Genomic DNA, 49,463 nt, shown 5'->3' with positions numbered 1-49,463 from the left:
ATGCACGAGTCATTCCACAAAAATGATCCTACTAAGTTTACCCGTAAATGGTTTGCATGGGCAAATACGCTGTTTGGCGAATTACTTTGGGAAACGTACACACAAAAGCCAAAATTATTGCTGCGACTTTGAATTATAAATAACAAAGTGGTAAGATTTTTAAAAGATTGATTAGGCGAGACTGATCGGTAGTTGATTAATTCTAAGGCGTTACGGATCAAATATCCGGGCGCTTTTTTGCTTTTAGATTATCCGACAAAATAATTCTATTGTTTCCAAACGTTAAAAATTCCGGCATTTTTAACACTGTTGAAAATCTTTTTTAATAATGTCAGGTGTAAGTCGACTTTATTGCCCAATAATTCTGAAATGCACTTTATGTCAATAAATATGTATGATTTGGCAAACTCCCGCTTTAATAAAACATGTTATTTGTTCCAACCAATTAAATAAGTACATATTATTCATTCTGTAATACGCATTAAATGTGTGCCTTACCTCCTGCTGCTTGGGTTAGGTGGTAATCGCAACGCTATTTAAACGAAATTATCGAACCCTTAAAATTTAAAACCATTCACCTAAATGCCAATGAAAGTAAACAGCTGTTATCAAACCAATTTAATTCCAAACCCTCATTATGCGCAATTAAAAGTTCAATTATGAAAAAGACTTTACTAAAAAAAACTTCAATTATTTCACAGCCACGGTTTTACCTGGGTAGTATTGCTCTTTTACTTTTCTCCGGTCTTAGTTCTGCGCACAATTTAACCACAGTTTTAAATAATAAAACATACGCCATTGTTAAGGATGCAAACACAAGCCCCATAATTGTAAAAGGAAAAGTTACTGATCGTTCCGACGGTCAATCTATGCCGGGCGTTTCTGTAAAAATTAAAGGGACGAGCATCGGCACGGTCACTGATGTAAATGGAAATTTCTCGCTGCAGGCCGAAGAGAACGCTATCTTAATATTTACCTATATCGGATATGACGCTGTTGAGGCGGCAATTGATGGAAAAACGACCTTAAGCATTAGCTTACAACCAACTAATAAAAATCTGAATGAGGTGATTGTTGTAGGTTATGGCACGCAAAAGAAGACCTCGTCTACCGCAGCGGTGTCGACCATAAATACGGCAGAGATTGCCAGGAAACCGGTTGCGAATTTAACAAACAGCCTTGTGGGCAGGGCTTCAGGCCTTATTGCCACGCAGGGAAGTGGTGAGCCGGGTATCGATGGCTCAGGCATCCAGATACGCGGTACATCTACCAACGGCCGCCAAGGTGTATTGTTGATCGTAGATGGTGTGCCACGCGATTTCAGCCGCTTAGACCCAAATACTATAGCAACGTTTAGTGTGCTAAAAGATGCAGCCGCTGTTGCGCCATACGGCGTCGCCGGAGCAAATGGGGTGTTATTGGTGACCACCAAACAGGGACAAGTTGGAAAGGCTACCTTGTCTTACAGTGGTTATTACGGTTGGCAAAATCCGACCAGCGTTCCACGGTTTGTAAATTCATTTGAATATGCTTCGCTAAGGAATGAAGCAGATGCGAACGAAGGACGTACCCCAACCTATAACGCCGGTGACCTTCAGAAATTTAAAGATCATTCGGATCCTGACGGCCATTCTGACGGTCATCCTCTGGATGACATCATTTTAAAAAATCAGCCTATTCAATACCATAATCTTACGCTTTCGGGCGGTAATGATGATATAAGGTATTTTGCTTCGGTGGGCTATAATCATCAGGCCGGTATGTGGAGTACCACATATCTGAACAGGTATAACGGTTCGTTAAACTTAACAGCAAAGGCTACAAAAACCACAACGGTAAACTTTTCGGTTAACAGCTATCTGGAGAACCAGCACTTTCCATCACAAGGTGCAGGTACAATCATTGGTCAGGCACAAAGGCAAAATCCTACCTATCCGGTTCGATACAATAACGGATTGCCATCAGGCTACATAGGTCAGTCGTTGATAGGTGAAATCTACGGCAGCGGTTATCAGGTAAATGAAAACACGTCTTTATTAACCCAACTATCAATAGAACAACAATTGCTAATCAAGGGGTTGAGTTTAAAAGGGGTAATAAGCTATGATAACGGCCCGGACCCTGTATTTGGCGGCAATACATCCTTTACTCGTAGGTACACCACACCGATTGAGTTTTATACGGTTGATACCTTAAAGAAGCCTTACGTTTACAACAAAAGTATTCAGGGAAGTTCGAAACCGCAATTCTATGAAGCGTATACACAAAATCATGCACTTACCTATCAAGGTCTTCTAAATTATTCGGGTTCGTTTGGGAAAAGCGATATCACCGGCTTACTGGTGGCTGAGTATCGAAATGTAAGGACTAATAGCTTCTCTGCTAATAGAATAAACTATAACCTTGATATAGACGAACTGGATTTTGGCGGCCCTCTTCCGAGTGACGCTACTGTGGGAGGTAGCTCCGGCGGGCAAAAGCAAATCGGATATGTTTACAGAGTTGGTTATGCTTATGATAAAAAATATCTTTTCGAGGCAACAGGCAGATATGATGGCAGTTACCTTTTTGGGCCTGGCCGTAGATTTGGTTTCTTCCCCGCATTCTCTGCAGGATGGCGACTGTCTGAAGAGAAATTTATCAAGGACAATTTTACCTGGATAGACAACCTAAAGATCAGGGCTTCCTGGGGGCAGTCGGGTAATTATCCAAATGGTTCCTACCTTTATCTAAGCCAGTATAATGTCGCTTCAACGTCCGCAGTGATAGGAGGAAATGCCACACAGGGAATTTATGAAAACCTTCAGAAAAATGCTGATTTTAGTTGGGAAAAAGCCAATAAAACCGATATAGGTTTTGAAGGCAGCTTCTTTAAGGGTGCTTTAGGGCTGGAAGTGGATTACTTTTATGAAAAGCGGTCAAACCTTTTGGTTACCATTGGGGCCGTGTTGCCTGGAGAATACGGCGTTGCAACCGGCCCTGTTAATGCGGGTATTATTGATAACCGTGGCGTCGATCTGACAATCACTTCTTTTAAAAACTTCTCGAACGGTTTAAGGCTGGATATAAAAGGAACCTTAACGTATGCGAAAAACAAGCAGCTTAAAGTTTTCGAAAACGGTGCAACCTTCAACAATCCAAACAGGCGCCAAACAGGTCGCTCTTTAGGTGAGCAGTATGGACTCAATGCCCTAGGTTATTTCAGCGACGCGGATTTCGTAGATCCCAAAGCTACAAACCCAGTTTTAAAGCCAGGGATCCCCGTACCAACATTCGGTCCGGTACATCCTGGCGACCTGCGTTATGCCGACTTAAGCGGCCCTAACGGAACGCCTGATGGCAGGATCGACGGTGATGATAATACCGATATAGGACACCCGCAAACGCCGCAGTTTATCTGGGGGCTTGAGCCGAGGATCGCCTTTAAAAACTTCGACCTGGATCTGCTTTTTCAGGGTTCTGGTTTAAGTAATATCCGGCTTGAAAATTATTATGTATTCCCATTTTTGGGGTCAGGGTCTGCTACCGAACTTTATTACCAGGACCACTGGACGCCTTCGACACCGAATGCTACCTATCCAAGGGTAACTAATACGCCATCTAACAACAACACACAAGTATCCAGCTGGTATTTAAGAAACAATTCTTACATCCGCTTAAAAAGCGCAGAGCTTGGTTATACATTCCCCAATAAATTAACGGGCAACACGATCCGCTCATTAAGGATTTATGCCGCGGGCCAAAATATTTTTTTCTGGACACCTTCCATGAAAGAAAGTATTGATCCGGAAAATTCCGGCAGTAACCAAAATTATTATCAGCAACGTGTGCTTTCAGTAGGACTCAACGCAACTTTTTAAAAGATTAATATGAAACTCAAAAACATAAAAAACAGACAAGTCTTTTTAATTGCCTTCCTGGTTATAAGTATCGCTGCTTGTAAAAGAGACGACTTTTTAAACGTGCCTCCTAAAGGAATCGTAACAGATGATGCCACATTCAGTTCTGAAACTAATGCCGATTTGTTTGTGAACGATATTTACAATAATCTGCCGGATCTGAATAACAATACGGAAATGCTTGATCAGTGGACCGATAATAGCATGACCGGGGCGTCAAACCAGCCAGGGCAGGCAATCATACGCAATAATTCGATCAACCCTAATGCGGATGGGGCCACCAATGGACCAGTAAACGCTTTTAGATGGGAAACGGTGTACGGCAACATCAGGAAGTGTAATGTTTTTCTGCAACAGGCAGATAAAAATAAAGGCAACTTTTCTGAAACCTTTTATAAATCCCGCGTTGCTGAGATTAAATTTTTACGGGCTTTTTATTACTCTTTGTTATTACAGAATTATGGTGGTGTCCCATTAATATCAACGCCGCTAAATAATTTAGATGGCAGCGACATATTTGTTGCCAGGAGCACTTTTGATGAAACGCTTGCTTTTATAGAAGCTGATTGTGATGCAGCAGCGGCAGATTTACCCGCAACAACAGATAACCAAAACACAGGGCGCGCTACAAAAGGAGCCGCCTTAACATTAAAGGGCGCAGTTGATCTGTTTGCTGCAAGCCCATTAGCTAATACAACCAACGATAAAGCAAAATGGGCGAAAGCTGCGGCTGCCAATCTTGCAGTAATGAACCTGGGCACATATGGTCTATTTCCGGATTATGGTGCGCAATTTTTAGCGGTCAATAATTGGAATAGTGAAACTATTTTTGCCAGGGGCTATGCGCTGCCAAGTAAGGGTCATAAGCGCGAGGGGATCTTGGGGCCGGTTTTTGTTCATGGCGGGCAACAGGCCTGGGGAAATATAGTACCCACCCAAGGTTTGGTGGATGATTATGAAATGGATAATGGTAAACCCATCAATGATCCTGGTTCTGGTTATGACGACCAGCATCCATACGTTAACAGGGAGCAACGGTTCTATAAATCTATTGTATATGATGGCTCAGCCTGGCAGGGCGAACCCTTTTTATCAAGAATAGGGGGTGGTAATCAGATAGATCTTGGTTCTACAAGTGATATAACCAATACCGGTTACAATGGGCGCAAAACACTGGACGAATCTATCCTTGGCCAAACAAGTCTTGGAACCAGCCCAGGTACCTCAAATTATCAGTTCTACCGCTACGCAGAAGTGCTCTTAAGCTATGCGGAAGCGCAAAATGAAGCTGTGGGACCGGATCAATCGGTTTATGACGCGGTTAAAAAGGTTAGGGCGCGGGTAGCCCTGCCTGAGATTCCGGCAGGATTAAGTCAGGAGAAAATGCGGGAAAATATCCGTCGTGAACGTCGTGTAGAACTTGCTTTTGAAGATAAACGCTGGTATGATATAAGGCGCTGGGATATCACCACAAAAGGGCCGGCCGTTTTAACCGCTGCTGAATATGGTATGAAGATTACAGTAGGCGGTGGAGGAGTGTTAATCTACACGCCGGTTAAAGTATTTCAAAATACATTTTCACAGTACATGAACTGGCTGCCTATACCGCAACGGATTCTTAACCAAAACACAAAGCTTAAACAAAATCCAGGATATTGAGGCTTTAGTTATAACTTAATTTACGTTCACAATCCCGGCTGGTCTGGGATTGTGTTTTTTTGTTTAATATGATTACTTCATTTATCAATATCCCAACAAAACGATGAAATTAGCCAAGTTAGCATTTTCTGTTATTTGTCATAGTAGGGTGTTCCTGTTTATTTTACCTGGTTTACTATTGCTGTTTTTGACAGGATGCGAAAAAGCGGGGATACACCAAACCTTATTTAAATTATTATCCGAAGAACAAACGCATATTAATTTCACCAATACGTTAACAGAAGGTCTAAACACCAACGTGTTGATGTATGAATATTTTTATAATGGCGGAGGTGTGGCTGTCGGAGATCTAAATAGCGATGGCCTACAGGATATTTACTTTACCGCGAACATGACTGATAATAAACTGTATTTGAACCAGGATCATATGCAGTTTAAGGACATTACTGAACAGGCTGGGGTAGCAGGCCGTCCGGGCCCCTGGAAAACCGGCGTTACGCTGGCGGATGTTAATGGTGATGGCAAACTAGATATCTATGTATGCTACTCCGGGAAAATAAAAGCTGAAAAACGCATTAACCAGTTATTTATAAATCAGGGTAACAATAATTCTGGTGTGCCGCTGTTTTTAGATCAGGCTGCTAATTATGGCCTCGCATTTCCGTCTTTCAGTACACAAGCTTATTTTTTTGATTGCGACCGCGATGGTGATCTTGATCTTTTACTGGTAAACCACAATCCGCAACGGATAAGTCTTGTTGATGATATTTCCGTTAAGGATATGATACGTAAACCGGATGCAGAATCGGGGATACGCTTATTGAGAAATGATCATGGGCACTTTATTGATTTTACAGCAGCGGCTGGAATAATTAACACCTCATTTTCTTATGGGCTGGCAGCCGGCATAGCTGATATTAATGGCGACGGATGGCCGGATTTCTATGTGTCAAATGACTATAGCGTACCTGATCGATTATATATCAATAACGGGAAGGGCGGGTTTACAGATCAGCTTCAAAAGCAAATTGGTCATACCTCTTTTTATTCTATGGGTAACGATGTAGCCGATATTAACAATGACACCAAGCCTGATATCTATACGCTGGACATGCTTCCCGAGGATAATAAGCGTCAAAAACTTTTATTCGGTGCCGATAACTATGATGCCTTCGATTTGAACCTGCGGGTCGGGTTTTACTACCAGTACATGCGCAACATGCTTCATGTAAATAACGGCAATAATTCATTTAGCGAAGTTGGGCAGTTAGCCGGTATCTCCAATACCGACTGGAGCTGGGCCCCCTTATTTGCTGATTACGATAATGATGGATGGAAGGACCTTTTTGTAAGCAACGGCTATACCCGTGATTATACCAATATGGACTTCCTCAAGTTTATGGGGGATAACCTGCGCAACCGTAATGTGATGCGCCAGGATCTGCTAAACATTGTAAACCGAATGCCTTCATCAAAGGTTAGCAGTTACTTTTTTAAAAATAATGGCAACACGACATTTACAAATACCAGCGCTGACTGGGGCATAATAAAATCTTCAAATAGTAATGGCGCAACTTACGCTGACCTTGATAATGACGGCGACCTTGACCTGGTAACCAATAATATTAACCGGCCGGCTTTTGTTTACGAAAACCAGGCGATAAAGCAAAACGGCAATCATTATCTTTCCATCAGCTTAAAAGGTGCCGATGCTAATACGCAGGGGATAGGGGCCACGGTGACGATCTATAAGGGCAATAAAACCCAATATCTCGAACAAATGCCCACACGGGGTTTTCAATCCGGGGTGTCACCCATATTGCATTTTGGCCTTGGTAAAGATCAAAAGATAGATTCCCTGCGGATAACCTGGCAACGCGGTAAAATGCAGTTAGTTCAAAATATAAAAGCCGATCAGGCGATCACCCTGAAGGAAAAGGATGCCATAACATCCGCTATCAGCAAAAAACAGATAACGCCTGCATTTAAGGAAATTACTTCGCCCATCGTATCGCACGAAAGCGAAAACGCCACTAACGATTTTAAACGACAGCCCTTAATGGTTAACCCAGTTTCTTTTTCGGGCGCCATTATTACCAAAGGCGACGTAAATGCTGACGGGTTAGAAGATATGTATGTTGGCGGGCATGATGGAATACCCGGAATGCTATACTTGCAGCAGGAAAATTTAAAATTTGTAAATAAGCCCAATCCTGCTTTTGCAGCAGACAAAAACAGCACCGATGCAGCGGTGCTGTTTTTTGATGCCAATAGCGATGGTAAGCCCGATCTCTATGTGGCATCCGGTGGCTACGCCGACTATTTGACGGATGACCCGCTGTTGCAAGACAGGCTATACCTTAATGATGGTAAAGGAAATTTCACCAAAGCAATAGGTGGCCTACCAAAAATGCTAAGCAGCAAAAGCTGTGTAAAAGTTGCCGATATCAACGGCGACGGTTCGCCTGACCTGTTTGTTGGTGGCCGTGTTATCCCGGGCCGGTACCCGGAAACGCCGGAAAGCTATATTTTAATAAATGACGGCAAAGGTCATTTTACCAATCAAACCGTTCACTATAACCCTTTATTGAAACACATAGGCATGGTGACTGATGCTGCATGGGTGGATATGAACGGCGATAAAAGGCCTGATTTGGTTATCGTGGGTGAGTGGATGCCGATAAGGGTTTTGGAAAACGCGAACGGGAAACTAACCGATGCGTCGGTAAAATATTTCGATAAAAAATACAGTGGTTGGTGGAACTGCATCCAGGCAAGTGATATTAACCATGACGGGCACCCGGATATTGTTGCGGGTAATTTGGGTTTAAATACCCAATGCAGGGCAAGCGATGCTGAACCAGCAGAGTTGTTTTATAAGGACTTTGACGATAACGGGTCAATGGACCCCATGCTGTGTTTTTACATTCAGCATAAAAGTTATCCTTATGTAAGCCGCGATGAAATGCTTGACCAGATCAGTGTGATGCGTACCCGTTTCTCCGATTATAAAAGTTATGCTGATGCTACGATTGATCAAGTATTTACTTCCGAAGAACTGAAAGGTGCCGGTCACCTTAGCGCAAATCATTTGGCGACAACCCTTTTTATTAGTAACGCCCAGGGCAAGTTACAAATTGCGGCATTACCCTTACAGGCGCAGTATTCACCGATATATCAGATAATGACACTGGATTATGACCATGACGGTAAAAGTGACTTGCTGCTCTGTGGCAATATCAACCACAGCCGTATTCGTTTTGGCAAATACGATGCCAACTACGGTATATTACTGAAAGGCAATGGTGCAGGCAGTTTTAGATATGTGGATCAGCAGCACTCCGGCTTTAACTTATGGGGAGATATACGGGGAGTGCTGCAATTCAACAATGTTTTACTATTTAGCCTTGATCAAGGCCGGTTTAAAGCTTACCAACAACAATAAGCAATGAAAAGAAATGCCCTAATAACCTTGCCAGTGCTGCTACTGCTTTTTATGGCAGCGTGTGTTAAAAAAAACCAGCCTGAGTTAACAAACCGGGATATCGGAAAAGTAACAGCGCATATGACGGACGTAATGGTCCATGACGTGACCAATCCACCACTGGCCGCGCGTTTTTTTGCCTATACCTGTTTGGCTGGGTATGAGGTAATGGCCCAGAATGACAAGCATATTAAAAGTATGCATGGTATCTTAAACCAATATCCTGTTATAAGATTGCCTAAAACCAATACGCCCTATAACCCTAAGTTAAGCGCTGTGCTTGCCATGTTCGAAACAGCCGCCAAACTACAACCATCCGGGAACTTAATGGCCAAACACGAAGATGTATTTTTAGATTCCTGTCGTAGGATAGGTTTTACCAGCCAAGTGGTCGATAGTTCAAAAAGCTATGCTCAAGTTATCAGCAGGGAGATACTGGCTTATGCAAAAGCGGATGGTTACCGTAAAATAAGTAATTATCCAAGGTATAAGCTTAAACGTGTACCGGGTAGCTGGGATCTGACACCCCCTTCCTACATGGTACCGGTTGAGCCTTATTTTAATACTGTACGCACCCTAACGCTTGATTCCGCTTCTCAATTTGTACCCGCCGCGCCAATTCCGTTTTCCGCAGATAAGCATTCAGGCTTTTATAAAATCCTACAACTGAGTTATACGAAAAGCGGCAAAGGTTTAAGCCTGGAAGAAAAAAATATTGCAAATTTTTGGGATTGCAACCCTTTCGCCGTTCAAAACAACGGGCATATGCTGATCGGCTTAAAAAAGATTTCACCAGGCGCGCACTGGATGGGCATAACCGCCATTGCTTGTGAGCACGGTAAAGCTAATTTTAACAAAACGATGGAGGTAAACACAATGGTGGCCGTAGGTCTGATGGATGCCTTTATCTGCTGCTGGGATGATAAATACCGTACTAATCGCGTCCGGCCGGAAACTGCCATCCGAATGTATATTGATCCTCATTGGAAACCTTTGCTGCAAACACCTCCATTCCCAGAATATATCAGCGGACATTCTGTAGTTTCTGCAACCTCTGCTGTTATCCTTACACATTACTTCGGTAACGATTTTAAATACATCGATAATGTTGAAGTACAGTTTGGCATACCGGCAAGACATTTTAATTCCTTCGCCCAAGCGGCAAAAGAAGCTGCAATTTCCAGGTTTTGGGGTGGGATACACTTTATGGATGCTATTGACAATGGTGTTGTACAAGGTTCGCAGGTGGGTAATTTTATTTTAAATAAAGCGAGCGGAACTAAAATGAAATGACGACTAAAAATTGTGGCTCCAAACTAAAGTGCGATACTCCATTATCGTTAATGGCGCGGCCAAAAACATTAAGAAACTGGCTGTGATAGGCCGTCAACACTCAAATGTTAATGATTTATGGTACGCATTGGCAATAAATATGTATGATAGGGCAATTAACCAGTGTATAATTTATAGTTATTTGTTAGTCAAAAACAAAGCGCATTAGTACTTTCATTACAATATATTATTATCTTATGAGTAGAACCCTAATTAAGAAAAGGATTGCCTTTTTTCAACTGATTGTTATTTTTTGTTTTAGCCATATGGCAAGTTATGGTATACAGCAACAACCAAATACTTTTTTGTCAAAGTCTGATACGGCATTTGTGCCCAAAGAAATTGAGGACCCTGAAAACATTGGCATCAACAAGGAAGCGAGCCATGCTACATTAATGCCATATGCTTCTTTAAAAGAAGCACTGGCAGCCAAAAGACATGCATCCTCATTTAGTCGGAGTTTAAACGGCGCATGGAAATTTAATTGGGTAGACTGGCCACAAAAGCGCCCTGTTGATTTTTACAAAACTGATTATGATGTTTCCAATTGGAAAGAAATTAAAGTGCCATCATGTTTTCAAGTAGAAGGATATGGAACGCCTTACTACAGTAACTTCAATTACATATTTCAAAAAGATTTCCCAAAGGTGATGAGCACGCCACCCGAAAAATTTACCGCATATAAAGAAAGGAATCCGGTAGGCAGTTACCGTCGTGATTTTACCTTACCAGCACAGTGGGAGGGCCGCCGCACCTTTATCACTTTTGACGGAGTGGATGCTGGGTTTTTCATTTGGGTGAACGGCAAAAAGGTTGGTTACAGTGTAAATAGCCGCAATGCAGCAGAATTTGACCTGACGAAATATGTGCATCCCGGTAAAAATACTTTAGCTGTAGAAGTCTATCGTTTTACAACCGGCAGTTATTTGGAAGATCAGGATATGTGGCGTTTAAGCGGCATCTTTCGCAACGTAACATTGTGGAGCAGCCCGCAACAACACATTAGGGATTATTTTATCAAAACCGACCTTGATAAGCAATACCGCGACGCAAATGTTTTAGTTACTACAAAAATTAAGAATTACGGCAGCACAGTAACAAAAACACGTCAGGTAAGCGTTACTTTATACAATGGTACTATTCCTGTACCAGGGGCAACCGGCAAAAAAACGATTCCAGCTTTAAAACCTGGAGAAGAGGTTACTGTTAATGTGAATTTAAAAGTAAGCAACCCACAAAAATGGACAGCAGAAACACCGAAGCTTTATACTTCTGTTATTACGCTTACAGATGGGGACAAAACGGTAGAAACACTTTCATCACGCACCGGGTTTCGCGAGATTGAAATCAGAGGGCGCTTGTTTTTGGTTAATGGGATGCCAATAAAATTAAAGGGGGTAAACCGCCACGAGAACTGGCCGGACGACGGGCATGCGATAACCGAAGCACAGATGATACGGGATATTGTGCTGATTAAACAAACCAATAGCAACCATGTACGTACCTGCCATTATTCTGATGACCCAAGGTGGTACGAATTATGTGACGAATATGGCATTTATCTTGTTGCCGAAGCCAATGTGGAATGCCATGGCGCCATGAACGAGTTTAACGATGAACCGAGGATTAAAGCGGCTATAATAGACAGGAATGTAGCTAATACAGAGAATTTCAAAAATCACCCATCTGTAATGATCTGGTCATTAGGTAATGAAAACGGCAGCGGCGGCACTAACTTTAGGGCTGCATTAAAAGCAGTTAGGGCGATAGACCCTACAAGGCCAACACATTACGAAGGTTTTGGTACAGGCGACGACAGAAACCCTGCAGATATGGACAGTCAAATGTACACAAACGTAGTAAGCCTGGAAAATGCTGCTACCGATCCAAAACTTACCAAGCCGTTCTATTTATGTGAATATGCACATGCCATGTTTAATTCTATGGGCTCTGTAGATATTTATAACGAATTATTCGACAAATATCCGGCCTTACTGGGCGGCGCGATATGGGAGTGGCAGGATCAGGGTATTTACAATAACCGGAACCCTGAACATCCTATAACCGCCTTTGGCGGTGGATTTGGCGAATACCCGAATGACCGCTACTTCATTCATAAAGGCGTTGTGTTTTCAGACAGGTCACCTAAGCCGCATTTTCCTGAATTGAAACATGCTTATCAATGGATCAGCATCAGAGCAAAGGACGTTAAAACCCAAATATTTACCATCAAAAACCGCTATCAGTTCATCGATCTTAACAGCTTTACCGCCAAATGGGAACTGAGCGAAAACGGTACCGCTATCGCATCAGGACCGTTATTGGTAGGCTCCATTAGTCCGGGTAACGAAAAAGATATAAAGTTACCTTATCTAGTAAAGCCTAAAGCCGGCGCGGAATATTTTGTCCGGGTCTTATTCCAATTGGCAACAGATAAATTATGGGCTCCGAAAGGATTCGAAATTGCTGCACAGCAATTTGAATTACATACACCAATACCTGCTTTGATAAACGGCTCGCAAGGTGGTAACCTGACATTAAATGACTCAAAAGACGCCATTAAAGTAAAAGGTGCTGATTTTAGCCTTGAATTCGATAAAACGAAAGGCACTTTCACAAAAATGGAAAGAGACGGAGAAAACCTCCTGAGAGACAACGGCGGTCCAATGCTGCATTTATGGCGTGCCCCGCATCAAAAAGATGATATGTGGGCTTATGGCGATTGGGTAAAAAATGGATTACAAGCTATAAACTGGGCAGCGGATGACGTGAAGGCCAGACAAGTTGCGAGTAACGTAGTGGAGATCAGCGTAAGCCTAACAGGTACCGGCAAACAAAACTTTGTCGTCCATCATAAAGCAGTGTATACGATAAATGGTAACGGCGTTATTAAAGCGGTGAATAACGTGGATTTCAGCGATCCTAAACTGGTTCTGGCACGCATTGGTATACGAATGTTCCTCAATAAAGATCTTGACCAGTTTGATTACCTGGGACGTGGGCCCATGGAAAACTATGGGGATCGTAAGAGCGGGTTTGATGTTGGACATTATTCTGGCAGCGTGGTTAAGGAATTAACCCCTTATGAAAAACCAATGGAATGTGGTAATCACGAAGATGTGCGTTGGGCTAATGTAAGGTCTGCAAAAGGCCTGGGAATGAATATTATGCAGGTCGACTCCTTAATGCAGGTTGCGGCATTACCGTACAGTGATGAGGAAATGGAAAATGTAGAGTATAAAATAGATCTGCCGAAAAGCAAGGGAACTGTTTTATGCATCAGTCATAAAACACTAGGGGTTGGTTCCAACGGTTGTGGGCCACAACCATTGGAACCCTATAAGGTATATGCGAAGCCAACCGTGTTCAGTTATCAGATACAATTGTTCCAAAAGAAATAATAGTTAACAATTATATAATGCGAGCCAGGTTGGGGAGCGAAAATAAATTTTAAACAATTTAATTTTTGCTCCCTTCCTTTTGGTTTAGTTTTAAAGAAGTCGTGGTTATGGCAATTATATACTTTAGGTTAATTGTAAAATAATTAGCCAGTTCAACATGTAGAAAATTGTCTTTACTGAAAGATTAGGTAATTTAGTTTATATATGCGTTAAAAAATCTGATAACGATACATCAATGAAAAATGATTATAAAAAAATATTTCTGCAAGCATCCTTCACATTGATTTGCTTCAATGTTTTTTCACAAGCAACCATTACAAAATACCTTTCAGGAACTGATAAAGATCATACCCTACAATGGGATTTTTATTGCAGTGGTGGCAGAAACAGCGGTAAATGGACAAGAATTGCAGTTCCGTCTAATTGGGAACAACAGGGCTTCGGTACTTATAATTACGGGCACGATGAGGTTAAAGCAACTGAACAGGGTATTTATAAATATAATTTTTCTTCTACAGGATCTGAAGGCAAGAAAGTATTCATCGTTTTTGAAGGATCGATGACAGACACCAAAGTTCAGATAAATGGTAAACAAGCTGGCCCTGTGCACCAGGGAGGCTTCTATCGCTTTAAGTATGATATAACTGACCTGCTCAGGTCTGATGGGGATAACATGCTGGAGGTAACTGTCGACAAAAATTCGGCAAACTCGTCCGTAAATGATGCTGAGCGCAGGAATAGTGATTTCTGGGTATTCGGCGGGATTTTCCGTCCGGTTTATCTGGAGATAGTTCCCGAAACTTTCATTGAAAGGGTGGCGGTGAATGCCAAAGCCGATGGCTCGCTTCAGGTGGATCTATATTCTCAAAATTTAAAGGCCGGTGAAACCATTGAAGCGCAAGTGCAAAAACTAAATGGCGAAAACGTAGGTAGCCCGTTCACTGCTAAAGCGGTTCTTGGTGCAGCGCATCTCGAATTGAAAAGTAAGGTTAACAAACCTTTATTGTGGAGCGCCGAATTTCCTAACTTATATCAGGTAATAGTTTCTATAAAAGACAAGCAGAACATTATTCACCGTGTTAAACAAAAATTCGGTTTCCGTACGGTTGAATTGCGAATAAATGATGGCTTTTATGTAAACGGGGCCAAGGTAATACTTAAAGGCAGTAACCGGCATAGCTTTTGGCCTGAAACCGGGCGTACCTTGAGCCACAGTATCCAGCTAATGGATGCAAGCTTGATGAAGCAAATGAATATGAATGCGGTGCGCATGTCACATTATCCACCCGATCAAGATTTCCTGGATGTTTGCGATTCTCTGGGCTTATACGTTCTGGATGAATTAACCGGCTGGCAGGCAAAATATGATACCATAGTCGGCGGTAAATTGGTAAAAGAATTGGTGGTTCGCGATGTAAATCATCCATCTATCGTTTTTTGGGACAACGGTAATGAAGGCGGGTGGAACAGGGGGCTGGACAATGACTATGCCTTATATGATCTGCAAAGACGCACGGTTATACATCCATGGGAGAAATTTAACGGAACCGATACCAAGCATTATCCTGATTATAATTATATGGTTAAAGCTGCCGCTACAGGGCAAGAAGTATTTTTTCCAACAGAGTTTATGCACGGGCTTTACGATGGAGGTGCCGGTGCCGGGCTTGATGATTTTTGGAACATGATGTTAAAACACCCGCATGGGGCAGGCGGTTTTATCTGGGCATTCTTGGATGAGGCGATTATTCGTACCGATAAAAACGGTGTTTACGATACCGATGGTAATCATGCACCTGATGGTATCGTTGGTCCACATCGTGAAAAAGAAGCCAGTTTTTATACCATAAAAGAAATCTGGTCGCCGGTTTATATTGAATCGAAACCTATAGATGGTACCTTTAAAGGTAAAATACCTGTAGAGAACAGGTATGCCTTTACTAACATGAACAAATGTGCCTTTAAATGGAAACTGGTAAAATTTCCAACGGCACACGATAAAAAAACCGAAGCAATAGTAAATGCTACCGGCATACCTGCTGTAGCCAATATCAAACCCGGCGAAAAAGGCTTACTTAATTTAAAGCTACCTTCATCGTGGAGAAGAAACGACGCGCTGTATCTCACCGCATATGGCCCGGATAAAAAAGAGATATTCACCTGGAGCTGGGCAATTACTCCTCCTTTGGCCGTTGCTAAAAAAACAATTATCCCTCCTCCCAAATCTGTAATAATTGTAAAAGAAAACGATGGTGTTTTGATTGTGAAATGCGGTGGAATAAATTATTTTTTTGATAAATCAACCGGGTACATACAAAAGGTGATGAAACCCACAGGCACCGTTTCTTTATCGGGTGGTCCGGTTTTGGCAGGCATAGATAACCAGTTGAAGAGCTTCACCCATCAAGGCAGTAAAAGACAGTATATTGTGGAAGCCAATTATCAGGGCGTTGCTCCGCTACATGTGAAATGGACTTTTACAACTAAACAACCCGTTAAGATGGAATATCAATACACTCAGCACGGCGACGTCGATTTTATGGGTATCACTTTCAATTATCCCGAAGATAAAATTACAGGTATGAAATGGCTTGGTCGCGGACCCTACCGGGTTTGGAAAAACAGGCTGAAAGGCCAGGCATTTGGTGTTTGGCAAAAAGCGTACAACAATACCATAACAGGAGAAACCTGGGGATACCCGGAGTTCAAAGGCTACCACGCTGAAGTTAACTGGGTTGTCATAGAAAATAAAGAATCGCCGTTTACGATTTATATAGCTGATAAAAATACTTATTTGCAAGTGCTTAACCCGTCCCGGGAACAAGATGGGCTTCAAAATAATAACGTAGAACCCGCTTTTCCTGCCGGTACGATAGGGTTCTTAAAAGCTATAAGTGCCATCGGTACTAAGTTTCAGCCAGCAGATGTATTAGGGCCGCAAAGTCAGAAAAACCACGCCACCGGCGAAAAAATAACCGGGACATTGTGGTTTGATTTTAGCCAATGATGAATAGATTCAATCTTCCAATAAACATCAATATGAAAAATTACCAGGGAGTAAATTTGTTTTCTATCTTGTCCTGTTTAGTATGGGCGCGGCCACATGCCTTTTTCTTCTTACGTAAGCATTTCGTTTTAAAGACCATCGGACAACAGATCCTGGTTCGTTACCGCTTAATACAGTTAACGCACAAACGGTGCAGTTTGCTTGCATTCTCCTACCGCGATTACTTTTCCGGGCAATGGGAATATCTGGGTAACCGAGCAAACGGATTTTATCCGGATAATTAAAAATGGAAAACTTTTTCGTTTACACTAAACGCTACACCGTGTTGTACCAATTTTGGCTCTGGGGTTCTTATAAGATCCGCAACCTTATCTATGGTACCAGACGTTAACGTAACGGTTACAACGGCTGCCGGCCCCGCGATCATCTCACGCCGTTAATGTTGAATTTATAGAGCCTTTCAAGTTTCACAATTTGGTAATAATGAATGCACGTATCGGACTTTTTAAAATTATCTCTTTGCTGTTAAATAGGCAAAATTTAGCTCCGTATCAATATCAATATTGCCTTTGTCAAAAGAAATCGCAGCCACATCATCTTGGTTTTGCTTAAATTTTTTTTGCACCTTCGTTTCCTTTTAGATGAAGGAGTGCGGGGAAATAAGTCTTTTTAAATAGAGCCAAGATTGCAAAAAATTAATATAAATATCTTATATTCAGTTAGTTATATAGTCAAATCTAATTAGTATACCGCGAAGTATACCGAATTCTTTGTATCAATTTGATGTTGTTTCAGAACGTTTGTTACTTAAATATAAGAATTAAATTTGCACAATTCAAATGAAAAGGTAAATATCAAATGAGCAAATTTATCAAAAGAACCATTTTGCCCGTTATTTAATTGACCAATGTGCGATAGCTTTTAACTGCACCGTCAGTTTATTTTGTTCTTCGGTGAATATTTCTGTTTTGGTTAAACCCATAATTATATCGCAATATTACGATGTATATTTGATAGACCAAAATAAACTTTAAGATGGGGAGTTGATATGAATGTTAACTTATTTCAAAACAGAGTATAGTCAAAAAATGTTAAGCCAGCTGTTTAGCGGGCTGGTTAAAGACTTCCATCGCTTTATCTAACTCTTCGTTTAGAATTTTGGCATATACCTCAGTATGTTTTACTGATGAATGGCCCATTAATTTGGAGACATACTCAATTCGCATCCCCTTTTGTAATGCCCTTACAGCCCAACTGTGCCTGGCTGTATGAAAGGAGATGTTTTTATAGATCTTCGCTTTTTTAGTAAGCTCTCGCAAGCTTTTATTTACATAGGTAGTTGCTGAGGAAATTGCCTTGTGCAGGATCAATTTATCAGATTCATCTGTAGCTATTTTTAAGAATGGAAAAATAAAGCTTTCCGGATCAATAAAACTCTCACCTTTTCGGCTTTGAGCTATAGTCCTATAATATGTTAACATATCCAACGACTTTTCGGGAAGCTTGATGCTTATATCTTCCTGATTCTTTTTAATGATAAAATAAAGGTGGTCGCCATCAAAGTTTTTCCAGCGCATGGTCAAAAGATCGGAAATCCTAATGCCTGCGGTGTAAGTACTAAATATGTATAAATTCCGGTGGTGACATAACATCGTATTTTCCGGTAATTCCAACTTCTCCAATCTATCTAATTCATCGTCAAGCAAAAACTCCCTTGAAGTCTTTTGAGATCTCAACTTTATCTTATTGAACGGATTTTTTTCAATTGGCATTAGTTCCTCGGCAGTTGCGTCATTTATCAATGTCCGAATTATTTTGAGATTAGAGTGTATCGTATTCGTGTGGTTATTCAGATCATTTTTCAAATGCTCCTGAAACCCCCTGATAAAAGGAACGTTGAGTTCATCGAAAAAAAGAAGTTCCTTTCCACTAAATGTTTTTAGTTTTTTAAGGACGCAATTATAATGATTGATGGTTCCTATACTAAATTCTTCCGTGCGTTCCCGAATTCGCTTTTCAACAAAAGTAAAAAAATCTCCGGGGGTTATACCACATAATTTAGATTTAATATCATACGCGCTCACAAAGTTTGACCTGCTTTCCATTTCCAGGGAAGTTGCTTCCGCCTCTGCCTCTTTGATCGATAGGTAACTATTGATCTGTTTCGCGTTTACAACTCCAGACCTTACCTTGCCGGTTTTTTCATTCCAGTCCTTCGGGTCAATGTATACGTCAAGTGCAATATATTTTGACCGGCGATTTTTTGTTATTCGAAGATAAATAGGTACTTGACCATATTTATTGATCTTATTCATTTTTGGGAAAACTTTAACGGATGCCATTTTAGTGAATTTTGAGGTGAAACTTTTATTAACGTTCTCCCAATAATAAAAGCTCCACGAAAAGATTGAAATATTCGTTTGGTACAGTTTGAGATGTTTTACCTTAAAATCACACGATCCCAGTTTAAGAAATGTAAAAGCTCCTACGTAAGCTAAATTTTAGCTATAGCAAATGTTTTACCTATGTTGTACCAAAACGAAAAAAGCCTTAGTAATCGTTTGACTACCAAGGCGTTACTTTAAATTTTCGTGATCCCGCTGGGATTATTTTTTGACGGGCTTTACCCCTATATATCAATGAATTAGAACGACCAAATTTCAATAGGTTACCGAAAAGGTTACCGATTTACTTTGTACTAACTTGTACTATTTTGATGTCGTTTAAAGAATGAACATTTAACTTCTACAAATATACAGTTTAATTAAATAATGGTACAAGACTATAAAGTAAATAGTGCCGATTTTTTTAACGTGTGCGAACCATTATTCCCGACTTTTCGACTTTAAATTGGAGGCACCTAATTATATAAATCTTTTCCCGAATACTGTAAAATTCAAAGTCTGAACCGGCGTAAATTTGTGCTGTTAAACAAAAGACATGGCAGCACTACAATTACAAACCCTTACCTTCCCCGTTACCGGTATGACCTGCGCCGCCTGTGCGTCGAGTGTAGAATCTATGATCGGCGCGCAAAAAGGCGTTGAAAAGGCAGAGGTAAATTACGCCACGCAGTCCGTTAAGGTTGCCTTTCATCCGGAAATTATTCAGCCTGTCAGTTTACAGCAATCGGTTCAATCTGTCGGTTATGATCTGATCATTGATACGGTAAACGGAAAAGAAAAACAAGCAGCGGCACAACAGAGCCATTACCAGCAGTTGAAGAGAAATATTACCTGGGCCATTATTTTAACTGTTCCCGTGGTAATGATCGGGATGGTATTTATGGACATCCCTTATGCCAATTATATCATGATGGTATTAACCGCTCCGGTGCTTTTCATAGCGGGCAAAAACTTTTTCATCAATGCCTGGAAGCAAGCCCGACATGGCCGGGCTAATATGGATACGCTGGTTGCCATGAGTACAGGCATTGCCTTTTTATTTAGTGTTTTCAATACTTTTTATCCTGAGTTCTGGCACCGGCAGGGCTTGCACCCGCATGTTTACTTTGAAGCAGCTTCGGTGGTGATCATTTTTATCATGCTCGGGAAGCTATTGGAAGAAAAAGCCAAATCAAACACTTCATCTGCGATCAAGAAATTAATAGGTCTGCAACCCAAAACAGTACTGCTGATCACCACGCAGGGAGAGATCGAAACCGCTATCGCAGATGTGCAGATCGGTGACCAATTGTTAGTTCGTCCGGGTGATAAGATCCCTGTAGACGGTGTGGTCTATCAAGGCAATTCTTTTGTAGATGAAAGCATGATCAGCGGTGAACCCGTCGCGGTTGAGAAAAAAGTCGGTGATCCCGTTTTTTCAGGTACCTTAAACCAAAAAGGCAGTTTTCGATTCAAAGCGGAAAAAGTAGGCAGCGGTACCATGCTGGCCCAGATTATCCAATTAGTGCAGGATGCGCAAGGCTCTAAAGCGCCGGTACAGAAATTGGTGGATAAGATCGCTGGCATTTTTGTACCCATCGTGATGCTGATCGCCTTATTAAGTTTAGGGGCATGGCTGTTTTTCGGCGGTCAACATGCCTTAACACAAGGCTTACTGGCAATGGTTACCGTGCTGGTTATCGCCTGTCCCTGCTCTTTAGGGCTGGCTACGCCTACGGCTATAATGGTGGGTATTGGTAAGGGTGCCGAAAATGGCATTTTAATTAAGGATGCAGAAGGTTTAGAAATAGGCCATAAGGTCAACACGGTGGTTTTAGATAAAACCGGCACCATCACACAGGGAAAACCCATAGTTACAGACCTGCATTGGGCAAAGTCACTTCCTATTGATCAAAGTCAATTACAGGCATTATTTTTAGCGGTAGAACAACAATCTGAACATCCTTTAGCTGATGCCATAGTAGCTTACCTTAAACGCAGCCATGAAACTTTGGTAAAAGTAACCTCTTTTAATAGTTTAACTGGGCGCGGCGTTGAGGCAAATTATGACGGCCAAATTTATTTTGCAGGAAGCCATAAACTGATCGAAGAAAGAAATATAATCGTACCCGAAGATTTGAAAACTTCTATCAGCACCTATTTAAATCAGGCAAAAACGGTGATCTATTTCGCCAATCAAACGCAGGTACTGGCAATTGCAGCTATCACTGACCCGATAAAGACAGGTTCAGCAGCGGCAGTAAGCCAATTAAAAAAACAGGGAATCGAGGTATATATGTTGACAGGCGATAATGCGCAAACCGCAGCTGCTATAGCAAAAGAAGCGGGTATTGATCATTTTAAGGCCGATACCATGCCATCAGACAAAGCAGATTTTGTGAAACGACTACAAAGCCAGGGAAAAATCGTAGCCATGATCGGTGACGGCATCAATGATAGCCAGGCATTGGCTCAGGCAGATGTAAGCATAGCGATGGGGAAAGGTTCTGATATCGCGATGGACGTAGCCAAGATCACCTTGGTTTCGTCAGACCTTCAGCAAGTGCCCAAAGCATTAAGGCTTTCCAAACTCACGGTTCGTACGATACGTCAAAACCTGTTCTGGGCATTTATATATAACCTGATCGGTATACCTATTGCCGCGGGTGTTTTATACCCTGTTAATGGGTTCTTACTCAACCCGATGATCGCAGGCGCAGCAATGGCATTAAGCTCGGTATCGGTGGTCAGTAATAGCCTTCGGCTAAAATTTTCAAAACTTAACCTTTAATTTTTAAATCATAAACAAACATGGAAACTTTAAAATTCAAAACCAATATCAAATGTGGCGGTTGTATTGCAGCCGTTACCCCAACTCTAAATACTTTAGACGGCGTAGCCAAATGGGATGTAGATACCGCAAACCCGGATAAGATCCTTACAGTAGAATTGAACGACGGGTTGACAGCGAGCGAGGTTATCAGCGCTTTAAAAAGCAAAGGATACAACGCTGAAAAAATTTAACTGTATTTTCGTTCAAATAAATAGATGATCCTGCATATCAAAAATATGGTTTGTGACCGCTGCATTATGGTGGTCAGGCAACAGTTGCAAAATATTGGGCTGGACGTTGGCGAAGTCAATTTAGGCACCGCCATCGTTCAGCCTGAGCCGAGCAATGAACAATTGAGCCTAATCTCATCACAACTTAAATTGCTGGGCTTTGAATTGCTGGACAATGAAAAGGATCAAATGGTGGAACGGATTAAAAGTCTGGTCATTGAAAAGGTACATTATAGTGACCTGGCCGATTCCCATTTGAATTTCTCGGAGTATATTTCCGAGGGTCTGAATAAGGATTATGCTTACCTCAGCCGGATGTTCTCCGATGCGGAAGATACGACTATTGAAAAGTTTATTATCCAGCAAAAGATCGAAAAAGTAAAAGAACTGCTGGAATACGGGCAATTAAATTTAAACGAGATCACCTGGAAGATGGGTTACAGCAGCAGCGCGCATTTATCTGCACAATTTAAAACGATAACCGGTTTAACGCCCAGCCAGTTTAAAGCTTCAGGGAAAATGAGCAGAAAAGCTATTGATAAAATTTGATTCAACTCAAAACAAATTAATAAGGCATCAGGTTCAATAATAAAGCTTTAACCATGGAAAAAGGGAATTACAAAATATTTGTTTGGATGCTGGTCTTGTCATTTATCATCATGTACGGAGTGATGTTTTTAAATGTTGATCAAGCCGATCATATTTATTTAAGCATGACCCGACTATACATGACTTTAATGATGGTAGCCGCCATGGCCTTATTGATGTTAGCGATGATGCGGATGATGTATAAAAACCGTAAGCTGAATATTATTATTACGCTATCAAGCATAGCAGTTTTCATTCTTTGCCTTGTCGGAGTTCGAACCCAAACCTTTGTTGGAGATGTGCAATATATGAAAGGGATGATCCCACACCATTCTATTGCTATCATGACCAGTAAAAACGCGAATATTAAAGACCCGGAAGTGAGAAAACTTGCCGATGGGATCATCGCAGCCCAGGAGAAGGAGATCGCCCAAATGAAAAAAATATTGATACGGTTGGATAAATAATGACTAAAGGATATAAATTTAAAACGGAATTATATAAAACTTTTTATAGCCTTATTGCTTAAGTTTGCATTGAAGATGAAAAGTAAAGCGCTTTTATTATTATTCATATTCCTGCTAAACACCGTTACCGGGTTTGCTTGCTCTATACGTATGTCTATTCATGAACAGGAGGAAACTACAGAACACCATGATACAAGTGCTGAAGTTACCGATCATCACCACAATGGCGATGAAGCTACCGAACATCATCATGAACATCGCAAATTATCCCAGCCTTTGGTTCATGGAGAACCATTATTGAATCAAACCGCTATCTCTAATAACGATCCATGTTGTCAGGGAGCGGTTAACAATTTTAATACTTTAGCCAAGGTAACTCCACAGTCAAGCCACATTATTTTACTGGCACCCTTTACTTACATTTGTACTTGTCACCAATTCCATTTAAAGCCCATTTCGGTTAGTCAAACCAATCGATTCGTATCGATTGACGGACGACGACGGCCTCCCACATATCCTATCCGTATCGCGCTGCAAAGCTTTCAGATTTGATTAATTAATAGATCACCAGAACTATATGGCTCTGCCATGTTCCAATTTTCCTATTACATTAATAATTAATTCAGATCATGAAAAAGATATTTTTATTGGTTGTCCTGATGGCAACTGTTTCTACCCAACTACTTTTTGCGCAGGATACTAAGTCAACCTCGCTTACACCTTTATTGGCATCTTATTACGATATCAAAGATGCTTTGATCAAATCAAACAGTGCCGATGCTGCTGCACATGCCGGAGATTTTTTAAAAGCGGTTAACGGCGTGGATATGAAATCGCTTGCCGCAGCAGATATGTCCACTTTTATGGCCGCACAAGAAAAGTTGGCGTTCGATGCCAGGCATATTTCTGAGAGTAAGGATATCGCCCACCAAAGGGAGCATTTCGCTAATTTTTCAGCTAACTTTTTTAAACTGGCCAAAGCTGTAAAATTAACCGATAAGCCTGTTTATTATGCTTATTGCCCGATGAAAAAGAGCTATTGGTTATCTGCTGAGGACGCGATCAAAAACCCTTACTACGGCAGCCAAATGCTTACCTGCGGTAAGGTTACTGAAACCCTGAATAAATAAACTAACTAATTATTTCTTAAATAATTTGATCACCATGTGCTTTTACTTGCGTATGGTGGTCAATAAATTTATAACCATACCATGAAAAATTTAATCATTATTTCATCGATCAGCCTGGCTTCATTTTCAATGACCGCCTGTAATAACACGAATAAATCAGCTGCTAACAGCACAAAGGATACAACCACTTCAACAAACGCTGCCCTGGTCGATGCTAAATCAACTACTGCAAAAGGCGGCGTTGATCCCAAAACTACTGCTTCTGTAAAGGAAATGGTTGGAAACTATTTACAGCTAAAAAATGCGCTGACCAAAGATAATAGTAGCGATGCGGCCACTGCCGGAAAAGCGTTGTCAACCGGCTTTGCAAACCTTAATCAGTCCATATTAACACCTGCGCAAAAGAAATCCTTTACTGACATCGCCGATGATGCGAAAGAAATGGCCGAGCATATCGGGATGAGTGGCGGTAAGCTACCCCACCAGCGGGAGCATTTTGATATGTTAAGCAAGGATATGTACGACCTTATTAAACTATTTGGCGCAGCACAACCTTTGTTTGTAGATCATTGCCCGATGTATAATGATAAAAAGGGAGCCATCTGGCTGAGTGAAACAAAGGAGATCAAAAACCCCTATATGGGTTCAGGTATGTCTACCTGTGGTACGATCCAGGAAGAATTAAAATAGACGCTATGAAACGTATGATCAAGATCTCGCTAACTGTAATAGTTGCGCTATTTATCATTATTCAGTTTATCCCCCGCGATCACAATGAAAGCGAAGCTATGCCGACAAATGACATCAGCAAGGTATATGCAGTTCCGGTAAACGTTGATGCTATTCTTAAAAGGTCATGTTATGATTGCCATAGTAATCATACCGAATATCCGCTGTATTCCTGGCTCCAACCAATCAGGTTGATGATGGACAGGCACGTCAGCAAGGGGAAGGAAGAACTGAATTTTAATGAGTTTGGGACCTATTCCTCCAGGAAACAAAGAAGTAAATTAAGGGCTATCGGTGAAAGTTTAGAAGAAGGCTCGATGCCATTATCTTCCTATACTCTCATTCACAGGAATGCTATTCTTTCAACAAAAGATAAAGCAATACTCATGAATTGGGTTAAACAGAACGACGATAGCCCCATACTAAAAAATTAACATGAAAAAAATACTATTTGTGGCGATGCTGCTTTGCTTAAAGCAGTTCGCGTTCGCTCAAAGCGATATGCAAAATATGCCTGGTATGCAAAAACAACAGCCGGTCACCTATACCTGTCCCATGCACCCGGAGATCCATGCGACCAAGCCGGGTAATTGCCCTAAATGTGGCATGAAACTGGTCAAAGAAAAACCTAAAGCTACCGTGAAAAAGACCGGCGGTATTCCTGCGAAAGCACCCGGAAAAAAAGCGGATGATATGAGTGGAATGAAAATGGATGGGATGAAAATGGATCAGAAAACGCCCCCCATTGAAAAGCCGGGTGGTATGCAAATGGCCAAAGATACCGGTAAAAAGGCAGGTGATATGGGCGGGATGAAAATGGACGGGATGAAAATGAATGATGCCGGTGAAATGGCCAATGATATGAAAAGCGCAAAAGCAAAGTTAGGCCCCATCAAAACACTGGTCAACAATGTGCCGCCACGTACTGTTCGTTATGATCTCTATATAGCAGACACTATCGTCAAATATGCAGGTAAGCCAAAAAGGGCAATCGCGGTGAATGGCAGCATTCCCATGCCGACGCTGACTTTTACCGAAGGCGATACGGCCGAGATATATGTGCATAATAAATTGAAAGAAGAAACATCCCTGCACTGGCATGGCCTTTATTTACCAAACCGTTATGATGGCGTACCTAATCTCACACAGATGCCGATCATGCCGGGTGAAACGCACTTATATAAATTCCCGATCAAGCAGCATGGCACCCACTGGTATCATAGCCATACCGGCTTGCAGGAGCAGATCGGTATGTATGGTGCATTTATCATGAATAAGCGGAAAGAATGGAATATCCCAACCTTACCGGTGGTTTTAAGCGAATGGACGAACATGAACCCTAAAGAAGTTGACCGCAGTTTACACGCCGCATCCGACTGGTTCGCCATACAAAAAGGCACTACACAAAGTTATCTGGAGGCGATCAAAGCAGGTCATTTTAAAACTAAAGTAGCAAATGAGTGGAAACGCATGAATGCGATGGATGTGAGCGATGTCTACTACGATAAATTTCTGATCAACGGCAAAGATCAAAATGAGCAACCCCAATATAAAGCCGGGGACAAGGTAAGGTTACGTATAGCCAATGGCGGTGCTACGTCCTACTTCTGGCTTAAATATGCCGGTGGTAAAGTTACGGTGGTCGCTTCTGACGGTAATGACGTTGATCCGGTTGAAGTGGACAGACTGATCATCGCGCCATCTGAAACTTACGATGTGGTAGTTACTATTCCGGAAAGTAAAAGTTATGAATTTTTGGTTACACCCGAAGACCGCACCAAATCAGCTTCGCTTTGGTTGGGCAAAGGGCAAAAGGTTTATGCAGAAAAAATGCCGAAACTGAAATACTTCGCCGGGATGAAGATGATGAACGACATGATGGACATGAGCGGTAATATGGTACAAATGGACGGCATGAAAATGCAAAACCAAACCATGGACATGAATACTGTCATGTATCCTGAAATAACCGGCGCGGATAAACCCCAGGCAGACAATAAAAAAGGCACTATGCCGGGTATGCAGATGGCGAATGATAAAAGCATGGCTGGTATGAATATGGCGGCCGACAACTCGGATATTGTGACTCTTAACTACGGGATGCTCCGTGACCCTCATAATACGACATTACCCAAAGGCCCGATGAGGGAACTTAAATTTGATCTGACCGGCAACATGAACCGGTATGTATGGACAATGGATAACAAAACGGTATCCGAATCAGACCGGATCTTAATAAAAAAGGGTGAAAATCTAAGGATCATCCTATACAACAACAGCATGATGCGCCACCCGATGCACCTGCATGGACATGATTTCAGGATTATCAACGGGCAGGGTGAAAATGCTCCGATGAAAAATGTGGTGGATATTATGCCGATGGAACGGGACACCATAGAGTTCAACGCGTCTGAAGCTGGCGGAGACTGGTTCTTTCATTGCCATATTTTATACCACATGATGAGCGGTATGGGCAGAATATTTAGTTATGAAAACTCGCCGCCTAACCCGGAAATACCTGATCCTAAGCTTGCGCGAAAGATGTTAAACATGGACGACCAGATGCCGCATTTCATGGGCAAACTTGGATTAGAAAGTAATGGAAGCGATGCGCAATTTATGCTCTCCAACACCCGCTGGAAAGCCAGTACCATGTGGCATTTAGGCACCGACGCTACGATGGGTTATGAAAGTGAAACAATGGTCGGCCGTTATATTGGTCGTAACCAGTGGTTATATCCGTATGTTGGCTTTGATTATCATTACAAGAAGTTTAATCCCAATGAGAAGAACATATTTGGTAGCGACTACAAAAATATGTTCGGCCAGGTAAGCAACAAGAATGACCGACATACCGTAGTGGCCGGTGTTGCCTATACCTTGCCGATGCTTTTTGTGGCGGATGCACGTATCGACGGTGATGGCAAGTTGCGCTTCCAGTTAGGACGGGACGACATACCGGTTTCAGCCCGTTTACGCTTCAATATCATGGTGAACACCGATAAAGAATATGCGGCTGGTTTAAGATATATCGTTACTAAGTATTTCTCCTTGTCAACGCATTACGACAGTGATATGGGCTTAGGCGGCGGATTAACGCTGACTTATTGATATAGCAGATGAAGGGTTCATAAGTGATAAGGATCACATATGAACTTGTTGATGATCAGATAAATATAAGGCCAATTAGTGGATTTTTGTGATAGATAACATTTACTTCCATTAAACAATCAAATCATGAAAAAACTAAATCTGCTGTTGCTGATCTTATTGGTCATAATAAGTGGCGCCACGGGTGCATTCGCCCAAACCGTCCGCGATTCTTCCCAAAAAATATTTATTAACGCCAAGGGAGGGATACATAACCATGCCGGGACAAAACTTGGCTATATTGATAAAAACAATATGGTCAGGGATAACACCGGCAAGGAGTTATATTTTATCGATAAAGATGGTAATGTTATTGGCTCCGACGGACGAAAATTAGGTATGGCAAAAAAGAATGGTTCGTACTATAATATCAACGGCGACAATGTTTTAAACACCAAAGATATTGATAGAGAGAACTGCGCCATTTTAGATCCACAGGGGCATAATTTCGGAACGACACACAAAAACTATAAGCTCCATGCCTGCGCCGCGCATTGCTACTGGTTAATGAAGGCAAAGGAAAAAGCAGTAAAAAAAGCATAATTATTTAACTGATATTAAAATTAAAGATCATGATGTACTACGGAAATTTTGGAGGAATGCATTTGATATGGTGGTTCATTTGGATGATCCTGCTGTTTTGGATATTCGCGACACCTTATGATATTCCCGGCCAGCGGAAGCGGAAAGACACGCCGCTGAATATACTACAAAAGCGATTTGCTGCCGGTGAAATCACGACAGAAGAGTACCACGAAAAGAAAAAGATACTTGAAACTGATTTAGCCAAATAATTCACAATTATGGAAATGAACAAAACGCCGGAAGATATGGATCATAGTAAAATGCACAAAGGCCATGACCCGCATATGGGAATGTCGGAGCACGACCACCACGCCATGATGATTGCTGATTTTAAAAAGCGGTTTTATGTGGTGTTGGCATTGACCATTCCTATTATGTTGCTGTCAACCATGATACAGCATTTTATAGGGATAAACTGGCAATTTACAGGCTCTTCCTACATTTTGTTTGCCCTGTCTACGGTGGTATTTATTTATGGTGGCTGGCCTTTTCTAACGGGTTTGGTAGCTGAAGTAAAAGCGAAGAATCCCGGCATGATGTTTCTTATTGGCTTCGCTATTACCGTTGCCTATAGCTATAGCGTGGCTATTGTATTCGGTTTGCAAGGAATGGATTTCTTTTGGGAACTGGCTACCCTTATTTTGATCATGTTATTGGGTCATTGGATAGAAATGCGTTCGGTTATGGGTGCGTCAAATGAACTGGAGTTATTGGTTCAGCTCATGCCCTCAGATGCGCACATGGTCATGCCGGATATGGTGCATGATGTAAAAACAGATACGCTAAAAGAGAACGATATTATCCTGATCAAGCCCGGCGAGAAAGTCGCAGCAGATGGGATCATATTGGAGGGTGAAAGTTACCTAAATGAATCGATGCTGACGGGTGAATCCAAGCCGGTATTAAAAGCAAAGGGCGATAAAGTAATTGCTGGTTCTATCAATGGAAATGGCTCTTTTAAGGTAACCGTATCTCACGCGGCAAAAGATTCCTATTTATCGCAGGTGGTTAAACTGGTCGATGATGCACAAAAATCAAAATCACAAACACAGCTTTTGGCGGATACAGCAGCCAAATGGCTAACCGTGATCGCGTTGGTAACGGGTATCGCTACATTTCTTTATTGGTACTTAACGGGGCAGACCTTAGCGTTCGCGATGGAAAGAATGGTAACCGTTATCGTTATTTGTTGCCCACATGCTTTGGGTTTAGCCGTCCCGCTCGTGGTGGCGAAATCAACGGCCCTGTCGGCTAAACACGGTTTGTTGATCAAAAACAGAACCGCCTTCGAGAACGCCAGAAAAATCACCACTATAGTATTCGATAAAACGGGTACGCTTACTGTTGGAAAGTTTGAAGTGTCAAAGGTGGTTTCCCTAAATAAAGACATCAAGGAAGATGAGCTGATCCGTTTGGCATCGGCGCTGGAGCAAAAGTCTGAGCATCCTATTGCTACAGGCATCCTTCAAAAAGTTAAAGAATTAAAACTACCCATTCCGCAAGCCGAAAACTTTAAGGCGATCACGGGCCAGGGCGTAGAAGCGACTGTAGAGGGCAAAAAACTATTGGTAGTTAGTCCTGGCTATTTGAATGAAAATAAATTAGCTGTACCGGATGGATTTACCGCCAATGACACCGAAACGGTGGTGTTTGTATTGATCGATCAAAAGCTGGCGGGATACATTGCCCTATCAGATGAAATACGTCCCGAATCAGCGGAAGCGATTAAAACGCTAAGGGAAGAAAATATCAAATCTATCCTGCTGACTGGTGATAACAAAAAAGTAGCAGCCAGCGTAAGTAAAACGTTGGGCATGGATAGCTTTATTGCCGAAGTATTGCCACATCAAAAATTGGAAAAGATCAAAGAACTCCAAAGCAACGGTGAGTTTGTAGCGATGACTGGGGATGGGGTAAATGATGCCCCTGCACTGGCTCAGGCGGATATTGGTATAGCTGTGGGTTCAGGAAGCGATATTGCGGCTGAGACAGCAGGGATTGTTTTGGTTAACAGTAACCCCAAAGATATTGTTAGCCTGGTTTTATTTGGCAAAGCGACTTATCGCAAAATGATACAGAATCTGATCTGGGCAACAGGTTATAATGTTATTGCCCTGCCGCTGGCGGCAGGTGTTTTATACAACCAGGGCATTGTATTAAGTCCGGCGACCGGTGCTGTACTGATGACGGTAAGTACCGTAGTAGTTGCCATCAATGCCAGCTTATTAAAAGTAAAGAACTGATATATAAATCCATATATTTGAATTATGAAACGCTCCGCGCTTATTATATTAACGGCCATCTATCTCTTATCCCTCGTGGGTATCGGGATAAACCGTTTTTATTGCTGCGGTAAACTCACTTCGGTTACGCTGACCTATGCTTCGGCAGATCATACCGATAAGGATAATTGCTGTAAGAATGAAAGCAAAAGCTTTAAAATAAAGGACAGTCATGTTACGGGGAACACCGCTGTTTTAAGTCCGTCTACACCGGCTATATTACCGGCGCCTACTTATTTGGATGCAGCTGACATTCTTTCGGAACTATCTACTCCTATCAACTATCAGGCGAACGCGCCGCCGGGGAACGCTGATGTACCGATCTATACCCTTAATTGCGCTTACAGGATCTGACCTGTACGTTTATAGCCAACATTTCAGTACCGGGCTATACTTCCATTGTAATCAATCTTAATTCATAATTCACGCATAGGTTCTGCCTATGTTATTTATCCATTTTCAATTTTTAACAACATGAAAAAAGTAATGCTGATGGCTATTGCCATTCTGTTTTCTGCCGCGACCGTTTTTGCCGCGCATTCTACTAATCTCGTTTCTGACACTACTAAAACCAAAAAGGTAAAACCAGTTGCTAAAGTTCAGTACACCTGTACCATGCACCCGGAAGTATTAAGCGACAAACCAGGAAAATGCCCGAAATGCGGTATGACGCTGGTAAAAAAAGTCGACAAAAAGAAACCTGCTGAAAAGATGAAAATGTAAATGCTCACGGGGATAGGTCTGGCCCGTCCCCTTAATTAATTGAAGATGATTAACCAATTGATTACCCTGTCCTTAAAAAACAGGTATATCGCCCTGCTGACCGCCATCGCATTATTTGGATGGGGAGCCTATGCCGTTCACGAAAATCCCATCGATGCAATACCCGATTTGTCGGATAACCAGGTAATCGTATTTACCGAATGGCAAGGGCGCAGCCCGCAAATTATGGAAGACCAGGTAACTTATCCATTGGTAAGTAACCTGCAAGGCATCCCCAAAGTAAAAGCCATCCGCGCTACTTCCATGTTCGGGATGAGTTTTGTTTATGTCGTTTTTGACGATAAAGCGGATGTGTATTGGGCGCGAAGCCGGGTATTGGAAAGGCTGAACTATGCGCAGCGTTTACTACCTCAGGGTATCACCCCAACATTGGGGCCGGATGGTACAGGCGTAGGGCATATTTTATGGTACACTTTGAATGCTAAAGGCATGGATCTGGGTGAGCAAAGGGCACTACAGGACTGGTATGTAAAATTAGGTTTGCAAACCGTTCCCGGTGTGAGCGAGGTTGCCTCTTTCGGCGGCTTTGAAAAACAATACCAGGTCACCATCGACCCCCATAAGCTTAGTTATTACAACATAACCTTAGCGCAGGTACTTAAATCGGTAAAAAGCAATAACAATGATGTGGGCGGGCGAAAGTTTGAAATGAACGGCACCGGCTATATTGTTCGCGGCCTGGGATATATCAAAAGTTTAACTGATGTAGAAAATATCCCTATCGGGGTGATCAACTCCATACCAGTTAAAATAAAAGATGTAGCCACTGTACAGATGGGTGGCGATGAACGCCTGGGAATCTTTGACAGCAACGGCGATGGCGAAGCTGTCGGCGGCATTGTAGTGATGCGCTATGGCGAAAATGCGGATAAGGTGATCCACGCGGTCAAGGATAAAATGGCTGATATTCAAAAAGGCTTGCCTGCGGGTGTTAGCTTTAATATTGCTTATGACCGTAGCGAACTCATTGAAAACGCGGTTAATTCGGTTAAGCATACGCTGATCGAAGAAATGATTACCGTTTCCATTATCGTTATCCTGTTCCTGTTTAGCTGGCGTAGTGCCTTGAGCATTATTATTCAAATCCCCATCACTATCGCCGCAAGTTTCATTTTGCTCAACGCCTTTGGCATCAGCTCTAACATCATGTCCCTAACTGGTATTGCTTTAGCCATCGGGGTAATTGTAGATAACGGGATCGTCATGGTAGAAAACTCGCATAGAAACTTATCTATCGCGCAACAAAAAGAAAAGTCATGACCACAGCAGAACGAATAAAAATCATAGAAGCATCCTGCAAGCAGGTTGGCCGAGGCGTTTTCTTTTCAACGCTGATCATTGTAGCGTCCTTCCTGCCGGTATTTTTACTGGAGGGGCAAGAGGGCAAGCTGTTTGGGCCGTTAGCATGGACAAAAACATTTATACTGGCCATTGATGCCATATTAGCGGTAACGCTGGCACCGGTACTGATCTCCTTTTTTCTGAAAGGGAAATTAAGAACAGACGACCATAATCCACTAAACCGGGGCTTGGAAAAGATATACCGCCCCATACTCAACTGGTGCGTAACCTGGCGCAAAACTACTTTAACTATCAATATCATTGCGCTGCTGATTAGCATACCGTTGTTATTAAGCTTAGGCAGTGAGTTTATGCCCCCTTTGGACGAGGGCACGATCCTGTTTATGCCGGTTACCCAACCGGACGTTTCCAATGCAGAAGCAAAGCAGTTGTTACAGGTACAGGACAAGATCATTAAAAGCATACCCGAAGTAAAAAGCGTTTTAGGGAAAGCAGGACGGGCCAATACAGCTACGGATAATTCGCCGATCAGCATGACGGAAACCATTATCCTGTTGAAACCAAAAGACGAATGGCGCAAGGGGATCAAAAAGGAAGATATTATCAATGAGTTAAACGCCAAGCTGCAAATACCCGGCGTAGTAAACGGCTGGACACAACCCATTATTAACCGCATTAATATGTTATCTACCGGTATCCGTACCGACGTGGGATTGAAAGTTTATGGGCAGAATTTAGATACCATCAGCGCCTTAGCTACCCAAATGAAAATGTCTTTGCAAGGTGTAAACGGCGTTAAAGATTTATATGTTGACCCGATCACCGGCGGTAAATATTTGGATATCCAGGTGAATAAAGATGCCATAGGCCGCTACGGTTTAAGCGTGGATGATGTGAACGAAGTAGTGGAAAGCGCTTTGGGTGGCATGAACCTGACCAAAACGATAGAGGGCAGGCAGCGCTTTAGTGTCAATGTCCGTTTCGCGCAGGACTACCGGAACAACCTGGATGCGATCAAGGGCACCTTAGTGCAAACAACCAGCAACGGCCCGATACCCTTATCATCCGTTGCCGATATAAAGATCAGTGATGGCCCGGCCATGATACAATCGGAAAATGCGTTATTAAGGGGGACGGTATTATTTAATGTGCGCGACCGTGATCTGGGTAGTACCGTTAAGGAAGCGCAGGACAGGTTAAATACGATGGTCAAAACGCTGCCAAAAGGCTATTATATCGAATGGAGCGGCCAGTATGAGAATTTGATACGCGCGGAGCATACCTTAAAGATGATATTACCTGTTGTACTGCTAATTATTTTCGCCTGCCTGTATTTTGCATTTCATTCTATCCGCGAGGCATTTTTCAGCCTGATCTCGATACCGTTCGCCTTGATCGGCGGCGCGTATATGGTGTATTTCTTTGGGGTACATTTATCGGTAGCCGTGGCGGTCGGCTTTATCGCCTTGTTTGGTATCGCCGTAGAAACGGGCATTGTGATGGTGATCTACCTTAATGATGCGATGCAACAGCTGGTTATTTTAAAAGGCAATTCTAAAGAAACCATTACTAAAGAGGATTTAAGGTTTTATGTGATGAACGGTGCCGTGAAACGTTTGCGGCCAAAACTCATGACGGTTTGTGTTGCCCTGTTTGGTTTAGTGCCGGTGCTATGGGCAACCGGGACAGGCAGCGATGTGATGCTGCCTATTGTACTGCCGATGATCGGCGGGGTGTTAACTTCTTCCACGCACATTTTACTGGTTACACCGCTCATCTTTTTAATGGTGAAAGAATACGAACTCAGGAAATATGGTAAACTGGAAGTATTGGAGGTAAAAGAATAATGAAAAAATATCAAATTATATTAACAGCGATGCTAAGCGTGGGCAGTTTTGCCAAAGCACAGCGCCTGCCGTTAGACAGCGTTTTAGCCCGTGTTGGTGCTAACCCTGCTTTAATGGCTTATGATGCAAAGGCCAGTGCCCAGGACGCTTACGCGACCGGGGCAAAAAGCATTGATGCGCCAAAGGTAAGCGCGGGGCAGTACCAGGTTCCCTATCAACTTAGTCCGAACGGCGGTGCATTTATGATACAGGCCGAGCAAATGTTTATCAATCCAGCCAAGCTAAAGGCAAAGGAAGATTATATGAGAGGCTTATCCAAGGTCACCGCAACTGATAAAAGCTACCTTAAAAATCAACTGATAGCCCAGGCCAAGCAATACTATTACGAACGGGTGGTACTGGAAAAGAAACTGGCGTTGTTACAGCATACGCAGGAGCTACTTGAATATATGCTCAAGGATGCCAATATCCGGCTTACTTATGGTAAGGAAAAGCTGCCCAATATTTACAAAGCCAAAGCAGAGTTGTATCAACTGGATAATACCCGTGAGCAACTCAATAACGAGATCAGCCAAAAGAACATCATGCTGAATACGCTGATGAACAGGGAGAAACAGGCAGCCTTTTTGGTAGATACCATTTACGTAGTAAAGGAATATGAAACAGTTATAACTGGCACTGCTGCCCTTTCCAATGCACGAAGTGATATAAAAGGGATTAACCGGAATATTGATTTACAACAGTTAAATGCGCAAATGGAATACGCCAAACGCAAGCCGGATTTTGGGATACAGGCGGGACACATGCAAAGCTACGGCGGTATGGCTAACCAATATGTTTTAATGGGTTCTGTAACGATCCCTATTGTTCCCTGGGCATCTAAAGAATATAAGGCCAATCTGAAAGGTATCCGCTTTGAAGTGGAGGAATTACAGCAAAAGAAACTGGATATACTCAACCAGGCAAAGGGGCAACTGGCAGGAATGAGAGCGGATATGAGCAGTAAGAAAAGGCAGTTAAAAAACTATGAGCAAAACATCATACCTGCTTTGCAAAATTGCTACAAAACAGCGTTGCTGGCTTACGATCAAAACACCGGGGACTTGCCATCAGTTTTGGACGGCATCAAAAGTTTACAGCTAATGCGTATGGAAGCATTAGACCGGTTACAGGAACTATTAACCTTACAGGTAGCTTATGAAAGGGAAAATGAAAGCAATTAAAATTATCCTGGTGGCCTTTATAGCAGTCCTCAGCGCCTGCTCGAACCCAAAACCTGCTCCAGTAGTAGTTCAGGCAAAAAGCGAAGTGAAATATACCTGCCCGATGCACCCGCAGGTATTGGAAGACCATCCGGGTAGCTGCCCCATTTGTGGCATGACACTGGTAAAAAAAACAGGCCAGGCCAGTGTGGACGCGGGTATTAGTTTGAATACCGTTTTGCAGCCGGTTAACTCTTCGGTAGTTTCCACGGTTAAGGCTATCGTACCCGAACAAAAGGAAATACAAACCAATATTTCGGCAGATGGTTACCTGGATTTTGATACGCGAACTTTTAATAATATCGCATCCCGTTTTTCGGGGCGTATTGAAAAACTATACATCAAATATGCTTTCCAGGAGATACATCAGGGGCAGCGCATTTTTGATATTTATAGCCCGGAGATGGTTACCGCACAACAGGACTTAATTTTTATCAGCAAAAACTCACCAGGGGAAACAGGATTGCTCAATGCGGCGCGGCAGAAACTATTATTACAGGGAATGACTAATGAGCAGGTTAATCAAGCTATTAAAAATGGTAAGCCTTTTTACAGCCTGCCCGTTTTTAGTCACTATGATGGCCACGTCCATGATGTGGCACATATCCAGATGGGCGGCGCGGTATATCAACAGGCCGCTTCGGACTTTACCAATAACCTGCCGTTAGCTATCAAAGCGGGTATGTATGTTGAAAAAGGGCAAACCTTGTTCAATGTAGTCAATCCTCATAGGCTATGGGCAATCATCAAGATCGACCGTTCTGATATCGCCACTTTAAAATTAAACCAGCCGGTTAAAATTTCGCTGCCTGATCTGCCAGGGAAACTGCTTGCCGGAAAGGTCAATTTTATAGAGCCTGTTTTACAGAATGGTGATAAGACAACAAGTGTCCGGGTTTATTTAGACAATATGGATCATGAGCTGAAAGTAAACAGCCTGGTCAAAGCTGAAATACAAACCGGGCAAACAAAGGGCTTATGGATACCCCGGTCTGCATTGGTTGATCTGGGCCGAGCGCAAATTGTATGGCTGAAAAAGGGTGCTGCCTACCAGGCGCACCTGGTCAATATAGGTTCAGTAAATGGCGCTCAAATACAAATTACAAAAGGTTTAGCTGTTACGGATAGCCTGGCATCAAACGCCCAATATTTAACAGACAGCGAGAGCTTTATTAAAACGCAAAGTCATGAATAAATTGAAAATAGTAGCGCTGTTCATCGGAGTAATGGTTACTGCCTGCCAGCAAAAACCGCATCAGCTAGCCTTGCAGCAAAGTAAAGCTTATTATACCTGCTCCATGCACCCACAAATACATGAGGAACATCCGGGCAATTGCCCTATTTGTGGTATGAAACTGATCAAAGTGGAACTTACGGGTTCAGCCGGTACCAGTTCCGATAAAATAACTCTGACGGCAACCCAGCTTCAGTTAGCCGGTATCCAAACAGATACCGTTAGGGATGAAAACATTGGCAACGAAAAAACGCTGACAGGCACGGTAACTACGAATGAAAATACAGCCGCCGAATTAAGTGCGAGAATAGCGGGGCGGGTGCAGCAATTATTTGTAAGGACTGTTGGTGAAAAAATAGCCGTAGGACAACCCGTTTATTCCATATACAGCGAAGACTTGCAGGAAGCAGAAAAGGAATACCTGTTGGCTAAACAGCAACAAAAGGTATTGCATAACCCGGATGTGGACTATCAGCAACTGATCAGTGCTGCCGAAAACAAGCTGCAATTATGGGGTTTGTCACCGGCTCAGATCAAAAACATGGCGGCTTCAGGGAAAGTGTCGGCCACGACGACTGTATTAAGTAAAGTCGGCGGCACGGTTAGCGGCATTTCGGTTCACGAGGGGGATTATGTGACCGAGGGTATGAGCATATTAAAAACGCAGGCATTAAATAATTTATGGATTGAAGCACAATTATATGCCAGTGATGCCGGGAACTACAAAGAAAACGACCGGGTAAGTGTTTCCTTTCCTGATCTTAACGGACAAATTATTCCGGGTAAGATAGAGTTTGTTAATCCCGAATTATCAGCAGCATCTAAAGTAGATCTGATAAGGGTAAGTATCCCCAACCCGCAGGGATCGATCCGGCCAGGAATGTTGGCCTATATTTCTATTGGCGGTGGGGGTATCCGTTCTTTAGCCATCCCTGCTTCAGCTATCCTGACAGATAAAAATGGCAGCAAGGTTTGGGTAAAAAATACCGATGGCAGTTTTTCACCAAAGATGATCAAACTAGGTTCGGGGAACCAGAATTATGTGCAGGTGCTGTCGGGGTTGGATGCCGGGGCTATTGTGGTGACAAATGGCGCGTATTTATTGAATAGCGAAGCGATCTTCAAAAACGGCAATGATAACATGGTGGGGATGAAAATGTAACGTCGGACTAAATTTATCATATCTTTGTTCTGATGAAAAAATCATTGATCGGCTTATTCTTGGCCTGCTATTATTTAGCGGGAAGCGTGATCTTTCCTTTGAGTGATTTTTCTTTGATGCGCGACCTGCCTGCGATGTACCGCTCCTATTGTGAGATCAAGGCAGGTAAACCGGATATTTGTGATTTTGTCGGCGATTACCTACTGCACGGTAAAGAGCTATTTGGGAACAACGCCCATGACGCCCAACCAAAAAACGGTGGGGCACTACAGTTCCAACATCAACCCACGCTTTCGATCTTCTTCGTTCAGCATGTATTCCGGCTTTTTACCATTACCAGCCACCCCATAATTAATAAGCCTATCTACAACATTCTATTCTATACTTCTGAATATCACCATAAACATTTCAGGCCACCGATAGCCTAAATATCCCACTCTATTTTTTATTCATCCAGTTTTTAACGCAAGCCATAGCATAGCTATGGCTAACATATTCATATATACATGAAAAGATTTTTCATGCTGATATCCTTTGTGCTGCTGGCACATTTGGTATCAGCGCAGAATACATTCCGAGCGAAAGTATTCAACGACCAGACCAAAGCGGTGCTGAAAGGCGCGACCGCGACCATTCCTGACCTAAAGATCAGCATAAGCGCTGATACCAGCGGCTTATTGACTATTCCTAATATACCTAACGGTAAATTCGAGATTGAGATCACCTATGTGGGTTTTGGCAAAAGCGAAAAGGTTTACAGCTTTCCAATACAAACTCCCGATCAGGTATTGACCATTAACCTGGAACCATCAACCGGTGAACTGGCAGAAGTAACCATACAAACCACCCGAACCAACCAGAACCTGCGGGATATCCCAACGCGTATAGAGGCGTTGCCCTTAGAAGAACTGGACGAAAAAAGCACCATGCGTCCCGGCGATATCAGAATGCTGCTGGGAGAAACCACTGGCATTCACGTCCAGCAAACTTCAGCGGTGAGCGGCAGCGCCAGTTTCCGTATCCAGGGCTTGGGCAGCAGGTACACGCAACTCCTGCAAGATGGGATGCCCTTGTACTCAGGCTTTTCGGGTAATCTCAGTTTATTACAGATCAGCCCGCTGGACCTACGACAAGTAGAATTTATCAAAGGATCATCCTCGACTTTATATGGCGGCGGCGCTATTGCAGGTTTAGTCAACCTCATCAGCAAAGTGCCGGAGAAAGAACCTGAATTGACTTTTTTATTAAATGGGACAAGCGCCAAAGGTGCAGATGCCAGCGGCTATTACAGCCAAAAGTGGAAACATATCGGCACAACTATTTTTGGTTCTTATAATTACAATGGCGCTTATGACCCGTCGAATACAGGTCTAAGCGCGATACCGCAAACGAAACGCTTTACCATCAACCCGAAAGTATTCCTGTACATGAATGAACATAATTCGGGCTGGTTCGGTGTAAATACCACTTATGAGAACCGTTTGGGTGGCGATTTGCAGGTCATTTCCGGTCAACCCGATAATGTGCACCAATATTTTGAGCAAAACAAATCATTCCGCTTTTCAACACAACTCTCATTTACCCATAAGATAGATGAAGAAAGCAAGATCAATTTCAAAAATACGATCGGCTATTTTGACCGGGATCTGGCCGGGCCCGCGTTTGATTTTAAAGGCAGGCAGATTTCCTCGTACAGTGAAGTCAACTATGTGCGTAATGGCGAAAAAGCTTCCTGGGTTGCCGGTGCCAACCTGATCACCGATCATTTTACGGCAGCCCCCCCGCAAAACAGCCTAAGCTATAACCAGGTTACCATCGGGACTTTTGTACAAAACACTTACAAGGCAAATAATTGGTTCTCTGTAGAGAGCGGTTTACGCCTTGATATCAATAACCCCGCACCGGCCACACCATCATCGGGTCTATTTATTTTGCCGAGAATAAACGCGCTGTTTAAGATCACAGACCATTTGAGTAGCCGAATTGGCGGCGGACTGGGTTATAAAATGCCGTCCTTATTCAACGACGAGGTAGAACAGGATGACTATGTGCATATTCAGCCCTTAAACATCGGCAATACACAAGCTGAACAATCCTATGGTTTAAACGGCGATCTGAATTACCGCAGTGCATTAGGCGATGAAGCGGTTATTAACGTAAACCAATTGTTCTTTTCAACAAGGGTGGACAGGCCGCTCATCCTACAAAGCAATAGTTTTATTAACGCCCCCGGTTATTTAAACACTCAGGGCGCGGAAACCAATATCAAATTGGTGATGGATGAACTGGTATTTTATGTCGGCTATACTTACACTGATACCAAAACACATTTCAACGGGGTAAGCGCACTGCAAACACTTACGCCCAAAAATCAATTAAGTTTTGATGCGACTTATGAAATTGAGGGCAGTTTCCGTTTTGGGGCAGAAAGCTTTTATACCGGGCCGCAGTTATTATCAGACGGTACGACCGGCAAAGACTACGTAACCTTTGGTTTATTGGTACAGAAGATGTGGAAGCACCTGGATATTTTTGTCAACGCCGAGAATTTGACCGATCAGCGCCAAACCAAATGGGGCAGTATTTACACAGGCAGTTTGACTGCGCCTAAATTCAAGAATATTTATGCGCCTTTGGACGGTGCGGTGGTTAATGTAGGTCTAAGAGTAAAAATTTTATAACTACAACTTAGAGTTCTTCTTATTTGCAGATTTATGTATTTACATAAATCTGCAAATACATAAATCTAAATTTAGATATTGGTGTGGCAGACGGAAATCATTAAGATTATTAAAATAACTCACCCGAGATAAATAAAGCCGTAAAGTAAGTAGCGCGTTTCCTTACCGAACACTTAGCATAGTATTATTTAATTTAACAGGCGATTAACTGATACTAATTTAATAATATTGGCCATTCTGATTTAAGATACAGCCCTTTACCTAAACTGTAAAGGGCTTTCCATTTTTTAACAAATTCTTCAAAAAAACACCTACATCATGTACAAGGTGTGAAAAACTTAATTTCTTCCTGTTCAATTTTGTGGGATTAAAATATTGATTATGGAAAAAGTCATTTCACATTTTGAAAAACATGGAAAGGTATTCCGCGATCAGTTAATAACTGTCGGCGACCTTTTAGAATTTAAAGACCTGCTACTATCTGAACTTAAATCTGTCCTTAAAGATCAGGTTAGGGGCAAAGCCCATTAATATCTTGAAATTCTCTGTCTTATAATTCACTCCAAAGCGTTACTTTAAAACGCTATAACTCTCAATAATGAGAACGGTATTGTATGATTTAAAGCGGTAAGGTGAACCAAAATTCACTGCCTTGGCCTAATATGCTTTCTACACCTATTTGGCCATGATGCCGTTTAATTAACTCTGCGCAGATATATAGGCCTAATCCCAGCCCCGAATATTGCGTTCCGGCGTGATCGGCACGATAATACCGTTCAAATAGATGCGGCAGTTTTTCCGACGCTATACCAAGCCCCTGGTCAATAACTGAAAAACGAATAAAGGCATCTTGTTTAACCAGCTTCATTTGGATAGCAGAAGAGTTCGGTGCATATTTGATGGCGTTGTTTACAAAATTTGCAATCACCTGCTCAATACGATCGGGGTCGGCAATAATCATAAATCGGCCTTCTGCTACCAGTTCCAACCTTGTAGTAGTGGCCGCCTGTAGATCCAATCTGCAAGTCTCTGACAACTCCAGCAAATCAAACGACCTTTTATTTACTTGAATTTGACCTTCATTTAATCGATTGACATTCAGCAGTTCTTCAATAAACTGGCTTATACGCGCGACGCTTCGATTTGATTGATTGATCATTTGCTGATAAATTGGTGGCATATCTTTTTGCCGACCAAGTATTTGTATCGCAGCCCTAAGTGTAGTCACCGGTGTTTTTAATTCATGGCTGGTAATACTAATGAATTCATCACGCTTTTTCAGTTCGCGCACATGGGCATCTATATTCGTACATGAACCCAGCCACTTTGTAATCTCACCCGTTTCGTTACGATAAGGTGAACCTTTTAACAAATACCATTCGTAATCGCCCGAGCGTTCTTTTAGCCGGAATTGTACCTCAAAATGCGCTTCCGCGCGGATTCCGCCTACCCAGCGGCGCAATGCCAAACTACGATCCTCCTGATGAATACCCCTGCTGAGCAAATCTTGGTTTAATTGATCATGCCGCACATTAAAATGATCTAAAAAACGTTTATTAACATAATTGATTTTTCCATCGGCCTCCGCTGTCCAAATCATCTCCGGAATAAAATTCGCCACGAACTCAAATTCCTTGCGTTCCGCTTCAGCCATTTGTCTACCCCGCAATAACTCAGCTTCGTACTTTTTTCGGTCAGATATATCCGCCACAATGATGTTGATCGCCAGTAGTTTCCCTTTAACATCCCTGATTGCGCTGGTATTTAGTAATGCTGGAAAAAATGAGTGATCTTTTCGATGGATATCATAATTAAGTTCATTTACCTGACCCTTTAATTGAATAAGGGGGTAGTGAAACATTTGATAGTAGATTTTACCACCTTTGCTAAAAAGGTCTGTGAGACTGGCCTTGCCGATGAGATCCCCTTCTGTGTAGCCCAGCCAATTTAGTAAGGTACGGTTGATTTTAATGAATGTACCATCAGGCAAACAGGAAAAATAACCGCAAGGCGCGTTATGGTAAAGCGTTTCACCATCAATCAGCGAGGCTAAGAATTCCGGGTCCAACTGCGGTGCCAAATGCTTTAAATTAAATAAATGACTTTATTGCCTCGATAGTTTCTTCTGGAGCGCTCATATGGGAACAATGGCCGGTGGCTTTTAGGATAACCAACTGGTTATTTCGCGTATGTGTATTGATGAACTCTCCAACCGCCGATGGGGCAATGATGTCTTCTGCACATTGCAAGGTAAGACTGGGCACGGTAAGCTTTTGGAGATCGGCTCGGTTATCTGATAAAAAGGTTACGCGTGCAAATTGTTTGGCGATCTCCGGGTCAGTTGCGCAAAAACTATTGCTTAGCGTTTGGCCGAGTTCCGGACGCTCCGGATTAGCCATGATCTGCGGCGCCAACGCTTGTGACCAGCCCAGGTAATTATTATCCATCATCTCGAAAAGGCCTTCCAGGTCGTCGCGCTCAAAAGCACTGACATAGCCTTCATCATGAATGTATCGTGGTGATGGTCCAAGAAAGACGAGTTTGCTGAATAGTTCCGGCCGGTCATTTGCAGCCAAAACACCGATCATCGCGCTTACCGAATGTCCGATAAAAATTACATCTTTTAAACTCAACGCATCACAGATCTCCAGCACATCTTTTGCATAACCTTTTAAAGTGCTGTATCGCTCTTTATCATAAACAGACAGATCAGAACCACCTGAGCCTACATAGTCAAAAACTATTAGTTGATAATCCTTTTCAAATGCCGGGGTAATAGAAGTCCAAACGTTTTGGTCACAGCCGTAGCCATGCGCGAACAGCATCGGTTTCTTGCCTTGGCCAAAAACGCGAACATTATTTCTTTTTAGGATGTCTTTCATAGGCTATAAAAGCGTAAAGATATAACAATCTCTTAAATTAATGAAAGTAGGGCTGACTTGAAATTAGTCCACAATTGTAACCTTTAAAATTAAAATCAAATTCTAAAAAAAACACCTACCTCATGTACAAGGTGTGAAAAACTTAATTTCTTCCTGTTCAATTTTGTGGGATTAAAATATTGATTATGGAAAAAGTCATTTTACATTTTGAAAAACATGGAAAGGTATTCCGCGATCAGTTAATTACTGTAGGCGACCTTTTAGAATTTAAAGACCTGTTATTATCTGAACTCAAATCTGTCCTTAAAGACCAGGTTAGGGGCAAAACTAAGAAATGGCTCAAAGCCATAGAAGTACGGAAAGTTTTGAATATATCTCATGGTAAGTTACAGCGATTGCGGGACAATGGTAAAATACCTTTTACCATGTTAGGCAATACAACCTATTACGATGCCGACAAAATTGAGGAATTAATGCAAAGTCCAATGACTGTAAAGTATTAACCTATGTCGAAGAGGAAAGCCAAACGGAGGATAGTAGCGGTTAAGGATGTTATCAATATTTACGATGACAAAATGACTGATTATAACAATCAAGGAATGGGCTATAATGTCCCTCCCCTGATTAATCATGTAGCAATTTATTTCCTCCAACAAAACCTTGCTTTACCTGATGCGCAAAGTTTTTATCAGCACCATGAAAATATGGAATGGAAAACAGTCAAGGGTGTACCTCAAAAAAATTGGAAAGTATTGGCCAAGGACTGGGTAGATAATACAATTCAGAACACAAAATTATTAGAACGGCAGGAAGCTAAACGAATTGCCTTCCCCGATACATAATTACACGTTTACGTATTTACAGCAATACATAATTATAGGATTATGCACTTACAGAAATCTGCATTCATAGAATTATAGGATTACAGTAATATGTATTTAAAGAACCCTGCAAATGAGGTTTTATGTATTTAAAAATTTACAGCATTATGCAATTGCAGCATTATGTATTTACAACAATTTAGAATTACAGAAAATGGGAAAGATCATCACAGTAGCACACCAAAAAGGTGGCGTAGGAAAAAGCACACTGGCAATGAATTTAGCAGTTTGTTTTCAAGATCAACTAAACGTTGCTTTAGTTGATACGGATTTGCAAGGCAGCTTGTATCATATTAAAGACGAGTTACCTGGTCTTGCCGTAATGGGCAACGATCAGCTACAGGAAATAAAAAATTTGGACTATGACTTGATCATAGTTGATACACCGCCATACCTGTCCAATAAGCTGCTTGAATTATTCAGCCTTTCTGATTTTATATTAATTCCTACTAAAGCTGGTTTTTTTGATGTAATGGCTATACGTTCAACTATCGCATTGGTTAAAGACGCGCAGGAAAGGCAGCCGGAAATTCAGGCCGGAATAGTTATGAATATGATTAAGCCACGTTCAGGTATAACTAAAGAAGTGAGCGACCTTTTAAAGGGCATGGAAATACCTGTTTTGGAAACTATGATCCATGATAGGGTGAGCATAGCGCGATCATCAATCACCGCTGGGGTGCTTCAAGGGACTGACGTTAAGGCGAAGGAAGAGATAACATCTTTAGCAGAGGAAATCGTTAACCGCATCAGTGCATAATTACATAAATACATAATAATGTATTAAACCCAATATCATTTTTTATTGACTATTTAAAGAAAGGTTTACAATGACAGATTATAAAGTTAAGCTGGGTGGTTTAGCCGATAAACTAAAAAAGGAAACGCCCAAAACGCCATTGCAGGAAGTTAATCCGATAAAGCAAAATGCCGAAATTAAAGAGGACGAGGCGCAGCTAAATGTCTGGATTCCCAAGGCTCTTTTAAAGCGCATGAAGTCATACGGTGTGGAATACGATGTTTCTTTAAAGGATATAAATATTGATGCTTTAAAACTCTTCCTGGATGCCAAATCGAAGAAGTCTTAAAGCAACCAGTCTTCACAGAATGCAGGCAAGTAAAAGATGTCTTAAAGGGGGAGATTGCCTCTTGATAGCAATCAGCAAGATAAACGTTTGTATTACAAACGAAATCTTGCCCTTCCTTCCGTAGTCAGTGCGGGGCTATGGAAAAATTCTCCGGGGTCGAATTTTTAACGATAAGAATTATGGAAAATCAGGATAATAACAGATCAAAAACATTGCTTACAAGACTAAAGCCAACAGAATATCAATTGATTTATAACGCATTTAAAAAGACAAGATTTAACAAGCTTAGTGAATATGCCCGTAGCATTCTATTAGGCAAACCGGTGGTTATGAACTACCGTGATAAATCAATGGATGATATGCTTGAAGAACTGGCCTTGCTGCGGAAAGAATTGAATGCAATCGGGAATAATCTTAACCAGGCAGTCCGTCAAATAAACAGTGCCCACGGTAATGCCGATAACCGGTTATGGTCTAATCTCCTTTCTATTATTGGTAGCAAGGTTGATCCGTCAATAGGGCAAATCAAAGAACGTATGCAAAGTTTCTCTGAATTATGGTCGCAAAAATTAAAACCGGAAGAAGTATCATCGGTGCAATAAATTACAATGAGCATAAGGTACGGCTGGGTAAAGCTGAATTGATTTTAGCACAGGGCTATCTCAAAGATCCAGTCGATTTATCGTTCAATGATAAGTTGCAAAGGTTAGCGGATTTGACAAAGCGCAATGAGCGTACCCTTGTCAATACATTGCATGTTTCTTTGAACTTTGCCGTGAATGAAAATTTAGATAAGGACATTCTTCAGCAAATCGCAGATGATTACATGGATGGTTTAGGGTTTGGAAAACAACCCTATTTAGTGTATCAACATTACGATGCCGGACATCCACATTTACATTTAGTAACAACTAACATCGAACCAGATGGTAAGCGAATCAGCTTTCATTTACTTGCCAACAGGGCATCAGAAGATGCGCGAAAGCAAGTTGAATTAACCTACAATCTTGTAAAGGCGGAGGATCAGGGTAAACAACAAAACCTTATAGTCAAACCTCTTGAACAGGTGGATTATGGCAAGTCGGAATTAAAAAGATCTATTACTAATGTCGTAACGGAGCTAGTAAGAGCATATAAATTTACCAGCATCCCAGAACTTAACGCAGTACTGAATCAGTATAATATTACCGCAGACCGGGGGTCTAAAGATTCAAGAATGTACGAAAAAAACGGGTTGGTATATTGGGTTTTGGATGGGAAAGGCAACAAAATTGGCGTACCAATTAAGGCAAGCAGCATATACGGAAAGCCAACTATGAAAGCTTTGGAGGAAAGATTTCGGTTAAATGAAATGCTCAGGAAGCCATTAAAAGAACAATTAAAAACAACAATTGATAAGGCATTATTGAAACCAATGTCGCAATCCGCCTTTCAAAAACAATTAAAAAACGAGGGCATCCAGGTAATATTCCGGCAAAATGATGAAGGTCATTTATATGGAATAACGTTCGTGGATCATAAATCGAAAGCAGTATTTAACGGCAGCGATTTAGGGAAAACTTATAGTGCTGCTTCACTTGCAGGATGGTTCAAAAATGATAATAGAACTTTTAAAAAGGAAACGGATAAGGTAAATCCGTCTTATAATTTTACTGACAATATTTCAGGCTCCCAATCTAACAGTGGTGGTGAATCTATATTAGATATGTTGTTTAAAGAAGAACAACAGGACATGGCCGCCATAGGACGCCTTACCCAAAACAAACGGAAAAAGAAACGAAAAGGTCATTCACTTTAATTTATATTTTATGCAAACTGGAGAAAATGAACAAGCCCTTAGAAAGATAATTGACTTTACAAGGTTATTGAGTTTAGCGGTATTGATGGTGCATTTTTACTTATCATGCTACCCGGCTTTTGAAGCCTGGGGACTGAATAAGCCAATTATAAACCATGTGTTATTGCCGCTAACTAAAATGGCAATATTTAAAACGGTTTTATATGCAAAACTATCAGCCCTGATTTTATTATTGGCATCACTAATAGGAAGCAGGGGCAAAAAAGATGAAATGATCAGAATTAGAACGATAGTCACTTACTGTTTGTCAGGCTTGGTACTCTACTTTATCAGCAATCTGATATTAGGTATCAAATATCCTTTTAATACGGTTGCTCTATTGTATATAAGCTTGTCAACTTTAGGGTATTTCTTCATCATGTCGGGGGGCAGCTTGTTATTCAGAATGATTAAATTAAACTTGGGCAAAGACATATTTAATAAAGAAAATGAATCATTCCCACAGGAGGAGCGGTTACTTGAAAATGAATACTCCATAAATCTGCCGGCTATATATAATCTTAAAGGGAAAATCCGTAAAAGCTGGATCAATATCATCAATCCATTTAGAGGAACATTAATCGGCGGAAGCCCTGGTTCCGGTAAATCTTACTTTGTTATCCGTCATATTATTACACAGCATATACAGAAAGGATTTACCATGTTGGTCTATGATTTTAAATATGACGACCTGACTAAAATCGTTTACAATGCGTTACTGAAATACGGTCACCTTTATAAAGTAAAACCTGTTCAATATATCATTAACCTGGAACAGATCATGCACCGCGCTAATCCCTTAGAACCGCATACCATGTTTGATATTACTGATGCCATTGATTCCAGCCGTACAATAATGCTGGGCCTTAACCGGGAATGGATAAAGAAACAGGGCGACTTTTTTGTTGAATCTCCGATCAATTTTATTACCGCCATTATGTGGTTTTTAAAGAAGTATGAGAATGGACGCTATTGTACACTTCCCCATGTAATTGAACTGGCACAGGTAGAGTATAAAGATTTGTTTGAGGTTTTGCTTCAGGAGCCTGAAATCGAAGTTCTGATCAATCCTTTTGTATCAGCATGGAAGAACGAAGCCTATGAACAGTTGGAAGGACAGATTGCAAGTGCGAAGATAAGTCTTGCGAGATTATCTTCCCCTCAACTGTATTATGTTTTGAGTGGCAATGACTTTTCATTAGATATCAATAATCCCGAGGAACCGAAAATTGTCTGTTTAGCCAATAATCTTGATATTCCGGGGATGTTGACCACCTGATTCCGTGGCAAATTGACCAGGCAATTAGCTGGCGAACGATAGCAGCGAGAGCTGTAAAAGCGTTT

38 protein-coding genes and 1 pseudogene are annotated in these 49,463 nt (G+C 41.9%); 36 read left to right on the top strand and 3 right to left on the bottom strand.

Going from position 1 to position 49,463, the window contains the following annotated elements; genetic code table 11:
• From ACVW0P_RS21015 to ACVW0P_RS20985, 7 genes are all read left to right on the top strand, one after another.
• A partial coding sequence (locus tag ACVW0P_RS21015; protein ID WP_457133813.1) for a glycoside hydrolase family 125 protein occupies positions 1-132 on the top strand: 132 nt, incomplete at its 5' end.
• Positions 133-659: 527 nt separating this feature from the next.
• Complete coding sequence (locus ACVW0P_RS21010) at positions 660-3,860, top strand: SusC/RagA family TonB-linked outer membrane protein (RefSeq protein ID WP_457133812.1); 3,201 nt, start codon at positions 660-662, stop codon at positions 3,858-3,860.
• 9 nt (positions 3,861-3,869) lie between these two features.
• Positions 3,870-5,558, top strand: a complete 1,689-nt coding sequence (locus tag ACVW0P_RS21005; RefSeq protein WP_457133811.1) for a RagB/SusD family nutrient uptake outer membrane protein — start codon at positions 3,870-3,872, stop codon at positions 5,556-5,558.
• 103 nt (positions 5,559-5,661) lie between these two features.
• Complete coding sequence (locus tag ACVW0P_RS21000) at positions 5,662-9,003, top strand: VCBS repeat-containing protein (protein WP_457133810.1); 3,342 nt, start codon at positions 5,662-5,664, stop codon at positions 9,001-9,003.
• Between the two features lie 3 nt (positions 9,004-9,006).
• Positions 9,007-10,335 carry a vanadium-dependent haloperoxidase gene (locus ACVW0P_RS20995; protein WP_457133809.1) on the top strand — a complete coding sequence of 443 codons (1,329 nt, stop codon included), beginning with the start codon at positions 9,007-9,009 and terminating at the stop codon, positions 10,333-10,335.
• 236 nt (positions 10,336-10,571) lie between these two features.
• Complete coding sequence (locus ACVW0P_RS20990; RefSeq protein ID WP_457133808.1) at positions 10,572-13,775, top strand: glycoside hydrolase family 2 TIM barrel-domain containing protein; 3,204 nt, start codon at positions 10,572-10,574, stop codon at positions 13,773-13,775.
• A gap of 235 nt (positions 13,776-14,010) precedes the next feature.
• Positions 14,011-16,782 carry a glycoside hydrolase family 2 TIM barrel-domain containing protein gene (locus tag ACVW0P_RS20985; RefSeq protein WP_457133807.1) on the top strand — a complete coding sequence of 924 codons (2,772 nt, stop codon included), beginning with the start codon at positions 14,011-14,013 and terminating at the stop codon, positions 16,780-16,782.
• Between the two features lie 1,091 nt (positions 16,783-17,873).
• On the opposite strand, the gene ACVW0P_RS20980 is transcribed toward ACVW0P_RS20985, so the two are convergent.
• On the bottom strand, positions 17,874-19,097 hold the full coding sequence (locus tag ACVW0P_RS20980) for a tyrosine-type recombinase/integrase (protein WP_457133806.1): 1,224 nt from the start codon (positions 19,095-19,097) through the stop codon (positions 17,874-17,876).
• A 625-nt stretch (positions 19,098-19,722) separates the two neighbouring features.
• On the opposite strand from ACVW0P_RS20980, the gene ACVW0P_RS20975 reads away from it, so the two are divergent.
• The 22 genes from ACVW0P_RS20975 (at position 19,723) to ACVW0P_RS20870 (ending at position 41,962) form a co-directional block, all read left to right on the top strand.
• Positions 19,723-21,957: a heavy metal translocating P-type ATPase gene (locus ACVW0P_RS20975; RefSeq protein WP_457133805.1), complete on the top strand. Its 2,235-nt coding sequence runs from the start codon at positions 19,723-19,725 to the stop codon at positions 21,955-21,957.
• Positions 21,958-21,977: 20 nt separating this feature from the next.
• Positions 21,978-22,190, top strand: a complete 213-nt coding sequence (locus ACVW0P_RS20970) for a heavy-metal-associated domain-containing protein (protein ID WP_457133804.1) — start codon at positions 21,978-21,980, stop codon at positions 22,188-22,190.
• A gap of 24 nt (positions 22,191-22,214) precedes the next feature.
• Positions 22,215-22,778 carry a helix-turn-helix domain-containing protein gene (locus tag ACVW0P_RS20965; RefSeq protein ID WP_457133803.1) on the top strand — a complete coding sequence of 188 codons (564 nt, stop codon included), beginning with the start codon at positions 22,215-22,217 and terminating at the stop codon, positions 22,776-22,778.
• 53 nt (positions 22,779-22,831) lie between these two features.
• On the top strand, positions 22,832-23,284 hold the full coding sequence (locus ACVW0P_RS20960; RefSeq protein ID WP_457133802.1) for a DUF305 domain-containing protein: 453 nt from the start codon (positions 22,832-22,834) through the stop codon (positions 23,282-23,284).
• 160 nt (positions 23,285-23,444) lie between these two features.
• Complete coding sequence (locus tag ACVW0P_RS20955) at positions 23,445-23,585, top strand: hypothetical protein (RefSeq protein ID WP_457133801.1); 141 nt, start codon at positions 23,445-23,447, stop codon at positions 23,583-23,585.
• A 328-nt stretch (positions 23,586-23,913) separates the two neighbouring features.
• Positions 23,914-24,414 (top strand): DUF3347 domain-containing protein, encoded by a 501-nt coding sequence (locus ACVW0P_RS20950; protein ID WP_457133800.1) that lies wholly within the window; start codon positions 23,914-23,916, stop codon positions 24,412-24,414.
• 81 nt (positions 24,415-24,495) lie between these two features.
• Complete coding sequence (locus tag ACVW0P_RS20945) at positions 24,496-25,104, top strand: DUF3347 domain-containing protein (protein ID WP_457133799.1); 609 nt, start codon at positions 24,496-24,498, stop codon at positions 25,102-25,104.
• A gap of 5 nt (positions 25,105-25,109) precedes the next feature.
• Positions 25,110-25,577, top strand: a complete 468-nt coding sequence (locus ACVW0P_RS20940; RefSeq protein WP_457133798.1) for a heme-binding domain-containing protein — start codon at positions 25,110-25,112, stop codon at positions 25,575-25,577.
• A gap of 1 nt (position 25,578) precedes the next feature.
• Positions 25,579-28,254, top strand: a complete 2,676-nt coding sequence (locus ACVW0P_RS20935) for a multicopper oxidase domain-containing protein (RefSeq protein ID WP_457133797.1) — start codon at positions 25,579-25,581, stop codon at positions 28,252-28,254.
• Positions 28,255-28,380: 126 nt separating this feature from the next.
• Positions 28,381-28,836 carry a 5-fold beta-flower protein gene (locus ACVW0P_RS20930; protein ID WP_457133796.1) on the top strand — a complete coding sequence of 152 codons (456 nt, stop codon included), beginning with the start codon at positions 28,381-28,383 and terminating at the stop codon, positions 28,834-28,836.
• A gap of 29 nt (positions 28,837-28,865) precedes the next feature.
• Positions 28,866-29,087, top strand: a complete 222-nt coding sequence (locus ACVW0P_RS20925) for an SHOCT domain-containing protein (RefSeq protein ID WP_457133795.1) — start codon at positions 28,866-28,868, stop codon at positions 29,085-29,087.
• Between the two features lie 9 nt (positions 29,088-29,096).
• Entirely contained in the window at positions 29,097-31,121 is a 2,025-nt protein-coding gene (locus tag ACVW0P_RS20920; protein WP_457133794.1) for a copper-translocating P-type ATPase, read from the top strand.
• A gap of 24 nt (positions 31,122-31,145) precedes the next feature.
• Positions 31,146-31,514: an HYC_CC_PP family protein gene (locus tag ACVW0P_RS20915; RefSeq protein ID WP_457133793.1), complete on the top strand. Its 369-nt coding sequence runs from the start codon at positions 31,146-31,148 to the stop codon at positions 31,512-31,514.
• A gap of 120 nt (positions 31,515-31,634) precedes the next feature.
• A complete protein-coding gene (locus ACVW0P_RS20910) occupies positions 31,635-31,883 on the top strand; it encodes a heavy metal-binding domain-containing protein (RefSeq protein WP_457133792.1) in 249 nt (82 codons plus the stop codon).
• A 45-nt stretch (positions 31,884-31,928) separates the two neighbouring features.
• Positions 31,929-33,203: an efflux RND transporter permease subunit gene (locus ACVW0P_RS20905; protein WP_457133791.1), complete on the top strand. Its 1,275-nt coding sequence runs from the start codon at positions 31,929-31,931 to the stop codon at positions 33,201-33,203.
• Complete coding sequence (locus tag ACVW0P_RS20900; protein ID WP_457133790.1) at positions 33,200-35,092, top strand: efflux RND transporter permease subunit; 1,893 nt, start codon at positions 33,200-33,202, stop codon at positions 35,090-35,092. The genes ACVW0P_RS20905 and ACVW0P_RS20900 overlap by 4 nt, the downstream gene beginning before the upstream one ends.
• On the top strand, positions 35,092-36,315 hold the full coding sequence (locus ACVW0P_RS20895; protein WP_457133789.1) for a TolC family protein: 1,224 nt from the start codon (positions 35,092-35,094) through the stop codon (positions 36,313-36,315). Before ACVW0P_RS20900 ends, ACVW0P_RS20895 begins: the two co-directional genes overlap by 1 nt.
• On the top strand, positions 36,302-37,549 hold the full coding sequence (locus tag ACVW0P_RS20890; RefSeq protein ID WP_457133788.1) for an HlyD family efflux transporter periplasmic adaptor subunit: 1,248 nt from the start codon (positions 36,302-36,304) through the stop codon (positions 37,547-37,549). The genes ACVW0P_RS20895 and ACVW0P_RS20890 overlap by 14 nt, the downstream gene beginning before the upstream one ends.
• The gene (locus ACVW0P_RS20885) at positions 37,542-38,750 is read left to right on the top strand and encodes an efflux RND transporter periplasmic adaptor subunit (RefSeq protein WP_457133787.1); all 1,209 of its coding nucleotides are present in this window, start codon (positions 37,542-37,544) and stop codon (positions 38,748-38,750) included. Before ACVW0P_RS20890 ends, ACVW0P_RS20885 begins: the two co-directional genes overlap by 8 nt.
• 32 nt (positions 38,751-38,782) lie before the next feature.
• Positions 38,783-39,178 carry a hypothetical protein gene (locus tag ACVW0P_RS20880; RefSeq protein WP_457133786.1) on the top strand — a complete coding sequence of 132 codons (396 nt, stop codon included), beginning with the start codon at positions 38,783-38,785 and terminating at the stop codon, positions 39,176-39,178.
• 78 nt (positions 39,179-39,256) lie between these two features.
• A complete protein-coding gene (locus ACVW0P_RS20875; RefSeq protein ID WP_457133785.1) occupies positions 39,257-41,431 on the top strand; it encodes a TonB-dependent receptor in 2,175 nt (724 codons plus the stop codon).
• Between the two features lie 381 nt (positions 41,432-41,812).
• The gene (locus ACVW0P_RS20870) at positions 41,813-41,962 is read left to right on the top strand and encodes a hypothetical protein (RefSeq protein ID WP_457133784.1); all 150 of its coding nucleotides are present in this window, start codon (positions 41,813-41,815) and stop codon (positions 41,960-41,962) included.
• Between the two features lie 88 nt (positions 41,963-42,050).
• On the opposite strand, the gene ACVW0P_RS20865 is transcribed toward ACVW0P_RS20870, so the two are convergent.
• Complete coding sequence (locus ACVW0P_RS20865; RefSeq protein WP_457133783.1) at positions 42,051-43,511, bottom strand: ATP-binding protein; 1,461 nt, start codon at positions 43,509-43,511, stop codon at positions 42,051-42,053.
• 10 nt (positions 43,512-43,521) lie between these two features.
• On the bottom strand, positions 43,522-44,313 hold the full coding sequence (locus tag ACVW0P_RS20860; protein ID WP_457133782.1) for an alpha/beta fold hydrolase: 792 nt from the start codon (positions 44,311-44,313) through the stop codon (positions 43,522-43,524).
• A 185-nt stretch (positions 44,314-44,498) separates the two neighbouring features.
• Here ACVW0P_RS20860 and ACVW0P_RS20855 point away from each other — a divergent pair, with 185 nt between their 5' ends.
• From ACVW0P_RS20855 to ACVW0P_RS20825, 7 genes and pseudogenes are all read left to right on the top strand, one after another.
• Entirely contained in the window at positions 44,499-44,816 is a 318-nt protein-coding gene (locus ACVW0P_RS20855; RefSeq protein ID WP_457133781.1) for a helix-turn-helix domain-containing protein, read from the top strand.
• 3 nt (positions 44,817-44,819) lie between these two features.
• Entirely contained in the window at positions 44,820-45,155 is a 336-nt protein-coding gene (locus tag ACVW0P_RS20850) for a hypothetical protein (protein ID WP_457133780.1), read from the top strand.
• A gap of 112 nt (positions 45,156-45,267) precedes the next feature.
• Positions 45,268-45,954, top strand: coding sequence for an AAA family ATPase (locus ACVW0P_RS20845; protein WP_457133779.1), 687 nt, complete (start codon positions 45,268-45,270; stop codon positions 45,952-45,954).
• 70 nt (positions 45,955-46,024) lie between these two features.
• Entirely contained in the window at positions 46,025-46,282 is a 258-nt protein-coding gene (locus ACVW0P_RS20840) for a hypothetical protein (RefSeq protein ID WP_457133778.1), read from the top strand.
• Positions 46,283-46,461: 179 nt separating this feature from the next.
• A complete protein-coding gene (locus tag ACVW0P_RS20835; protein ID WP_457133777.1) occupies positions 46,462-46,884 on the top strand; it encodes a plasmid mobilization protein in 423 nt (140 codons plus the stop codon).
• Positions 46,839-48,080 (top strand): relaxase/mobilization nuclease domain-containing protein, encoded by a 1,242-nt coding sequence (locus ACVW0P_RS20830; protein WP_457133776.1) that lies wholly within the window; start codon positions 46,839-46,841, stop codon positions 48,078-48,080. The genes ACVW0P_RS20835 and ACVW0P_RS20830 overlap by 46 nt, the downstream gene beginning before the upstream one ends.
• Positions 48,081-48,090: 10 nt before the next feature.
• Positions 48,091-49,368, top strand: a pseudogene (locus ACVW0P_RS20825) (YWFCY domain-containing protein); the annotation flags it as partial.
• Positions 49,369-49,463 lie beyond the last annotated feature (95 nt).

The organism is Mucilaginibacter sp. UYNi724 (assembly GCF_054057495.1).
Note: the sequence above shows the minus strand (reverse complement) of the source record. Positions and strands in the feature narration are given on the sequence as shown.

Excerpts from the sequence above, each read along its gene's own strand:
- ACVW0P_RS21010 (WP_457133812.1), top strand. The coding sequence starts at position 660 with ATGAAAAAGACTTTACTAAAAAAAACTTCAATTATTTCACAGCCACGG.
- ACVW0P_RS21005 (WP_457133811.1), top strand. The coding sequence starts at position 3,870 with ATGAAACTCAAAAACATAAAAAACAGACAAGTCTTTTTAATTGCCTTC.
- ACVW0P_RS21000 (WP_457133810.1), top strand. The coding sequence starts at position 5,662 with ATGAAATTAGCCAAGTTAGCATTTTCTGTTATTTGTCATAGTAGGGTG.
- ACVW0P_RS20995 (WP_457133809.1), top strand. The coding sequence starts at position 9,007 with ATGAAAAGAAATGCCCTAATAACCTTGCCAGTGCTGCTACTGCTTTTT.
- ACVW0P_RS20990 (WP_457133808.1), top strand. The coding sequence starts at position 10,572 with ATGAGTAGAACCCTAATTAAGAAAAGGATTGCCTTTTTTCAACTGATT.
- ACVW0P_RS20985 (WP_457133807.1), top strand. The coding sequence starts at position 14,011 with ATGAAAAATGATTATAAAAAAATATTTCTGCAAGCATCCTTCACATTG.
- ACVW0P_RS20980 (WP_457133806.1), bottom strand. The coding sequence starts at position 19,097 with ATGAATAAGATCAATAAATATGGTCAAGTACCTATTTATCTTCGAATA.
- ACVW0P_RS20975 (WP_457133805.1), top strand. The coding sequence starts at position 19,723 with ATGGCAGCACTACAATTACAAACCCTTACCTTCCCCGTTACCGGTATG.
- ACVW0P_RS20970 (WP_457133804.1), top strand. The coding sequence starts at position 21,978 with ATGGAAACTTTAAAATTCAAAACCAATATCAAATGTGGCGGTTGTATT.
- ACVW0P_RS20965 (WP_457133803.1), top strand. The coding sequence starts at position 22,215 with ATGATCCTGCATATCAAAAATATGGTTTGTGACCGCTGCATTATGGTG.
- ACVW0P_RS20960 (WP_457133802.1), top strand. The coding sequence starts at position 22,832 with ATGGAAAAAGGGAATTACAAAATATTTGTTTGGATGCTGGTCTTGTCA.
- ACVW0P_RS20955 (WP_457133801.1), top strand. The coding sequence starts at position 23,445 with ATGAACAGGAGGAAACTACAGAACACCATGATACAAGTGCTGAAGTTA.
- ACVW0P_RS20950 (WP_457133800.1), top strand. The coding sequence starts at position 23,914 with ATGAAAAAGATATTTTTATTGGTTGTCCTGATGGCAACTGTTTCTACC.
- ACVW0P_RS20945 (WP_457133799.1), top strand. The coding sequence starts at position 24,496 with ATGAAAAATTTAATCATTATTTCATCGATCAGCCTGGCTTCATTTTCA.
- ACVW0P_RS20940 (WP_457133798.1), top strand. The coding sequence starts at position 25,110 with ATGAAACGTATGATCAAGATCTCGCTAACTGTAATAGTTGCGCTATTT.
- ACVW0P_RS20935 (WP_457133797.1), top strand. The coding sequence starts at position 25,579 with ATGAAAAAAATACTATTTGTGGCGATGCTGCTTTGCTTAAAGCAGTTC.
- ACVW0P_RS20930 (WP_457133796.1), top strand. The coding sequence starts at position 28,381 with ATGAAAAAACTAAATCTGCTGTTGCTGATCTTATTGGTCATAATAAGT.
- ACVW0P_RS20925 (WP_457133795.1), top strand. The coding sequence starts at position 28,866 with ATGATGTACTACGGAAATTTTGGAGGAATGCATTTGATATGGTGGTTC.
- ACVW0P_RS20920 (WP_457133794.1), top strand. The coding sequence starts at position 29,097 with ATGGAAATGAACAAAACGCCGGAAGATATGGATCATAGTAAAATGCAC.
- ACVW0P_RS20915 (WP_457133793.1), top strand. The coding sequence starts at position 31,146 with ATGAAACGCTCCGCGCTTATTATATTAACGGCCATCTATCTCTTATCC.
- ACVW0P_RS20910 (WP_457133792.1), top strand. The coding sequence starts at position 31,635 with ATGAAAAAAGTAATGCTGATGGCTATTGCCATTCTGTTTTCTGCCGCG.
- ACVW0P_RS20905 (WP_457133791.1), top strand. The coding sequence starts at position 31,929 with ATGATTAACCAATTGATTACCCTGTCCTTAAAAAACAGGTATATCGCC.
- ACVW0P_RS20900 (WP_457133790.1), top strand. The coding sequence starts at position 33,200 with ATGACCACAGCAGAACGAATAAAAATCATAGAAGCATCCTGCAAGCAG.
- ACVW0P_RS20895 (WP_457133789.1), top strand. The coding sequence starts at position 35,092 with ATGAAAAAATATCAAATTATATTAACAGCGATGCTAAGCGTGGGCAGT.
- ACVW0P_RS20890 (WP_457133788.1), top strand. The coding sequence starts at position 36,302 with ATGAAAGCAATTAAAATTATCCTGGTGGCCTTTATAGCAGTCCTCAGC.
- ACVW0P_RS20885 (WP_457133787.1), top strand. The coding sequence starts at position 37,542 with ATGAATAAATTGAAAATAGTAGCGCTGTTCATCGGAGTAATGGTTACT.
- ACVW0P_RS20880 (WP_457133786.1), top strand. The coding sequence starts at position 38,783 with ATGAAAAAATCATTGATCGGCTTATTCTTGGCCTGCTATTATTTAGCG.
- ACVW0P_RS20875 (WP_457133785.1), top strand. The coding sequence starts at position 39,257 with ATGAAAAGATTTTTCATGCTGATATCCTTTGTGCTGCTGGCACATTTG.
- ACVW0P_RS20870 (WP_457133784.1), top strand. The coding sequence starts at position 41,813 with ATGGAAAAAGTCATTTCACATTTTGAAAAACATGGAAAGGTATTCCGC.
- ACVW0P_RS20860 (WP_457133782.1), bottom strand. The coding sequence starts at position 44,313 with ATGAAAGACATCCTAAAAAGAAATAATGTTCGCGTTTTTGGCCAAGGC.
- ACVW0P_RS20855 (WP_457133781.1), top strand. The coding sequence starts at position 44,499 with ATGGAAAAAGTCATTTTACATTTTGAAAAACATGGAAAGGTATTCCGC.
- ACVW0P_RS20850 (WP_457133780.1), top strand. The coding sequence starts at position 44,820 with ATGTCGAAGAGGAAAGCCAAACGGAGGATAGTAGCGGTTAAGGATGTT.
- ACVW0P_RS20845 (WP_457133779.1), top strand. The coding sequence starts at position 45,268 with ATGAGGTTTTATGTATTTAAAAATTTACAGCATTATGCAATTGCAGCA.
- ACVW0P_RS20840 (WP_457133778.1), top strand. The coding sequence starts at position 46,025 with ATGACAGATTATAAAGTTAAGCTGGGTGGTTTAGCCGATAAACTAAAA.
- ACVW0P_RS20835 (WP_457133777.1), top strand. The coding sequence starts at position 46,462 with ATGGAAAATCAGGATAATAACAGATCAAAAACATTGCTTACAAGACTA.
- ACVW0P_RS20830 (WP_457133776.1), top strand. The coding sequence starts at position 46,839 with ATGGTCGCAAAAATTAAAACCGGAAGAAGTATCATCGGTGCAATAAAT.